At 47.7% G+C, this 57,671-nt stretch carries 56 protein-coding genes (1 of these 56 running past the window's edge); 45 read left to right on the top strand and 11 right to left on the bottom strand.

What is annotated here, in order from left to right; translation table 11 throughout:
- Positions 1-276: the 3' end of a helix-turn-helix transcriptional regulator gene (locus CIK98_RS17215; RefSeq protein ID WP_094386550.1), read on the top strand. It extends 369 nt beyond the left edge of the window; only the last 276 of its 645 coding nucleotides appear in the window; its start codon lies beyond the left edge, outside the window; its stop codon occupies positions 274-276.
- Position 277: 1 nt separating this feature from the next.
- Here CIK98_RS17215 and CIK98_RS17210 read toward each other — a convergent pair whose 3' ends face one another.
- Together CIK98_RS17210 and CIK98_RS17205 are read right to left on the bottom strand one after the other, a co-directional pair.
- Positions 278-1,360, bottom strand: a complete 1,083-nt coding sequence (locus tag CIK98_RS17210) for a UDP-N-acetyl glucosamine 2-epimerase (RefSeq protein ID WP_094386458.1) — start codon at positions 1,358-1,360, stop codon at positions 278-280.
- On the bottom strand, positions 1,357-2,523 hold the full coding sequence (locus CIK98_RS17205) for a transglycosylase SLT domain-containing protein (protein ID WP_094386456.1): 1,167 nt from the start codon (positions 2,521-2,523) through the stop codon (positions 1,357-1,359). Before CIK98_RS17205 ends, CIK98_RS17210 begins: the two co-directional genes overlap by 4 nt.
- A 165-nt stretch (positions 2,524-2,688) precedes the next feature.
- On the opposite strand from CIK98_RS17205, the gene hisG reads away from it, so the two are divergent.
- From hisG to CIK98_RS17115, 18 genes are all read left to right on the top strand, one after another.
- A complete protein-coding gene (gene hisG / locus CIK98_RS17200; RefSeq protein WP_094386454.1) occupies positions 2,689-3,540 on the top strand; it encodes an ATP phosphoribosyltransferase in 852 nt (283 codons plus the stop codon).
- Entirely contained in the window at positions 3,537-4,829 is a 1,293-nt protein-coding gene (hisD, locus tag CIK98_RS17195; RefSeq protein WP_094386452.1) for a histidinol dehydrogenase, read from the top strand. Before hisG ends, hisD begins: the two co-directional genes overlap by 4 nt.
- 41 nt (positions 4,830-4,870) lie before the next feature.
- On the top strand, positions 4,871-5,905 hold the full coding sequence (hisC, locus tag CIK98_RS17190) for a histidinol-phosphate transaminase (protein ID WP_094386450.1): 1,035 nt from the start codon (positions 4,871-4,873) through the stop codon (positions 5,903-5,905).
- 38 nt (positions 5,906-5,943) lie between these two features.
- Positions 5,944-7,563: an ABC-F family ATP-binding cassette domain-containing protein gene (locus CIK98_RS17185; protein WP_094386448.1), complete on the top strand. Its 1,620-nt coding sequence runs from the start codon at positions 5,944-5,946 to the stop codon at positions 7,561-7,563.
- Positions 7,564-7,627: 64 nt separating this feature from the next.
- A complete protein-coding gene (locus CIK98_RS17180; protein ID WP_094386447.1) occupies positions 7,628-8,251 on the top strand; it encodes a nucleotide exchange factor GrpE in 624 nt (207 codons plus the stop codon).
- A 27-nt stretch (positions 8,252-8,278) separates the two neighbouring features.
- The gene (gene dnaJ, locus CIK98_RS17175; RefSeq protein WP_094386445.1) at positions 8,279-9,448 is read left to right on the top strand and encodes a molecular chaperone DnaJ; all 1,170 of its coding nucleotides are present in this window, start codon (positions 8,279-8,281) and stop codon (positions 9,446-9,448) included.
- A gap of 21 nt (positions 9,449-9,469) precedes the next feature.
- Complete coding sequence (locus tag CIK98_RS17170) at positions 9,470-10,759, top strand: folylpolyglutamate synthase/dihydrofolate synthase family protein (protein WP_094386443.1); 1,290 nt, start codon at positions 9,470-9,472, stop codon at positions 10,757-10,759.
- Positions 10,760-10,878: 119 nt separating this feature from the next.
- Complete coding sequence (locus CIK98_RS17165; RefSeq protein WP_094386441.1) at positions 10,879-11,970, top strand: aldose epimerase family protein; 1,092 nt, start codon at positions 10,879-10,881, stop codon at positions 11,968-11,970.
- Between the two features lie 124 nt (positions 11,971-12,094).
- Positions 12,095-13,333, top strand: coding sequence for an MFS transporter (locus tag CIK98_RS17160; protein WP_094386439.1), 1,239 nt, complete (start codon positions 12,095-12,097; stop codon positions 13,331-13,333).
- Positions 13,334-13,383: 50 nt separating this feature from the next.
- A complete protein-coding gene (gene galK / locus CIK98_RS17155; protein WP_094386437.1) occupies positions 13,384-14,544 on the top strand; it encodes a galactokinase in 1,161 nt (386 codons plus the stop codon).
- Between the two features lie 248 nt (positions 14,545-14,792).
- Positions 14,793-16,175, top strand: a complete 1,383-nt coding sequence (locus CIK98_RS17150) for an MATE family efflux transporter (protein WP_094386435.1) — start codon at positions 14,793-14,795, stop codon at positions 16,173-16,175.
- Positions 16,162-16,794 carry an AAA family ATPase gene (locus CIK98_RS17145; RefSeq protein WP_094386433.1) on the top strand — a complete coding sequence of 211 codons (633 nt, stop codon included), beginning with the start codon at positions 16,162-16,164 and terminating at the stop codon, positions 16,792-16,794. The genes CIK98_RS17150 and CIK98_RS17145 overlap by 14 nt, the downstream gene beginning before the upstream one ends.
- 28 nt (positions 16,795-16,822) lie before the next feature.
- The gene (locus CIK98_RS17140; protein ID WP_094386431.1) at positions 16,823-17,311 is read left to right on the top strand and encodes a metallophosphoesterase; all 489 of its coding nucleotides are present in this window, start codon (positions 16,823-16,825) and stop codon (positions 17,309-17,311) included.
- An 84-nt stretch (positions 17,312-17,395) separates the two neighbouring features.
- Entirely contained in the window at positions 17,396-18,529 is a 1,134-nt protein-coding gene (locus CIK98_RS17135) for a dTDP-glucose 4,6-dehydratase (protein ID WP_094386429.1), read from the top strand.
- Positions 18,526-19,707 carry a formate-dependent phosphoribosylglycinamide formyltransferase gene (gene purT, locus CIK98_RS17130; RefSeq protein WP_094386427.1) on the top strand — a complete coding sequence of 394 codons (1,182 nt, stop codon included), beginning with the start codon at positions 18,526-18,528 and terminating at the stop codon, positions 19,705-19,707. The genes CIK98_RS17135 and purT overlap by 4 nt, the downstream gene beginning before the upstream one ends.
- A gap of 61 nt (positions 19,708-19,768) precedes the next feature.
- The gene (locus tag CIK98_RS17125) at positions 19,769-20,167 is read left to right on the top strand and encodes an FdtA/QdtA family cupin domain-containing protein (protein WP_094386425.1); all 399 of its coding nucleotides are present in this window, start codon (positions 19,769-19,771) and stop codon (positions 20,165-20,167) included.
- Positions 20,164-21,102, top strand: coding sequence for a GNAT family N-acetyltransferase (locus CIK98_RS17120; RefSeq protein WP_094386423.1), 939 nt, complete (start codon positions 20,164-20,166; stop codon positions 21,100-21,102). The genes CIK98_RS17125 and CIK98_RS17120 overlap by 4 nt, the downstream gene beginning before the upstream one ends.
- A 1-nt stretch (position 21,103) precedes the next feature.
- Positions 21,104-22,228: a DegT/DnrJ/EryC1/StrS aminotransferase family protein gene (locus CIK98_RS17115; protein ID WP_094386421.1), complete on the top strand. Its 1,125-nt coding sequence runs from the start codon at positions 21,104-21,106 to the stop codon at positions 22,226-22,228.
- Positions 22,229-22,283: 55 nt separating this feature from the next.
- Here the strand turns inward: CIK98_RS17115 and CIK98_RS17110 are convergent, their stop codons facing one another.
- From CIK98_RS17110 to CIK98_RS17095, 4 genes are read right to left on the bottom strand one after another with little or no spacing between them, the layout of a single operon-like run.
- A complete protein-coding gene (locus tag CIK98_RS17110; RefSeq protein ID WP_094386419.1) occupies positions 22,284-22,862 on the bottom strand; it encodes an LUD domain-containing protein in 579 nt (192 codons plus the stop codon).
- A 13-nt stretch (positions 22,863-22,875) separates the two neighbouring features.
- Entirely contained in the window at positions 22,876-24,243 is a 1,368-nt protein-coding gene (locus tag CIK98_RS17105) for a lactate utilization protein B (RefSeq protein WP_094386417.1), read from the bottom strand.
- A complete protein-coding gene (locus CIK98_RS17100; protein WP_094386415.1) occupies positions 24,240-24,980 on the bottom strand; it encodes a (Fe-S)-binding protein in 741 nt (246 codons plus the stop codon). Before CIK98_RS17100 ends, CIK98_RS17105 begins: the two co-directional genes overlap by 4 nt.
- A 26-nt stretch (positions 24,981-25,006) precedes the next feature.
- A complete protein-coding gene (locus CIK98_RS17095) occupies positions 25,007-25,600 on the bottom strand; it encodes a GNAT family N-acetyltransferase (protein ID WP_094386414.1) in 594 nt (197 codons plus the stop codon).
- A gap of 192 nt (positions 25,601-25,792) precedes the next feature.
- Between CIK98_RS17095 and CIK98_RS17090 the strand changes: the two genes are divergently transcribed.
- The 9 genes from CIK98_RS17090 (at position 25,793) to CIK98_RS17050 (ending at position 33,114) form a co-directional block, all read left to right on the top strand.
- Entirely contained in the window at positions 25,793-26,515 is a 723-nt protein-coding gene (locus CIK98_RS17090) for a Bax inhibitor-1/YccA family protein (protein ID WP_094386412.1), read from the top strand.
- A gap of 18 nt (positions 26,516-26,533) precedes the next feature.
- Positions 26,534-26,848, top strand: a complete 315-nt coding sequence (locus CIK98_RS17085; protein WP_094386410.1) for a septum formation initiator family protein — start codon at positions 26,534-26,536, stop codon at positions 26,846-26,848.
- Between the two features lie 14 nt (positions 26,849-26,862).
- Positions 26,863-27,267 carry a hypothetical protein gene (locus CIK98_RS17080; protein ID WP_094386408.1) on the top strand — a complete coding sequence of 135 codons (405 nt, stop codon included), beginning with the start codon at positions 26,863-26,865 and terminating at the stop codon, positions 27,265-27,267.
- A gap of 96 nt (positions 27,268-27,363) precedes the next feature.
- Positions 27,364-28,155 carry a DUF4369 domain-containing protein gene (locus tag CIK98_RS17075; protein WP_094386548.1) on the top strand — a complete coding sequence of 264 codons (792 nt, stop codon included), beginning with the start codon at positions 27,364-27,366 and terminating at the stop codon, positions 28,153-28,155.
- A gap of 21 nt (positions 28,156-28,176) precedes the next feature.
- Positions 28,177-29,514: a dihydroorotase gene (locus CIK98_RS17070; RefSeq protein WP_094386406.1), complete on the top strand. Its 1,338-nt coding sequence runs from the start codon at positions 28,177-28,179 to the stop codon at positions 29,512-29,514.
- 12 nt (positions 29,515-29,526) lie between these two features.
- Complete coding sequence (locus CIK98_RS17065; RefSeq protein ID WP_094386405.1) at positions 29,527-30,342, top strand: vitamin B12 dependent-methionine synthase activation domain-containing protein; 816 nt, start codon at positions 29,527-29,529, stop codon at positions 30,340-30,342.
- Complete coding sequence (locus CIK98_RS17060; RefSeq protein WP_094386403.1) at positions 30,339-31,550, top strand: metallophosphoesterase; 1,212 nt, start codon at positions 30,339-30,341, stop codon at positions 31,548-31,550. Before CIK98_RS17065 ends, CIK98_RS17060 begins: the two co-directional genes overlap by 4 nt.
- Position 31,551: 1 nt before the next feature.
- Complete coding sequence (locus CIK98_RS17055) at positions 31,552-32,310, top strand: 1-acyl-sn-glycerol-3-phosphate acyltransferase (protein ID WP_094386401.1); 759 nt, start codon at positions 31,552-31,554, stop codon at positions 32,308-32,310.
- 3 nt (positions 32,311-32,313) lie between these two features.
- Positions 32,314-33,114: an RNA methyltransferase gene (locus CIK98_RS17050; RefSeq protein WP_094386399.1), complete on the top strand. Its 801-nt coding sequence runs from the start codon at positions 32,314-32,316 to the stop codon at positions 33,112-33,114.
- 14 nt (positions 33,115-33,128) lie between these two features.
- Here CIK98_RS17050 and CIK98_RS17045 read toward each other — a convergent pair whose 3' ends face one another.
- The gene (locus CIK98_RS17045) at positions 33,129-33,569 is read right to left on the bottom strand and encodes a hypothetical protein (RefSeq protein WP_094386397.1); all 441 of its coding nucleotides are present in this window, start codon (positions 33,567-33,569) and stop codon (positions 33,129-33,131) included.
- Between the two features lie 172 nt (positions 33,570-33,741).
- On the opposite strand from CIK98_RS17045, the gene CIK98_RS17040 reads away from it, so the two are divergent.
- The 9 genes from CIK98_RS17040 to CIK98_RS17000 all read left to right on the top strand — a co-directional run bounded on the left by CIK98_RS17040 (position 33,742) and on the right by CIK98_RS17000 (position 41,880).
- On the top strand, positions 33,742-34,173 hold the full coding sequence (locus CIK98_RS17040; protein ID WP_094386395.1) for a SoxR reducing system RseC family protein: 432 nt from the start codon (positions 33,742-33,744) through the stop codon (positions 34,171-34,173).
- Between the two features lie 20 nt (positions 34,174-34,193).
- A complete protein-coding gene (locus CIK98_RS17035) occupies positions 34,194-35,072 on the top strand; it encodes a Fe-S cluster domain-containing protein (protein WP_094386393.1) in 879 nt (292 codons plus the stop codon).
- Positions 35,053-36,405 carry an electron transport complex subunit RsxC gene (rsxC, locus tag CIK98_RS17030; protein ID WP_094386391.1) on the top strand — a complete coding sequence of 451 codons (1,353 nt, stop codon included), beginning with the start codon at positions 35,053-35,055 and terminating at the stop codon, positions 36,403-36,405. Before CIK98_RS17035 ends, rsxC begins: the two co-directional genes overlap by 20 nt.
- Positions 36,406-36,434: 29 nt before the next feature.
- On the top strand, positions 36,435-37,430 hold the full coding sequence (locus CIK98_RS17025) for an RnfABCDGE type electron transport complex subunit D (protein WP_094386389.1): 996 nt from the start codon (positions 36,435-36,437) through the stop codon (positions 37,428-37,430).
- On the top strand, positions 37,427-38,065 hold the full coding sequence (locus CIK98_RS17020; RefSeq protein WP_094386387.1) for an RnfABCDGE type electron transport complex subunit G: 639 nt from the start codon (positions 37,427-37,429) through the stop codon (positions 38,063-38,065). The genes CIK98_RS17025 and CIK98_RS17020 overlap by 4 nt, the downstream gene beginning before the upstream one ends.
- Positions 38,066-38,097: 32 nt before the next feature.
- On the top strand, positions 38,098-38,676 hold the full coding sequence (gene rsxE, locus CIK98_RS17015) for an electron transport complex subunit RsxE (protein ID WP_094386385.1): 579 nt from the start codon (positions 38,098-38,100) through the stop codon (positions 38,674-38,676).
- Positions 38,677-38,680: 4 nt separating this feature from the next.
- Positions 38,681-39,283: an electron transport complex subunit RsxA gene (rsxA, locus tag CIK98_RS17010; RefSeq protein ID WP_094386383.1), complete on the top strand. Its 603-nt coding sequence runs from the start codon at positions 38,681-38,683 to the stop codon at positions 39,281-39,283.
- A gap of 133 nt (positions 39,284-39,416) precedes the next feature.
- Positions 39,417-40,454, top strand: a complete 1,038-nt coding sequence (galE, locus tag CIK98_RS17005) for a UDP-glucose 4-epimerase GalE (RefSeq protein ID WP_094386381.1) — start codon at positions 39,417-39,419, stop codon at positions 40,452-40,454.
- Positions 40,455-40,590: 136 nt separating this feature from the next.
- Positions 40,591-41,880, top strand: coding sequence for a Y-family DNA polymerase (locus tag CIK98_RS17000; RefSeq protein WP_094386379.1), 1,290 nt, complete (start codon positions 40,591-40,593; stop codon positions 41,878-41,880).
- Here CIK98_RS17000 and CIK98_RS16995 read toward each other — a convergent pair.
- The 3 genes from CIK98_RS16995 to CIK98_RS16985 all read right to left on the bottom strand — a co-directional run bounded on the left by CIK98_RS16995 (position 41,867) and on the right by CIK98_RS16985 (position 50,045).
- Entirely contained in the window at positions 41,867-44,167 is a 2,301-nt protein-coding gene (locus tag CIK98_RS16995; RefSeq protein WP_094386377.1) for an ATP-binding protein, read from the bottom strand. The genes CIK98_RS17000 and CIK98_RS16995 overlap by 14 nt on opposite strands.
- Before the next feature lie 258 nt (positions 44,168-44,425).
- Complete coding sequence (locus CIK98_RS16990; protein WP_094386375.1) at positions 44,426-46,741, bottom strand: ATP-binding protein; 2,316 nt, start codon at positions 46,739-46,741, stop codon at positions 44,426-44,428.
- Positions 46,742-46,745: 4 nt separating this feature from the next.
- Positions 46,746-50,045 (bottom strand): TonB-dependent receptor, encoded by a 3,300-nt coding sequence (locus CIK98_RS16985; protein WP_172410017.1) that lies wholly within the window; start codon positions 50,043-50,045, stop codon positions 46,746-46,748.
- A gap of 501 nt (positions 50,046-50,546) precedes the next feature.
- Here CIK98_RS16985 and CIK98_RS16980 point away from each other — a divergent pair.
- From CIK98_RS16980 to CIK98_RS16950, 8 genes are all read left to right on the top strand, one after another.
- Entirely contained in the window at positions 50,547-51,050 is a 504-nt protein-coding gene (locus CIK98_RS16980; RefSeq protein ID WP_094386371.1) for a hypothetical protein, read from the top strand.
- A 408-nt stretch (positions 51,051-51,458) separates the two neighbouring features.
- Positions 51,459-52,031, top strand: a complete 573-nt coding sequence (locus CIK98_RS16975; RefSeq protein ID WP_141210589.1) for a UpxY family transcription antiterminator — start codon at positions 51,459-51,461, stop codon at positions 52,029-52,031.
- Positions 52,032-52,619: 588 nt separating this feature from the next.
- Positions 52,620-52,769: a hypothetical protein gene (locus tag CIK98_RS18455; protein WP_172410016.1), complete on the top strand. Its 150-nt coding sequence runs from the start codon at positions 52,620-52,622 to the stop codon at positions 52,767-52,769.
- Between the two features lie 628 nt (positions 52,770-53,397).
- Positions 53,398-53,985, top strand: a complete 588-nt coding sequence (locus CIK98_RS16970; RefSeq protein ID WP_253249776.1) for a Panacea domain-containing protein — start codon at positions 53,398-53,400, stop codon at positions 53,983-53,985.
- Between the two features lie 47 nt (positions 53,986-54,032).
- Positions 54,033-55,151, top strand: a complete 1,119-nt coding sequence (locus tag CIK98_RS16965; RefSeq protein ID WP_094386367.1) for a YhcG family protein — start codon at positions 54,033-54,035, stop codon at positions 55,149-55,151.
- 580 nt (positions 55,152-55,731) lie between these two features.
- Positions 55,732-56,232, top strand: a complete 501-nt coding sequence (locus tag CIK98_RS16960; protein ID WP_094386365.1) for a hypothetical protein — start codon at positions 55,732-55,734, stop codon at positions 56,230-56,232.
- Between the two features lie 101 nt (positions 56,233-56,333).
- Positions 56,334-56,555, top strand: coding sequence for a DUF3791 domain-containing protein (locus CIK98_RS19100; RefSeq protein ID WP_094386363.1), 222 nt, complete (start codon positions 56,334-56,336; stop codon positions 56,553-56,555).
- Complete coding sequence (locus CIK98_RS16950; RefSeq protein WP_253249775.1) at positions 56,528-57,034, top strand: DUF3990 domain-containing protein; 507 nt, start codon at positions 56,528-56,530, stop codon at positions 57,032-57,034. The genes CIK98_RS19100 and CIK98_RS16950 overlap by 28 nt, the downstream gene beginning before the upstream one ends.
- A gap of 334 nt (positions 57,035-57,368) precedes the next feature.
- On the opposite strand, the gene CIK98_RS18450 is transcribed toward CIK98_RS16950, so the two are convergent.
- Positions 57,369-57,671 (bottom strand): hypothetical protein (locus CIK98_RS18450; RefSeq protein WP_172410015.1); only part of this gene is annotated, 303 nt, incomplete at its 5' end.

The raw sequence follows: 57,671 nt of genomic DNA, 5'->3' as shown, positions 1-57,671 counted from the left end.
CTCGCCCTCGAACAACATGCCCATGCACATGGCCGTAATCTTCCTCCTGTCCAGCAGAATGCTCACCAGAACGTGCTCTCCGACCGCGAGATTGAGGTTTTGTCGCTTGTGGCTCAAGGACACATTAACAAAGAGATAGCCGAAATACTCAATATAGGAATGTCGACGGTGATATCCCATCGTAAGAATATCACCGATAAACTGGGTAAGAAGTCTATTTCCGCACTTACTATTTATGCCGTTATGCACGGTTATGTGGATATAAACAAAATTTAGTTCAGATAATAGTTTGTAGGATTCTTTCTGCTGTCCTTCCGTCCCATCTGTCAGGAATAGACGATTTTTTCCATTTGTTTTCAGTCAGATCTTCCAGTGCCGTGGCCAATTTCTCGAGGTCGTAGCCCACTAATACGTTTGTGCCTTGGTTTACTGTTTCAATATGCTCTGTATATTCGTTCAGTGTGATACAAGGTACATTGTTGAATGTAGCCTCTTCGGCAATGTTGCCCGAGTCGGTGATAATGCCACGGGCGTGAGTTGTGAGATAACCGAACTCCAAGTATCCCATAGAGTCTGTAATATAGAAGTTCTCCATCTGTTTCGCGTATGGCTCCATCACCTCTTTGGCCATTCCTCTTAGTGGAGCGACAACGGCAATGCCTTTCACCTTATTATATATATATTCGGTAAGCTGTTGTATATACTCCTTGTTTTTCAGCAATGCTTTCCTATTAATGGTAAACACGATATATTCTCCGTCTCCAATGCCTTTTTTCTGCAAGATGGTAGGTTTTATGAATCTGTTGTAGTTGTGTCGTAGCGTGTCGATAATGATGTTGCCCACCATGTATATGTTTTGCAGTTCGACTCCTTCTCGGCTTACTATGCTGCTTGCCCCGGCACCAGCGGTGAAGAGCAGGTCGCTGAGTCCGTCAATCACAAGTCTGTTCACTTCTTTCGGCATGTTGAAGTCAAAAGAACGTGTCCCGGCCACGAGATGTGCCAGTTTCACTCCGCGTTTTTTGCACACTATGGCCACTGCCATGGTAGAAGCGAGGTCGTCCACCACTATTACCACGTCAGTCGGTGTATTGTCGAGATACTTGTCAAAAGCCCCCATTGTTTGTCCTGTAAGCTCGTTCAGACTTTCGCAGTCTACTCCGAGATACACCTGTGGCTTGTCTATTCCGAGGTCGTCGAAAAGAGATTGCTCTATCGACATGTCGTTTTCTGTTCCCGTATATACGAGATTATAGTCAATCGGCTGCCCCTCTTTTTTTGCTTTTTCGCAAGCCCATACGATAGGTGCCAGTTTTATGAAGTTTGGTCTGGCACCAGCCACCATAGTAATGTTTTTCATATGTCGTATTTCTTTTTATGTTTCTTTGCTTTTTTATTCATCATGCCTTGATAACCCGTATGTGGACTTTTCACCCCTTTATACGATTGCCATCTTAGACGTATTTTTCTCACGTAGTCTTCCGTTTCCGATCCTCTCATATATCCATATTTTACTACAGGATCGCTATAGAATTGTGGTGTTGCGAGTTTAAGTACGTATTGACTCACGTCGTCCCATGAGAGTTTGTTGCCTCCGTGTTTTTCCGTTAGTGCCATGGCGTCTCTTATGTGGTTATATCCGCCGTTATAGCTTGCAAGCACGAAGTTTTGCTTGTTGTATCTGTCGGGAATGTCATTGAACTTTGCTTCCAATTGTCCGAGATATTTTGCTGCCGCGGCAATATTGCTTTCTGGGTCGTAAACTTTGTCGCGTGGCAGTCCGAGCATGTCGGCTGTGGCTGGCATTATCTGCATCAGACCTTGTGCTCCCGCCCATGATTTTGCTTTTGGGTCGAAGGTCGATTCCTGATAGCATTGAGCCGCCATGAGTCTCCAGTCCCATCTTATAGACTGGCTGTAAGCTATGAATAGTTGGTCATATCTTGATATGATGCCGCTTTTGCGGTTGAGCATCGGAGCATAGACATGTCTTACTATGCTTTTTGCGCTAAGTATGAAGTTTTCTTCCTTCTTTGTCTCTGCCATTATTTCCGGCTTGTACCACTTGTTCAGCGAGCTGATAAGTTTTTTCTTTTCGCTGTTCACAGCCCATTGTCCTATGGAGTCGTTTCCTGCACCGCACAACACTATGTCAGATTCACCATGTCCAATCATTCTGATGTCTTTCATTTTAAGTGGAAAAGCCACAATGTCGGCATCTCCTGTAGCAATTCTGCTTATCATGTCAGCAGTGTCACGACAAATCTCCACCCTAACTCCTACTCCTATACCCTCGGCATATTTCTGTGCCATCAAATATTGTAGTCCTAGCTGTTTTCCTCTGTGGTCATAATATGTGGTAGGTCCGCTTGTGGTAACTATGATAATCTCCCCATTTGCCATTATCTGGTCGAGGTCGAATATGTCATCTTCGGGTATAGAGTCGTTCACTTCTCCCCATGGCGCTACCACTTTCTCCTTCTTTTCCGAGGAGCAGGCAGTGCATAGTGAAATGGCACCCATTATTAGTCCTAAAACTGATAAAAGGGTCGGTTTTAGCCTATTTTTTGTATAGTTGGTCAACAAAATGCTCTTTTTTGACTGCAAAATTAGTAATTTTCTTGCACATTCTATCATTAATTCGTAATTTTGCATCGTGATTTTCAAAATATATAATAAAAATTAAGTATGTTACGTATTGCAGTACAGTCAAAAGGTCGTCTTTTTGAAGACACCATGAATCTGCTAGCTGAGGCAGACATCAAGATCAGTTCAAGTAAACGCACCCTTTTGGTGCAGTCGTCAAACTTCCCATTGGAGGTACTTTATCTACGTGACGACGACATACCACAGAGTGTGGCTTCTGGTGTGGCAGACATTGGTGTAGTCGGCGAGAATGAATTTGTTGAGCGTGGCGAGGAGGCTGATATCGTCTCTCGTCTGGGATTTAGCCGTTGTCGTCTATCACTTGCCATTCCGAAGGATATCGAATATCCGGGTCTTGAATGGTTTAATGGAAAGAAGATTGCAACATCTTATCCTGGCATACTTCGACATTATATGGAAAATCACGGTATTAAGACAGATATTCATGTTATCACTGGCAGTGTAGAGATATCTCCGGGCATAGGTCTTGCTGACGCTATCTTCGATATTGTAAGCAGTGGCTCCACTCTCGTCAGCAATAATCTGCGTGAAGTGGAAGTGGTTATGCAAAGCGAGGCCCTGCTTATCGGCAACAAGCAGTTGGATGCCGAGAAACGCAAGACTCTTGACGAGATGCTTTTCCGTTTTGCTGCCGTTCGCAGTGCCGAAGATAAGAAATATGTACGCATGAATGCTCCCAAGTCTCGTCTGCAGGACATTATCGACGTACTTCCTGGTCTGAAGAGTCCTACCGTCATTCCCCTTGCCGATGAAGAGTGGTGTTCTGTCCACACCGTTCTCGACCAGAAACGTTTCTGGGAGATTATTGGCAAACTGAAAGAAATGGGTGCCCAGGGCATCCTTGTCACACCCATTGAAAAGATGATATTATGATTATTATAAAGTATCCAGAACGGGAGATGTGGGCGTCGATAGTGCAGCGTCCACACCTCGACGTATCGCAGCTCACCGCAACTGTCAAGGCAGTGCTCGACGACGTGAAGTCACGTGGTGATGAGGCTGTTAAGGAATATGAACTGAAATTTGACAAGGCGGCACTCTCATCGTTGGCTGTTAGTCCAGAGGAAATGGACGAGGCTGACAGGCTTGTAGATGCAAACCTGAAGGAAGCCATCTCGCTGGCCCACGACAATATTAAGGCTTTTCATGAGGCACAGAAGTTCGACGGAGTACATATTAAGACATGTCCTGGAGTGGAGTGTTGGCAGAAGAGTGTGGCCATTGAGCGCGTTGGATTGTACATACCAGGTGGTACGGCTCCGTTGTTCAGCACGGTGCTGATGCTTGCCACTCCTGCCAAGATAGCCGGATGCAAAGAAATAGTGTTGTGTACGCCTCCCGGTCGCGACGGCAAGGTCAATCCTGCCATTCTTGTAGCCGCCCGTGTGGCAGGTGTGAGTCGCATTTTCAAGGCTGGTGGAGTGCAGGCCATTGGAGCTATGGCCTATGGCACTGAGTCGGTACCGAAAGTATATAAGATTTTTGGTCCCGGCAATCAGTATGTCATGGCAGCCAAACAACAAGTTAGTCTCCATGAGGTGGCGATAGACATGCCAGCCGGTCCTTCCGAAGTGTGTGTCATTGCCGATGCCAATGCCAATGCAGAGTTTGTGGCTGCAGACCTGTTATCGCAAGCCGAACATGGTGTCGACTCCCAAGTGCTGATGATTACCACTTCAGAACAGAAGGCTGAAGAGGTGGAGGCAGAAGTGGCACGCCAGTTGGCCCTCCTTCCACGTCGCGACATAGCCGAGAAGACCCTCGACAACAGCAAGATAGTGGTAGTGGCTTCAGAAGAGGAGGCCATGGAACTGTCAAACGCCTATGCTCCTGAACATCTCATCATACAGACTGATAGCTACGAAGAGTTGGCTGTCAGAGTGGTGAATGCAGGAAGTGTGTTCTTAGGACGTTATGCCTGTGAAAGCGCAGGCGACTATGCCAGCGGTACAAACCACACCCTTCCTACCCATGGCTACGCTACTGCCTATAGTGGTGTGAATCTCGATAGCTATTGTCGAAAAATCACTTTCCAGCACATCACAGAGGAAGGCATAAGAAGTATTGGACACGCTGTGGAGGCAATGGCGGCCGCAGAGTCCTTAGACGCCCACAAGCAAGCCATGACTGTGAGGGTAAAGAGGGTAGAAGGAAGAGGGTAGACTCCTTAACTCCTTGTGAAATATAAATAATATCGACAGGAATGAAAGAACTTAAAGAATTGACAAGGGAGAACGTTTGGAATCTCGCTCCTTACAGTTGCGCACGCAATGAGTTCAGCGGCCGTAATGCGAGTGTTTATCTTGATGCCAACGAAAATCCCTATAACAGCCCGTTTAACCGCTATCCAGACCCACTTCAACTTGAAGTGAAAAAGCAACTTGCAAAGGTAAAGCAAGTGCCTGAGGAATCAATCTTCATTGGAAATGGTAGCGATGAGCCTATCGACCTGATGTACCGCTGTTTTACCGAACCGAAGGTTGACAATGTGGTGGCTATGGACCCTACATACGGCATGTATAAAGTGTGTGCCGACATTAACGATGTGGAATACCGCACGGTAATGTTGGAACCAGGGTTTCGTCTCAATGCCGAAAAGATGCTTGCCGCATGCGACGAGCATACGAAAATAATATGGCTTTGTACACCAAACAATCCTTCGGGCAACGCCCTCGACACCAACGAGGTGATAAAGGTGCTCAACGGCTTCGATGGATTTGTAGTGGTCGATGAGGCATACAGCGACTTCAGTAGTCAGAAACCATTCCGCTTGGAACTGGCTAAATATCCAAATATGGTGGTTCTCAACACCATGAGCAAGGCATGGGGATGCGCCGGTATACGTATGGGAATGGCTTTTGCCCAAAAGAATGTAATAGATATTATGAATAAGGTTAAATATCCGTATAATGTCAACATTCTGACACAACGTGAGGCGCTGGAACTGCTTAAAGACCCGTATGAGGTTGACAAGTGGGTGCGTACAATATTGCTCGAGCGTTCGCGCATGATTGACGCCATCGGCCTTCTGCCCATGTGTCGCAAGATACATCATTCGGATGCCAACTTCCTGCTTGTGGAAGTAGACGATGCACAGGCTACATACGACTATCTCGTTGATAAGGGAATTATCGTGCGCAACCGAAATAGCGTCCGACTCTGTGAAGGTTGCCTACGCATCACCATAGGAACCAAGACAGAGAACCAAGAACTTCTTGCAGCCTTGCGTACAATGTAAAATATTGCAGTGTTTTTCAAGAATAATAGTTTTTAACAATGATAACAGTCACAAATCTAGCGATTCAGTTTGGAAAGAAAGTCCTTTACAAGGACGTCAATCTCAAGTTTACAAGCGGCAACATCTATGGAGTAATAGGTGCCAATGGTGCCGGAAAGTCAACTCTACTCAGAGCCATCAGCGGCGATCTCGAACCCAACAAGGGTACTGTGGAATTAGGACCTGGCGAGCGCCTCTCAGTGCTTGAGCAGGACCACTTCAAATATGATGAGTACAGTGTAAGAGACACCGTACTTATGGGACATCAGCCTCTGTGGCAGAATATGAAAGAGCGTGAGGCTCTGTATATGAAGGCTGACTTTAACGAAGAAGACGGTATCAAGGTGGCCGAACTCGAGGACAAGTTTGCGCAGATGGACGGATGGAACGCTGAGAGCGACGCAGACCAACTTCTGTCAAACCTTGGTATCAAGGACAATCTTCACGACAAGATGATGAGTGAACTGTCAAATAACGAAAAGGTGAGAGTGATGCTTGCCAAGGCACTCTTTGGTCATCCCGACAACCTCCTTCTCGATGAGCCAACCAACGACCTCGACCTCGACACCGTAATGTGGCTTGAGGAATATCTCAGTAATGTGGAACAGACCGTGCTCGTGGTGAGCCATGACCGTCACTTCCTCGACGCTGTGTCTACACAGACCGTCGACATTGACTTCGGCAAGGTGACAGTGTTCTCCGGAAACTACTCCTTCTGGTACGAGAGTTCACAGCTTGCACTCCGTCAGGCACAGAACCAGCGCCAGAAGGCAGAAGAGAAACGTAAGGAACTCGAGGAGTTCATACGTCGTTTCTCTGCCAATGTGGCAAAGAGCAAACAGACTACTTCGCGCAAAAAGATGCTTGAGAAACTCAACGTGGAGGAGATACGTCCTTCGTCGAGAAAGTATCCTGGCATCATCTTCCAGATGGATCGCGAACCGGGAACACAGATACTCGAAGTGCAAGACCTCAAGGCTATCGACGCCGATGGAACAGTACTCTTCGACCATGTAAACTTCACTATCGAGAAAGGACAGAAGACTGTGTTCCTCAGCCATAACCCGAAAGCCATGACTGCCCTGTTTGAGATTATCAACGGCAATCGTCAGGCCGACGCTGGAGAATATAAGTGGGGGGTGACTATCACTACCGCTTATCTTCCTCTCGACAATACAAAGTTCTTCGACTCAGACATGAACCTCGTTGACTGGCTCAGCCAGTATGGCAAGGGTAATGAGGTGCTGATGAAAAGCTACCTCGGACGAATGCTGTTTAAAGACGAGGATGTCATGAAGAAAGTGAGAGTGCTTTCGGGAGGCGAAAAGATGAGGTGTATGATAGCACGCATGCAACTACAGAATGCCAACTGTCTCATACTCGACACACCAACTAACCATCTCGACCTCGAGAGCATTCAGGCTTTCAACAACAATCTCGTGCAGTTTAAGGGCAATATCATATTCGCAAGCCACGATCACGAGTTCATACAGACCGTTGCCGACCGCATAATCGAACTCACGCCAAATGGCACCATAGACAAACTCATGGAGTACGACCAATACATCTACGACGAGCAGATAAAGGAGCAAAAAGCAAAGATGTATGCTCAAAACTAATATAAAGCGTGCCTTTGGCACACTTTTTGCAGCGAATAGAGTGAAATATAAAAAAAATACAGAAATGGAAGAGAAAAAGAACATCCAAGAAGAAGAGATAAAGCAACAGCCAAACGACTGTGTAGAAAATGACGGCACAGAGTCTATGGAAGACACTGTTGAAAACACTGCCGACAACACTCAGACAGATGACGCAGAGGATAAAGCTGAGGGTGAAGTCAAAGCGGAAGACAACGTAGACCCGCTTGAGGAAGCCAACCGCAAAATCGAAGAATTGAAAGATAAGTACCTGCGATCTGTAGCTGAGTTTGACAACTATCGTAAGCGCACGTTGAAGGAGAAGGCCGAACTTATACTCAACGGAGGAGAGAAAACTGTGGTAGCTATACTGCCCGTGATTGACGATATGGAACGTGCCATTGCCAACGGAAGCAAGACCGACGACCCGGAAGTGCTTAGAGAAGGTATTCAGCTTATATACAACAAGTTCTTGAAGGTGCTTGAGGGACTGGGAGTAAAACCCATAGATACTGTCAACGCCGATTTCGACACAGACGTACACGAGGCCATAGCCATGGTTCCTGGTATGGGCGACGACAAGAAAGGCAAGGTGCTTGACTGCGTGCTGCGCGGATATAAACTCAACGACAAGGTCATACGTCATGCCAAAGTGGCAGTAGGACAGTAAAAGATAAAAAAAATGAAAGATTAAGAGATGGCAAAAAGGGATTATTATGAAGTACTCGGAGTGGAGAAAAACGCTTCTGAGGACGAGATAAAGAAAGCATATCGAAAGATTGCCATAAAATACCACCCTGACCGCAATCCAGGCAATAAGGAAGCCGAGGAAAAGTTTAAGGAGGCTGCTGAGGCCTATGACGTGCTCCACGATCCACAGAAACGCCAGCAGTACGACCAGTTTGGCTTTTCAGGGCCTAGTGGTGCCAGCGGTTTCGGAGGATTCGGTGGCCAGAGTATGAACATGGATGACATTTTCTCCATGTTCGGCGATATCTTCGGCGGTCATGCGGGAGGATTCAGCGGTTTCGGAGGCTTCGGCGGAGGCGGTCATAGCCGCCCGCAACAGCATCGTGGTAGCGATTTGCGCCTTAAGGTAAGATTAACACTTCAGGAAGTGGCAACAGGTGTGACAAAGAAATTTAAAGTACGTAAGGACGTGCCCTGTTCACACTGTCATGGTACAGGCTCTGAAGATGGTGGCAATATGGACACATGTCCTACATGTCATGGTTCAGGAGTCATCTCTCATACCACACAGAGCATATTCGGCATGATGCAGACTCAAGGCGTGTGTCCTACCTGTAACGGCGAGGGCAGGGTAGTGAAGAACAAGTGTCACCAGTGCAACGGCACCGGAGTAGAGAAAGGCGAGGAAGTGGTTGAGATTAATATTCCGGCTGGAGTGGCTGAAGGCATGGTGGTAAACGTGCCTGGAAAGGGTAATGCTGGACGTCGATGCGGTATCACTGGCGATATACAAGTGTTTATTGAGGAAGAACCTAACGACACCTTTGTGCGCGACGGAAGCGACCTCATATACAACCTTCTGCTCGACTTCCCCACAGCCGCACTTGGCGGCGACGTAGAGATACCAACCATAGAGGGCACACGTCTGCGCGTAAAGATTGATGCAGGCACACAGCCAGGTAAAACACTTCGCCTGAGGTCGAAGGGCTTGCCTGCCGTACAGGGCTATGGTAAGGGAAAAGGCGACTTGATAGTCAATATCAGCGTATACGTACCGAAGACTCTCAGCCGCGATGAGAAGAAGGAACTGGAGAAAATGAAAGACAGCGACAACTTCAAGGGCGACGCAGCCACCAAACGCTCCATCTTCCAGCGCTTCAGAAACTACTTCAACTAAGTAGAAGTTGAAATCATATCCATGACATACAGGGAAACTACAGACTATCTGTTCAACCAGCTGCCCATGTTTGAGCGACAAGGGAAGGCTGGGTATAAAAGCGGGCTCGACAATACGATGGCTCTCGACAGCCATTATGGGCATCCGCACCGCAATTTCAAAACAATACACGTAGCAGGTACAAACGGCAAGGGGTCGACATCTCACACCCTTGCCGCTTTGTTGCAAGCGGCTGGTTACAAAGTGGGACTGTATACATCGCCTCATCTGGTGGATTTTCGAGAACGGATAAAAGTCAACGGATTGTGTATCAGTGAGCAATATGTCGTTGACTTCGTAGAGCGGGGAAGAGACTTCTTTGAGCCTCTTCATCCCTCTTTTTTTGAACTCACCACAGCCATGGCATTCAAATACTTCAGTGACCAGATGGTTGACATCGCGGTTATTGAAGTGGGATTGGGAGGCAGACTTGACTGCACCAACATCATCACCCCCATACTTTCAGTTATCACCAACATCAGTTTTGACCACACTCAGTTCCTCGGCAACACCCTTGAGAGCATTGCACGTGAAAAGGCAGGAATAATCAAGTATGGTATAGATGTGGTGGTGGGCGAGACATGTAACGCTACACGGCCAGTGTTTGAGAAAGTGGCGCGAGAGAAGTCGGCACCGCTATTTTTCGCAGAAGACGAGGGTGAGATAGTCTCCTCACAACTCACTCCTTCCGGTATCATGACCTACACAACCCAACATCACGGCACTCTCACGGGAGTTCTCGCCGGCAACTACCAGGTGAAAAACACAGCCACCGTGCTTTCTGCCTATAAGCGACTTGTGGAGCAAGGTGTATTGGCTGACGACGATTCACTTCTTAAAAAAGCGTTAACTACCGTGGTTGAGACCACTGGACTTTTGGGACGCTGGCAGACCATAAGCAGAAAGCCACTTGTCATTTGTGACACTGGACACAATGTAGCAGCATGGAAGTATCTTAGCCGTCAAATTGAGTCGGTGAAATGCAGTCAGAAGCACATTGTGTTTGGCATGGTAAACGACAAAGACATCACTTCTGTGGCAAAAATGCTTCCTAAAGATGCAAAATACTATTTTACACAGGCTGACAGCCATCGGGCTCTGAAAGCAGACGATGTGGCACGAGTATGTAGGGCTTTGGGACTTGAGGGCAAGTGTTATAGCTCTGTTAGTCAAGCATATATATCAGCGGTTAAGGCAGCTTCCGACCATGGTTTCGTGTATGTTGGAGGTAGTAGTTATATAGTGGCCGATTTTCTCGCAAATTGCTTTTAGGTGTTTTTAACAGTCCGTTAAGTGTTTTTTGTGCTGTTTATTTTGTCTGTTTTGATTTTTTTTTGTTACTTTGCAGCAAAGAATTGTAAATAGTAGTAATAACTAAAAACATTAGTAATATGACAAACACTGCAGAAAACGCGAATTTGTGTGGTCTGAATCGTAAGGATTTCCAGACCACAATCAACGGCAAAAAGACCGATTTATACATTCTGCGCAACCGTAAGGGTTACGAAGTAGCTATCTCAAATTATGGAGGCGCCATCTGTGCAATCATGGTTCCCGACAAGGACGGCAATGTTGCCAACGTTGTTCAGGGATTCGATAGCATCCAGGCTCTCATGGAGACCGACGAGATTTATCGTTCTACACTTATCGGCCGCTATGGCAACCGCATTTGTAAGGGTCGATTCACTCTTAACGGCAAAGACTACCAACTTGCCACCAACGATGGTCCAAACCACCTCCACGGCGGCAATAAGGGCTATAACCTCCGCGTGTGGGATGCCCGTCAGATGGGTCCCCGCTCACTCGCATTGAACTACACCTCCCCATACGGCGAGGAAGGTTTCTCTGGTGAGGTTAAAGTCACTGTAGAGTTCACGTTCACAGACGAAAACGAACTCGTGATAGAATATCTTGCGACAACAAACAAAAAAACCATTATCTGTCTCACACATCACGCATTCTTCTCACTTGCAGGAATTGCCAACCCGACTCCAACCATCGAAGACCAGATTTGCCAGATCAATGCCGACTTCTACCTGCCTATCGACAACACCAGCATTCCTACAGGTGAGGTGCTAAAGGTTGAGGGCACACCATTCGACTTCCGCACACCTAAGGCTTTTGGAAAGGATATCGATGCTGACAACGAGCAGATTAAGAACGGTTCAGGCTACGACCACAACTATGTACTCAACAAGCGCGAGGAAGGCGAGCTGAGCTATGCTGCCAAGGTTACAGAGCCTGTAAGCGGACGCTCTCTCGAAGTGTATACCACCGAGCCCGGCGTACAACTCTACACCGCCAATTTCTGTAGCGGCAAGGTAGGCCAGCACGGTGCCACATTCCCACGTCGCTCAGCCGTATGCCTTGAGTGCCAGCACTTCCCTGATTCCCCTAATCGTCCATACTTCCCCTCTGTAGTGCTTCGTCCTAACGAGCAATACAAGCAGAAGACTATTTATAAGTTTTCAGTAGAAAGATAAACTAAAAATATCGACCTTAATCCATGTCTTATATATGCATTATGTATAAGGCATGGATTTACCGCATAGATGTGCTCCCCTAATGATTTATTATAAACGAAAAAAATTACAATAACTTAAAAAAATGAACCCAAAACAAACTCCGAACTACACGTTCGCACTTATCGTTGTGTTCATCGTCTGCTTCCTCATTGGATTTGTCACAACGATGAACAATTCTATGATTCCATTCTGCTCTAAAGCCTTCAACCTCACGGCACAAGACGGACAGTATGTCAACTCAGCGTTCTATGGTGCTTACCTGCTGGCCATTCCTTTCTCGTTCCTAATGAGCAAGATAGGCTATAAGGGCACCCTCGTTCTCGGTCTTGCCGTGGTGGGCATAGGTTTCGTAATCAATTCGCTTGGTATCAGCGCGGCCATCTCAGCCGGTGCCAATGTCTATGCAGTGTTCCTCGGCACCATGTGTCTTGTAGCCATGGGTATCGTGATGCTTCAGAATGTGGCCAACCCATACGTTATGGTGCTCGGTTCGCCAGAAAAGGGCGCATTCCGCATGACCCTTTCACAAGCTCTTAATTCAGTGGCCACTACCGTAGCTCCTATCTTCATCACACAGATTATCATTTCTGGTAAGACCCCGGCTCCAGAGTATGTACCAGGTCCTTATCTCGGCCTTGGTATCTTTACACTTGTGGTATGCGGAATACTAGTAATGTTGAAGTTGCCAAAGATTGACGAGGGCAAGCAGGCTGAGGACGCTGGCGAGCACCGTCAGTACAAGAGCAGTGTGTTCAAGTATCCACATGTATGGCTCGGCGCACTTGGCATCTTTGCCTACATGGGAGTAGAGATTGGCGTACCTTCGATGTTGAAGTATCGCTTCGAGCTTCTTCCTGAGTATGCAGGAGTGGATGTGTCTGACGTAGTGACAAGCTACCTGTCGTTCTACTGGGGTGGCATGATGGTTGGCCGTTTTGTTGGAGCAGGTATCCTTACCAAGTTTGAGCCACGCAAACTCCTCACCTCATGTCTCTTGCTTGGCGCATTCTGCATTCTTCTGTCGCTTCTCTTCTCAAGTAGCATGCTTGGCATCTGGTGTATGCTTGCAGCCGGACTGTTCCACTCTGTAATGTGGCCCTTGATCTTCAACCTCGGTCTTCAGGAGCTCGGTCCTCATACCAAGGCAGCCTCCGGTGTTATCAATACTGGTGTGATAGGCGCAGCCATCCTTATGCCTCTCATGGGCGCCATTGTCGACATGACAGGCGTCATCATAGCCATGTGCTTCCTCTTTGTATTCTATGCCTACATCATTTGGTTCTGCAACTGGGGTAGCAAGATTGGCATCAGCGTGAAATAATTCAAAAAACTTATATTAACTATTTATTTTAATTAAAGTATTTATCACTTATGGATATAGAATTTGTAAGAAGTCGCTTTATTAAGCACTTCGACGGAAAGACAGGAAACGTGTATGCATCTCCAGGTCGTATAAACCTCATCGGCGAGCATACTGACTATAATGGAGGCTTCGTATTCCCTGGAGCAGTTGACAAAGGCATGATTTGCGAGGTGCGTCCTAACGGCACAGACACCATTATGGCTTATTCCATTGACCTTAAGGACCGCGTGGAGTTCAAGGTTGACGATCCACAGGGACCCCGCGCCAGCTGGGCACGCTACATATATGGCATTGTGCAGGAGATGAAGAAGCGTGGTGTCGACGTAAAGGGTTTCAACACCGCATTTGCCGGAGATGTGCCACTTGGAGCCGGAATGTCTTCTTCTGCTGCTCTTGAGAGCTGCTACGCCTTTGCGCTGAACGACCTCTTTGGCGACAACAAGGTATCGAAGTGGGATATGGTGCTCGCTGGGCAGGCCACAGAGCACAACTACTGCGGTGTGAACTGCGGTATCATGGACCAGTTTGCAAGTGTGTTCGGTAAGGAGGGATGCTTGATGCGACTCGACTGCCGCAGCCGCGAGTTTGAGTACTTCCCATTCAAGCCTGAAGGTTACCGCCTTGTGCTGCTCGACTCTGTTGTGAAGCACGAGTTAGCAGGTTCGCCATACAACGACCGCCGCAACAGCTGCGAGAACGTTGTTAAGCACATTGCCGCCAAGCATCCTGAGGCACAGTTTGAGACTCTACGTGACTGCACATGGGAGCAGCTCGAGGAAGTTAGGGCAGAAGTGGGCGAAGAGGACTACAGCCGTGCCAAGTTCGTTCTCGGCGAGAAGGATCGTGTGCTTGCAGTTTGCGATGCACTCAATGCGGGCGATTACGAGACTGTAGGTCAAAAGATGTATGAAACTCACTATGGTCTGTCGAAGGAGTATGAAGTTTCTTGCGAGGAACTCGACTATCTAAATGACATTGCCAAGGAGAATGGTGTCACCGGTAGCCGTATCATGGGTGGCGGATTTGGCGGTTGTACCATCAATCTAGTAAAAGAAGAACTTTACGACAAGTTCATTGCAGATGCCAAGGAGAAGTTTGCCGCCAAGTACGGCCATGCTCCCAAAGTATACGATGTAGTGATTGGCGACGGTTCAAGAAAGCTTTGCTAAACCCGCCTGAATAAAAATAGGTTCTCTTTGTTTGAGAGCCTATTTTTTTTGTGGCTTGATGTTTCACGAGAGATCCTTACTTCCGGACATTCCTGCAATCTGTTTGTCAATAGTAGCTCCCTTATTATCCCTGCAAGGTTCATTAGTCTTGCAGGGATTTTTTACTATACAGTTATTAGTTTTTGTTGTTAATATTTTGCTGTTTCATAAAATACCATTACCTTTGCATTGTGAAATAGATTTTCAGGATGAAAGAAGATAAAAACAAAAAAACCATTGAACTTGGGACAAAGCCCGTGGGCGGCTTATTGCTTCAATATGCCCTTCCTGCGATTATAGCCATGACGGCCTCTTCGCTTTATAATATGGTTGACAGCATTTTCATTGGCCAGGGAGTTGGACCTTTGGCTATATCTGGCCTTGCCGTGACCTTCCCGTTTATGAACCTTTCTGCCGCCTTTGGTGCAGCAGTAGGTGTGGGCGCTTCCTCATACATATCGGTTAAACTAGGTCAGAAGGATTATGAAAAAGCTCAGCATGTGTTTGGCAATACAGTGACATTGAACGTGATAATAGGTGTTGTGTTCAGTGTAGTCTCGTTATTGTTTCTTGATCCAATACTATTGTTCTTCGGTGCGAGCCAACAGACGTTGCCCTATGCCCGTGAGTATATGTTGGTGATATTGTTTGGCAATGTGATTACTCATATGTATTTTGGCATGAATGCTGTTCTCCGCGCCGCGAGCAAGCCCCGTGAGGCGATGTACATAACGATTTTTACGGTGGTGGTAAATACGTTTCTCGACCCTCTGTTCATCTATACCTTCCGTCTTGGAATCTCCGGTGCCGCCTATGCTACGATATTGGCTCAGCTATTAGCCTTTCTGTGGCAGTTGCGGCTGTTTGTCGACCGTCGTGAGCTACTTCATCTGAAGCGTGGCATATATCGTCTCGACCGTCGTATAGTTCAGAATATCATTGCTATTGGCATGTCTCCCTTTTCGATGAATGCGTGTGCGTGTCTTGTAGTGATATTCATCAACAACAATCTTCTTCGCTATGGTGGCGACCTTGCTGTGGGAGCCTATGGCATAGCCAATCGTGTGGCATTCATATTTGTTATGATAAACATGGGTGTGAACCAGGGCATGCAACCTATAGCTGGATATAACTATGGCGCCCAAAAGCTCGACCGCCTTATGAGGGTATTGAAGATATCGATGATAGCAGCCACTTGTGTGACTACAGTAGGATTTCTTGTGGCAATGCTGTGCCCGTCGTTGTGTGTCAGGCTTTTCACCACCGACCCCCATCTTGCCTCTGTGTCTGTCGACGCTCTCAGGATAATGATGTCTGCAATGCCAATCGTAGGCTATCAGATGGTGATAACAAACTTTTTCCAGAGCATAGGTATGGCAAAGATAAGCATATTGCTCTCGTTGTCGCGTCAACTTCTGATGCTGCTTCCGCTTCTGTTAATACTGCCTCCGATGTTTGGCGTGACAGGAGTTTGGATGTCGATGCCTCTTAGCGATACGCTCTCAGCCCTTCTTGCGGGTGTGATGATGATGAAATATATGAAACGATTTAAAAGACAACATAAAGAACTGATAACTAATGGACAAGGGTAGTCATATAATAATAAATGTAGGTCGTCAGATAGGTAGTGGCGGTCATGACGTAGCCCGTAGGCTTGCCGATTTATTCGGATGCAAGTTCTACGACCGCGAGATACTGAACATAGCAGCCAAGGAGAGTGGTTTCAGCGAGAAATTTTTCGAGCAGAACGATGAGCACAAGACATTTTTCAAGTCACTGTTCAATATCCACACCTCGCTGCTCTCCGATAATAGTATTTACAAGAGCGACTTCTCACAGGAAGGCCTTTTCAGCTTCCAGAGCGAGGCAATACGTAAGGCTGCTCAGGAGGGACCATGTGTGTTTGTCGGCCGTTGTGCCGACTACATACTCCGTGACTTTCCTAACTCAACGAACATCTTTCTCACTGCCGATCTTATCGACCGGGTGAAAGCCGTGTCTGAACGGCGCTGCTGTACGGAGAAGGAGGCGCGTAAGTTCATATCAACCCACGAGAGCCAACGCTCCACCTACTATAACTTCTATACTGGCAAGCAATGGGGGCACAGCGAGAGCTACGACCTGACGCTAAACACTTCACGCATAGGTATCGATGGTGCGGTGGAGATGGTGGAGAAGTTTGTAGGAATGAGGAGAGGGGTGAGAAGATAACTACTTCAAAAACTTTTACGATAAGATAATGAAAAAAATAGGAATAATAAGTGATACTCATTCATATTGGGATGAGCGTTTTAAAACGCATTTTGAGACTTGTGATGAAATATGGCATGCAGGTGACATCGGAAGTACAGAGCTTGCAGAACGCCTCTCGGCTGTAAAACCACTTCGTGCCGTTTGCGGCAACTGCGATGGCGGCGACCTTCGACTGATGTACCCAGAGGTGCTGAGGTTTAAGTGTGAGGATGTGGACGTGCTGATGAAACATATCGGCGGCTATCCAGGCAATTATGACGCAAGCATCCGCAACCGCATATTCGCCTCGCCACCAGATCTTTTCATCTCAGGCCATTCGCACATTCTGAAGGTTATGAAAGACAAAAATCTCGGTTTGCTGCACATAAATCCTGGTGCTGCTGGCTTACAAGGTTGGCAAACAGAGCGCTCCATAGTAAGGCTTACCATAGACGGTTCGGAGATTACTGAATGCGAAGCTATTATACTGAAATGACACATTAAAAAAAAATTCGACGTATTTAGTTGCAAGATACAAAAAAAATACTTATCTTTGCAAAAAATTTTTTAGTTTTGTAGAATGAAGACAATAGTGATTACAGGCGGAGCCGGATTCATCGGTTCCCACGTCGTAAGACTTTTCGTGAACAAATATCCAGAGTATCGCATCATCAATCTTGACAAACTGACATATGCGGGCAACCTTGCCAATCTCAAGGACATTGAAGACCGCCCCAATTATAAGTTTGTGAAGATGGACATATGCGACTTCGACGCCTTCTATCGTTTGATGCAAGATGAGAAGGTGGATGGTATCATTCATCTTGCCGCCGAGAGCCATGTAGACCGCTCTATCAAGGATCCCTTTACTTTTGCTCGCACAAATGTGATGGGTACCCTTTCACTTCTTCAGGCTGCAAAGCTCTACTGGGAGTCGCTGCCAGAGAAGTATGAAGGCAAGCGCTTCTACCACATTTCCACAGACGAGGTGTATGGAGCTCTATCCATGACACATCCTGAAGGCATCGAGCCTCCGTTCACCACCAAGGCATCGTCGTCGGAACATCACGAAGCCTATGGAGAAGACTTTTTCCTTGAGACGACGAAGTACAATCCACACTCTCCCTATTCGGCTTCCAAGGCTGGTTCTGACCATTTCGTAAGGGCATATCACGACACTTACGGCATGCCGACCATCGTGACTAACTGCTCCAACAATTATGGTCCTTACCAATTCCCGGAAAAGCTCATACCTCTGTTTATCAACAATATCCGCCATCGCAAGCCTCTGCCTGTATATGGTAAGGGAGAAAACGTACGCGACTGGCTCTTTGTTGAAGACCATGCCCGTGCCATCGAACTCATCTTCCACGAGGGAAAAGTAGCTGAGACCTATAATATCGGCGGTTTTAACGAGTGGAAGAACATCGACATCATCAAGGTGGTGATAAAGACTGTAGATCGCCTGTTGGGAAGAAAGGAAGGCGAGGACATGGACTTGATAACCTACGTGACAGACCGTCTGGGTCATGATGCCCGATACGCCATTGACTCAACGAAGCTCCAGAAAGAACTCGGTTGGGAACCGTCGCTGCAGTTTGAGGAAGGTATAGAGAAAACCGTACGTTGGTATCTTGACAATCAGGAATGGTTGGACAACGTGACTAGCGGTGATTATCAGAAGTATTACGAAAAGATGTACGACAATAGATGAAAAAGATATTGCTTTTAGGCTCGGGCGAACTGGGCAAGGAATTTGTGATTGCAGCAAAGAGGGCGGGGCAGTATGTCATTGCCTGCGACAGATACGACAACGCGCCGGCAATGCAGGTGGCAGACGAGCGTGAAGTGTTCTCAATGCTTGATGGCGACGCTCTTGCAAAGGTTGTGGAGAAACATCGTCCCGACATTATTGTGCCCGAGATTGAGGCCATACGCACCGAGCGACTCTTTGACTTCGAGAAGCAAGGAATACAAGTGGTTCCCAGTGCGCGTGCCGTGAACTTTACCATGAACCGCCGTGCCATACGTGACCTCGCCTCACGCGAACTTGGATTGCGTACTGCCAAGTACTTCTATGCCAAAACGTTTGAGGAGTTTAAAAAAGCTGCCGATGAGATTGGATTCCCTTGCGTTGTGAAGCCGCTCATGTCGTCATCGGGCCATGGACAGAGTTATGTCCACAGCGACGAAGAGCTTGAAAAGGCTTTTGCCGATGCCATGGAAGGCAGCCGAGGCGACGTGAAAGAAGTGATAATAGAAGAATTTATTGATTTCGACTCAGAGTTCACCTTGCTCACCGTGACACAGAAAGACGGTTCCACACTTTTTTGTCCACCTATCGGCCACGTACAGAAAGCTGGCGACTACCGTGAGTCGTGGCAGCCGTATAAGATAAGCGACAAGGCGCTTGCAGACGCCCAGCACATGGCTGAAGAAGTGACCAGTGCGCTCACTGGAGCTGGCATCTGGGGCGTGGAGTTCTTCCTTACCAAACAAGGCGAGGTGATATTCAGCGAGCTTTCACCGCGTCCTCACGATACTGGCATGGTGACTCTTGGCCACACCACCAACCTCTCAGAGTTTGAGCTCCACTTCCGTGCAGTAATGGGTCTGCCCATAGCAGGCATCCATCTCGAGCACGCCGGAGCCTCGGCCGTGATACTATCTCCCGTAGAATCCACTGACCCACTGCCATATAATATGGTGGAAGCCCTAAAGCAGGACCGCACCCGCATCCGCATCTTCGGCAAACCCGAAGCCCACGTGGGTCGTCGTATGGGCGTTGTGCTCTGCTACGGCGAAGTGACCGACTCTACTGACAGTCTCCGGGATAAGGCCAAGGCAGCCGCCAAGACTATCCTCGGCACTGACCCATATACTGTATTCTGATTATTCTGGTATGATTATTATAAGATGATGAGTGGTCTTGTCATCTTGATTAGAATAGATTATGCTTGGTAAGATAATAGAATTGCCAAAGATATGCGATCCGAGGGGAAATCTCACGGTAGCAGAGCAGATGAAGAACGTGCCATTTGAGGTGAAAAGGGTGTATTGGACGTATGACGTGCCGGCAGGAGAGAGTAGGGGAGGACACGCCCATAAGGAGTGTGTGGAGTTTATCATAGCGGTGAGTGGTTCATTTACGGTGACACTCGACGATGGTAAGGGGCACAAGCAAGACTACCATCTCAATCATCCCTGGGAAGGACTTTTCGTACCGACTGGAATATGGCGAACACTCGAAGACTTCTCTTCTGGAGCTGTATGCTTAGTGTTGGCCTCAGAGCTATTTGACGAGGCTGACTATTGGTATGATTACGATGAATTTCTAGAATACGTAACATGATAGAAGTCGAAAGATACCAGCCATCCATGGCAGAGGAATGGAACCGTCATGTTGTCTTTTCGCGTAATGGAACCTTTCTTTTTGACCGCCGTTACATGGACTATCATAGCGACCGTTTCGACGACTGCTCGCTTATGTTCCGTGACGAGCGCGGAAGGCTGGTTGCCGTCTTGCCGGCCAATGCAGAAGACGATACGCTGCACTCTCATCATGGTCTGACCTATGGCGGACTTGTGTCAGGCGACGGATTTCGTGCTTCATTGGCCATAGAGGCGATAGACGCCATGAACTACTGGCTTTCGGCACATGGTTTCAGACACGTTGTATACAAGCCTACACCATGGATCTACCACCGTTACCCTTCAGAGGAAGACCTCTATGCCTTGTTTCGCCGTTGTGATTTCCGCCTCACCGGTAGAGACATTTCCACAGCCATAGATTTGTCTTGCCCATTGCCGTTTATGGAAATGCGCAGGAGGCATGTAAAGAAAGCGCTGCGTGAAGGAGTGACAATAGAGCGTGCCATAAATTTTGCCGACTTTTGGCAAGTGCTCGACACAAACCTTATGGAGCGCTATGGAGTACACCCGGTCCACAGCCTAAAGGAGATAGAACTCCTTGCCTCACGGTTTGAAGCCATAGAACTCTATCATGCTAATAGAGAAGGTAGGGTGCTGGCAGGAGTGGTTGTGTTTAAGTCTTGGCCGACGGTACACGTCCAATACATCTCAGCGTCTCCGGAAGGAAAGGCATTGGGAGCTCTCGACCTGCTTTTTCATACTCTCATAGAGAAGTTTCAATCTTCTTTCCAATACTTCGAATTTGGAAAATCGACAGAAGACCTTGGCCATAAACTCAATGAAGGACTGATATTCCAGAAAGAAGGATATGGCGGTCGGGGAGTTTGTTATGACACATACGAATGGAGTTTATAATATGGACATAAAATATCTAAACCTTAAAAAAATCACTGAATCATACAGGGAAGAAATTCTTGAGGCCGTGACAGAAGTGGTTGATAGCGGATGGTTCCTGCAAGGCGAGGCAAACCGGCGCTTTGAAAGTCATTATGCCGACTATTGCGGCATGTCATATTGTGTGGGTTGTGCCAACGGACTTGATGCACTCACTATTACACTTCGCTCTCTTATAGAATCAGGAGAGATGGAGAAAGGCGATGAGGTGATAGTGCCAGCCAACACCTATATTGCCACTATACTCGCCATTACCGAAAACCATCTGAAGGCTGTGCTCGTGGAGCCAAGAAAGGACACATTCCAGATAGACGACCGAAAAATAGAGGCAGCCATTACCGAACGCACCCGTGCCATTATGCTCGTAAACCTTTATGGCAAAAACGCATTCACCCCAAAGGTAGGGAAGATATGCCTTGAACATAAGCTGCGTTTAATAGTAGACAATGCCCAAGGTCACGGATTATCGTTGAACTATCCTGACAAACTCTTTCCCTTACCAGTGGTTTGTCACAGTTTCTATCCAGGAAAGAACCTTGGTGCCCTTGGCGATGGTGGCGCCATAACCACCAATGACAAATCCTTGGCATGCATCTTCCGCACGCTTGCCAATTATGGCTCGTCGCGCAAGTATCATTTCGACTATTGCGGTCGCAACAGTCGCCTTGACGAATTGCAGGCAGCCATACTTGACGTGAAACTACACCATGTCAATAATGAGAATAGTTACAGGCATGCTATCGCTCTACGCTATATTAGGGAGATTGCTAATCCAGCCTTGACACTTCCTTCGGAGACTTACTGGCTAAACAATGTGTTTCATATCTTCCCCATATTGACTAAGAATAGAGACAGTCTCCAGCAGTATCTGACCCAAAAGGGCATTCAAACCATGATACATTATCCCATACCGCCACATCTACAGAAGTGTTATGCTTCCTCTCCGTTGATAGTAAAGCCAACAAAAGGACTTCCAGTTACGGAACAAATTCATAACCAGGAACTCAGTCTCCCCTGTAACTCGTCGATGACATACGATGAAGTGTCTTATATCATTTCTGTGTTGAATGAATGGGAGAGCTTATAATATATTTCTATGTTTCGGGGATGCGAACGTCACGCATCCCCGAAGCGTCTGTATACTATGTCAGCACAACGGTTACTCCACGTGCAGCTTGGGCTCCCATGACAAGAGCCTGGGCAATATCGGCGGTTTTTGAGGGACCGCTGATGAAACAACCATAGCCGTAGTCGTTGAACTCTATACGAGCATAAGCCTCGTGCATGTTATTTACGATCTGACTCTTGTCGAGCAGTATCACAAGATACTCGCTGATGAAGCAAACGGCTTTTTCCTTCATTGTCTGCGGTATCCAGATGCAACCATTCTCAGCCACACCAAACATACCTTTCACCACACCCACGTCTGTGCCGTTGAGGTCGTTTGCCTCCACCACCAAGTCAGGGTTGCGGTTGGCGATGGTTATCTCCTTGAGGTTTGACGCAATAACCTTGGCTTCAGGATATGTTTTCCTTATCAGCTCGTTAATGTCCTGTCCTTCCTGTAGTTCCACCACTTTACCTCCAACAGTCTTGCTCATTTCCGCAAACTGTTTTAGCTTATCGTCGTACACCACGCCTTTCATGTTGTCGAACGACGGCATGTCGTAAGTTTTATTGATATTTTTCCTTATCTTCGAGAGTAATTCTTCCTTTTTCATAATTATTCTTCCGTTATTTTACTTTTCCGTTCTTCCACATCGACTGGAACGACTCTTTGGCAAACTCCGGCATTTCGCGACCTTTACCCCATGCGTTCAGCGAGTTGTATACCATGAAACGTGGGGCATGGTTGACTAACGGAGCGAATTTGAGTGCGGTGGAGTAGAGTCGTGGACGGTCGAAAATGAACTTCATTCCTTTGCTCATGAGCTTTTTCTCCTTGTTGGCACGCTGCAGTTTGTCGAGCATCTGTCTCCAGAGGTATATTTGTTCTGAAAGGTTCACCTTTGCGGGGCAGACGTTGTCGCAAGAGCAGCATAGAGAACATGCGCTCACGTTTTCAGAGTGAGTGTAGCGGTCGCGCAGCATTCCGAGGTTGATACCTATGGGACCTGGAATGAAGTAGGTGTAGGAGTAACCTCCGCTACGTCTGTATACAGGACAAGTGTTCATACACGAACCGCATCTTATGCACTTTAGCGTCTCCCAGTGGTTGCGGTCGGCAATGATATCGCTTCTTCCATTGTCAACGAGAATGATGTGCATTTCGGCGTCGGGTCGAGCTTTCCGGAAGTGAGAAGTGTATGTGGTAGTAGGCTGTCCAGTACCGCTTCGGCACAGCAGTCTTTGGAATACGGCGAGCGATTTGTAGTCGGGAATAACCTTTTCCAATCCAATGGCTGCTATGTGTAGCTTAGGCATGGATGTAGACATGTCGGCGTTACCCTCGTTGGTGCATACTACGATGTCGCCAGTAGCCGCCACTCCGAAGTTAGCGCCCGTCATTCCCGCTTGAGCTGTCATAAACTCGTTTCTCAGGCTCATTCGCGCGCAGTAAGTAAGATATGTAGGGTCATAATTGCCTTTTTCGCTTCCAAGTTCCTTCTCAAACAGTTGTCCCACCTCCTCCTGTGTGATATGTATTGCCGGCATCACGATGTGGCTTGGCTTAGAGTGCAATAGCTGAATGATGCGTTCGCCAAGGTCAGTTTCCACCACCTCGATGCCGTTTTTCTCGAGGAATGGGTTCATTTCGCATTCTTCGGTGAGCATTGACTTGCTCTTCACCATTTTCTTCACGTCGTGCTTTTGCAGAATGTCCAGCACCGTCTCGTTAAACTCCTTTGCGTCACGAGCCCAGTGGACTATTACCCCGTTTCGTTCGGCATTTTGTGCGAAGAGTTCGAGATAGTGGTCCATGTGTGTAATGGTGTGTCGTTTTATCTCGCTTGCCATCTCGCGTAGTTGTTCCCACTCGTCGAGGTTCATGGCCATGTTGTCTCTTTTGTTTCTTACCGACCAGAATGTGGCATCGTGCCATTTTGCCTTGTCGGCGTTTTTGAGGAATGTCTCTGCGGCTTTAGAATGTAATGTGCTCATAGTCCTGCTGATAGAATCTGTACTACATGAATGAATTGAATTGGTTTACCCAAGCGTTTGGCAATGCCCTGCATGTGCATGAGGCATGAGGAGTCGGGACCTGTGATGTATTCGGCACCAGTGGCTATGTGGCGTTCTAGCTTGTCGGTGCCCATTTGTACTGACACGTCAGGTTCCTCCACAGAGAACATGCCGCCAAATCCGCAACACTCGTCGGGACGTTCCGGTTCTTTCACTGTTATCCCGTCAACCATTTTCAAAAGGTCTTTAATCTTTGAGAATTTCTCCACGTTTCGTTCGCTTGGTGAAGACAGGCCTAGTTCGCGCACTCCGTGGCAGGAGTTGTGTACGCTGACCACGTGTGGAAAACGTCCTGGCAGCGACTTCGGTTTCAGCACGTCGTGAATGAATTCCACTACGTCCATGATTTTGTCTGACGCCATACATTCGTGTTTGTGTTCTCCGAGCATTCTCGGATGGTTTAGTTTTACAAAAGCAGCACAGCTGGCTGACGGTGCTACTACATAGTCGAAAGAAGAGAATTTCTCGTCGAACGAGACTGCAACCTTCTTGCCCATTTCCTCAAATCCGGCATTGGCCATAGGCTGTCCGCAGCATGTCTGGTCAAGCGGGTATTCCACTTCAACACCAAGGTTTTTGAGGAGCTTGTATGTGGCCACGCCTACCTCTGGGTAGAGTGCATCGACATAACAAGGAATAAAAAGTCCTATTTTCATGTTGTGTATATATAAATATATTGTTTTTATCTATTTGAAGTTAACTTCACCATGTGCCTCATAGGGTGTCCGCCCCATTGGTTAGTGCCTTCCACCCTGAATCCTAGTCTTGTGTAGAGGGCTTCGGCTCGTGGATTGGAAGTGTCTACGAGGAGGCCGGTGAAGGGTAATCCCATCTTCCGCGCCTTGTCCACGCTTGCCTCGATCAGTTTTGATGCTATGCCCTTCCCACGGCTTGAAGGTTCTACGGCCAAGGAGTCGAGATACAATTCGCCAGGTCCGGTTTCGTCTGGAATGTTGCTGTGGTCTATACCCCATGCCATCTTTGCAGCTTCAATAAACCTCTGTCTAAATTCATGCAGTCTTCCACCGTCATAACTTGTAAGAATTCCCACAATGTTGTCGTGACTGTCAACGGCACAAAGCGTGTTTAGGAAGCTATACTGACTGTCTTCTTGCTTTACGAGTTCGGTCATGACCTTGTGAAAGTCGCCTATGTCGTGGTCTTTGCCGCAGAACCAAAGGCAACATTCTTCAGTCATGGCAGTCATTATCAGTTTTGCCACGTGTTCTGCTTCGTCGGGTCTTGCCAAGCGAATAATAATGTTGTCGTTGTCCATGTTTAAACATTTAAGTATTCAACACTGCAAAGTTAGTGAGTTTTATTTGTTTTCGCAAGGAAAAAGACGTTAAATAATTAAAGATACTAAAATAATCTGCAAAAAATGCTATAAGATTGGATGTTTTCTTGCATTTTCAAATGAAAAGTAGTAACTTTGTATTCGCATTTATTAATTAAACGTATATAGAATATGAATTACAACAATTTTCAGTTGGATACAGCTGCCCATGACAAAGAATTGTTTCTTTCGTCAGCCTTTCCAGCATTGATGAGAAAAGTTTATGTTTGGATGACTCTTGCCCTCGTTCTTACAGGAGCAACGGCATATGGCGTGGCCACCAGTCCAGGTCTTCTCATGGCCTTGGCCACCAACAAGGTGCTATTCTTTGGTCTTGTCATAGCCGAGTTCGCCCTTGTGTTTGGAGTGAGTGGTGCCATCAATCGTTTGTCACTCACCACGGCGACCCTCATGTTCGTTGCCTATTCGGTAATTAACGGTGCCCTTCTCTCGTTCATTTTCCTTGCCTATACGATGTCATCCATCACCAGTGTTTTCTTCATCACCGCCGGCACCTTTGCCGCGATGGCCATCTTTGGCTATACCACGAAGAAAGACCTCACTTCGATAGGCCGCTTATTGTTTATGGCTCTCATAGGCATCATCATTGCCACTATCGTCAACATGTTTATTGGCAGTGAAGGTATGTCGATGATAATCAGCTACGTAGGCGTATTCGTCTTCGTTGGTCTCACCGCATATGACTCCCAGAAAATTAAGGAGATGCTCCTTTCCCAAGGAGCAGGAGGCGAGCAAGGTCAAAAACTTGCCCTTCTTGGAGCTCTTACCCTTTATCTTGATTTCATCAACCTCTTTATCTATCTTCTCCGCATTCTCGGCTCGAAGAGAGACTAATTAAATAAATAAGGTGTAATGAAAAATATCGGCTGGATTTCTGTTTTCTTGCGCAAATCACGATTTCTGAAATACATCATAGTAATAGTTGCCGGCGTGGTCATTGTAGGCTTCGTCGGCGACGCTAGCGTATGGAATCACATCCATAACAAGCAGAAGATATCGGAGCTGACGAAGGAAATAGAATACTACCAAGGCCAGTACGAGCGTGACAACACCAAGCTCCGTAGACTCGACACCGACCCGAAGGCGGTTGTAGAGATAGCACGCGAGCATTATTTCATGAAGCAGGAAGACGAAGATATCTTTGTGCTGAGTGACTATGACAAATAATCTTAAAACTAATTATGATCAAACAGCTGAACAAAGTAGAAAATGCAATTTTCATTGCCGGTGCTATTTTAATAGTTGCCGGTGTGTTGGCAAATATTTTGAATATGTCCTGGGCGCCATATCTCTTTTCTATGGGAGTGGCAGCATTTGTGCTTATGCAGTTCAAACAGTCATACGAAGGAACAAACATCTCTATCATTAGGCTAAGACAGATGCTGATATTCAGCGATGTCCTTTTCATCGCCACTGCGTTTCTGATGTTTGCCAACCAGGAAAACATGTTCGGGTTCAATGCGCTCACGTATGCCCAATACATCCACAACAATTGGGTTGTGACATTATTCTTAGCAGCTTTGCTTCAGTTGTACTCATACTTCCGAATAGACAAAGAAATTGCCAAAGAAGAAAAAAAATCATAAAATAAAGCTCGAATGTTTTAAATAGCATAAAAATATTTCGTTACTTCGGGTTTCTTTAGTACATTTGTACGTAAATTCAACGGAATGATATTTATTATGAAGAAAATTTTATACACTCTCGCCTTTATGGCACTTCTCATCTCTTGCACAGGACAGTATAACGTGCAGGGGTCGTCGTCTGTTTCGTCGCTCGATGGCAGTAAGCTTTATCTTAAGGCCATAAAGAACAACGAACTTAAAAACATAGATTCTTGTGACGTGGTTCATGGACAATTCCACTTCACGGGAACTCTCGACACTGTGCGTATGGTCAACCTTTTTATGGATGACCAAAGTATTATGCCTGTGGTATTGGAGGAAGGTGAGATAGTAATTAAAATTGACAATGCAAGTCAAAAGGTTGGCGGAACACCACTCAACGAAAAACTCTACGACTTTATTGACAAGCACAGCCAGCTCGACAATCGCATGAACGAGCTCGCACACAAACAAAGCCAAATGATGCTTGAAGGCATCGATGAAGACGAGATAAATCAAAAACTCAGTATCGAAGCAGAGAAAATAGCAAAGGAAGAAGACCAACTCGTCACATCTTTTATTATTGAGAACTTTGACAACGTGCTCGGTCCAGGTGTGTTCATGATGATCACGAGCGGATACCAATACCCAATACTCACACCGCAGATAGAGGATATCATGAGCAAGGCAACGGAGAAGTTCAAAAACGACCCCTACGTAAGCGACTATTACAAGACCGCCACTGAAAACGAGGCAAGAATGCAGGGATTGGAACCTGATGGATCACCGGCAAAACCTGTTGTTGCCGACACTACCAGAGTCAACAATCTGCCTACGGTAATCCAACAAAAAGCCGACTCAATAAAGTAAACATACTTCATTTTATAAGTAATGACCACACTGATAAAGAATGCCACCGTCGTAACCGACGGGGTAATAGAAAATATTGACGTCTTGATAAACGAAGACGTTATATGTTACATCGGTAAGGAAGCTACAGACCAACAGCCCAAGGCAACTCACGACATTAATGTAGTGGATGCCACGGGCTGTTTCCTTTTGCCTGGTGTCATCGACGACCACGTGCATTTCCGCCAGCCCGGACTGACACAAAAAGCAGACATCGCGACAGAGTCGAGAGCTGCTGCCGCAGGAGGAGTCACCACATATTTTGACATGCCAAACACAGTGCCTCAAACCACCTCAGTGGATGCGCTGATGCAGAAGTTCGACATAGCAAGGCGTGAAAGCGTAGTGAACTATTCTTTCTTCTTTGGAGCCACTAATGACAATATCGCCCAGTTTTCAAGCCTTGACCCACACATAGTGCCAGGAATAAAACTCTTTATGGGCTCATCGACAGGCAATATGCTTGTGGACAAGAAACAAACCCTCGACCAAATATTCGCCACAGCCAACATGCCCATAATGACACATTGTGAAGACACTGCCATAATCAATGCCAACATGGCAGAAGCAAAACGACTTTATGGCAACGATCCTGACGTGACACACCATCCTGAGATACGTAGCCGCGAGGCTTGCGTGGAATGTTCAAAGGTTGCAGTGGATATGGCACGCCGGCACGGCACACAGCTGCATTTGGCACACATCTCCACTCGAGAGGAACTGAATCTGTTGCGGCCGGACGACAAAAATATCACAACCGAAGCTGTGATAGGACATCTGATGTTTAATGACCGCGACTATGCCCGGATCGGCACTCTCATAAAGGTGAACCCGTCTATAAAGACAGCCGAAGACCAGGCCGAGCTGCGTAAGGCGCTTGCCGATGGCAGAATTAGCGTTGTGGCCACCGACCATGCGCCTCACCTGCTATCCGACAAACTAGGAGGTGCTGCCAAAGCCGCCTCTGGCATGCCCTCGATACAATACTCATTGCTCTCTATGCTCGAACTCCTCGACCAAGGTGTGATAAGCATGGAACGACTTGTGGAACTCATGTGTCACAATCCGGCAAAGATATTCAACGTGTCAAAACGCGGCTTCATAAGAAAAGGATACAAGGCCGATCTTGTGATGGTGCGTAAGGTGGAGCCATGGACAGTGAGAGCCGACAATGTAATGAGCAAATGCGGATGGACACCATTCGAGGGACACACCTTCTCGTGGAGAGTAGAGCGCACTTTCTGCAACGGAAAAACAGTATTTGCCAACGGTCATATCGTAGACACCAATGCGGCGGAAGCCGTGAGATTCAGGGAGTAATAGTTAAGGCAAATGAACAGACAACGCCTCACATACCGCATCAGCGAAGTACTGCCATACATAAATTGGGCATATTTCTATCATGCATGGCAAGTGAAAGACCACGACGAGCAACAGCGGCTTCGGCACCAGGCAGTGCAAAGGATGAGAGACCTCGAATCCGACCACCACACCTACGCCCTCTTTGCCATTGGCGACGCAAACAGCGATGGTGACGACATCCTTTTCTCCGGACATCGCCTGCCCATGTTGCGCCAGCAGAAACCACAGGGCGACACTGCCCCATGCCTCTGTCTCGCCGACTTCATTCGTCCCATTCAACAAGGCATTGCAGATACCATGGGGATTTTTGTCACATCAGTAGATATACGCCTTGAGACAGAATATGCCTCTGACGACTTCGAACGTATGATGATGCAGCTCATAGCCGACCGCCTTGCAGAGGCCACGGCAGAGAAAATGCACGAGGAGGTGCGCCGAACCTACTGGGGTTATGCTCCCTGCGAGCAACTTACCATCGAAGAGTTGCATGTGGAGAAATTCCAAGGCATACGCCCCGCCGTGGGCTATCCCTCTCTGCCCGACGCCAGCCTAAACTTTGTGCTCGACAACATACTTCACTTCGCAGACATAGGAGTGAGGCTCACACAAAACGGGGCAATGAAACCGCATGCCTCCGTAAGCGGACTGATGATGGCCCATCCACAAGCCCGCTATTTCAGTATTGGAGCCATAGGCCAAGACCAACTCGCCGACTACGCGCTCCGACGGGGAGTGCCTATGGAAATAATGAAAAAGTTTCTTAATCCGATAACGAGAGAGACATGATAACAAAAATATTCATACCGATATTATTGGCAATAATACTGTCAGACACTTGGCTTTTCAGACGATATGTAATAAGCAAGGCCGACAAAAAGGTGAGAAAGGTAAGGTGTGTATTGCTACTGCTGCCATCGCTGCTGATGATTGTCGCAACGGTGGCTCTTGTCATGTCGAAAGACTTTGCGCCGCGCGACTTCTCGTTGATGAATACTTATCTCTTTCTGCTTGCTACAATCGTGGTGCCAAAGGCTATATATGCGCTGTGTACATTCCTCGGTCATATCACAAGCCGCACCATTAGGACTGTGACTAAAAGAACACATCATAAGCCGCGCAATTACGGACGAATAGTCGGCTTCATTTTGGTTGCCGCTATTTGGTATGTTGCAGTATATGGTTGTACGACAGGCTTTTCACAGGTAAAAGTGCGACACGTAGAATATCGGTCGGCGCTGCTGCCTGCATCTTTCGATGGCTACCGTATAGTACATTTCTCAGACGCACATGTGGGAACCTACGATGCCTTACGCCAGCACCTGCTGCAACAGTTTGCTGACAGTATCAACGCCCAGCGTGCTGATGCCATCGTCTTTACCGGCGACCTGCAGAACCGCGAGCCCCAAGAGATATATCCTCATCTTAAGACTCTATCGTCTCTAAAGGCCGTAGACGGAGTGTACTCTGTGCTAGGCAATCACGACTACTCAAACTATATCAATGCCGACCCCTCCACCCGTTTGGCTAACGAGCGTGAGACCATGAGTCTTGAGAAGCAGATGGGCTGGCGACTGTTAGTTAACGAACACCATTCCGTATGCCGCGCCAACGACTCCATCGTAATTGCCGGAATGGCCAACGACGGCGACGGCGTTCATTTTCCCCAGAATGGCAATGTATCCGCCACGCTGAAAGGTGTAGACAGTAAGGCTTTCGTTGTCATGCTGCAGCACGATCCTACGGCATGGCGACGCAAGATACTTCCACAGAGCAATGCCCAGCTGACACTCAGCGGTCATACACATGCCATGCAGTTCTCCATCTTTGGCTGGAGTCCCGTACAGCTAATCTACAGAGAGTGGGGCGGCATGTTCTACGAAGGCAGCCGTGCCATCAACGTCTCCACAGGCATGGGAGGATTCATCCCTTTCCGGTTTGGAGTGCCAGGAGAGATAGTGGTGATAACGCTTAGGAAATCCAATAAAAAAATATAATATGAAATACATCTATTACATCTACCAGTTGTTGGTGGCAGTGCCGGTAATTATAGTCGCCACCATCCTTACAACACTCGTCATTACCATAGGATGCACTCTTGGTAACGGACATTTTTGGGGATATTATCCCGGACACGTCTGGGGATGGATTATCACACGTATATTTCTTCTGCCGGTGAAGGTGGAGGGAAAGGAGAATTTGGAAAAAGGACATTCTTACGTGTTTGTTGCAAACCATCAGGGTGCGTTCGACATATTTCTCATCTACGGTTTCCTCTGCCGCAACTTTAAATGGATGATGAAATGGCAATTGAAAAAAATTCCATTCGTGGGATACGCATGCAAAAAGTCACATCAGATATTCGTGGACAAACGCGGACCAAGCAAGGTGAAGGAAACTTACGACACGGCAAGGAAAACACTGTCGAGCGGAATGAGCGTCGTGGTCTTTCCGGAAGGCTCACGGTCGTTTACAGGACATATGGGCGTGTTTAAGAAAGGTGCGTTCATGCTCGCCGACGAATTGCAGCTGCCGGTAGTGCCCATTACCATCAATGGTTCGTTCAACATCATGCCACGTACAAGAGACTGGCACTTTGCAAACTGGCATCCGCTCTCGCTCACTATTCACCAGCCCATTTATCCAGTGGATAAGGGACCGCGAAATATACAAGCCATCATGCACCAGAGCTACGACTCCGTGATGAGCTCTCTCGTGCCTGAATATCAGGGATATGTTGAAAATCCGGATCAGTAAGTTATGAGTTTGGTGGAAATTACCTCGCTCGACCAGCAAGGCATAGAAGTATATCATTCTCTCACCGAAGTCCAGCTGCGGCAGTCGCAGATGGCTGACGGTGGTGTGTTTATCGTTGAGAGTCCGAAGGTTATAAAGGTTGCCCTTGACAGCGGCTATCAGCCTTTATCGCTGCTTTGCGAGCGACGTCATATCAATGGCGATGCCGCCGGCATCATCTCGCGTTGTGGTGATATCCCAATCTACACCGGCGACCGTCACCTTCTTGCCTCGATCACTGGGTATACTCTCACCCGTGGTGTGCTCTGTGCTATGCGTCGCCCTCATCTTCCCACTGTCGACAATGTTTGCCGCAATGCTTGTAGGGTCGTGGTGATCGACGCTGTATGCGACACCACAAATATTGGTGCCATTTTCCGTTCGGCGGCTGCACTCGGCATCGATGGCGTGCTGCTCACCCGCGACTCATGCGACCCGCTCAACCGTCGAGCCGTAAGGGTGTCGATGGGAAGTGTGTTTCTTGTGCCTTGGACATGGCTTGACGAGCCGGTGCAGAGCCTTTCCAAATACGGCTTCAAGACTGCCGCCATGGCGTTAAGCGACAATTCCATTCCACTTGATTATCCGGAACTGAAGACAATAGAGCGTTTGGCTGTCATAATGGGGACAGAAGGCGACGGACTGCCCGCCCACGTGATAAATTCCGCCGATTACGTGGTGCGCATCCCCATGTCCCATTCCGTAGATTCTCTAAATGTAGCCGCCGCTGCCGCAGTCACTTTCTGGGAATTGAGGAAATTATAAGTTGAATGTTGAATTTACTCTTTCAGTAACTTTTCGAGGAAATCGTCAAGGTCTTTGTCTAGATCCTTCATAAGTTCCGGGTCGATAATCACCGTGTCGTCATCTACCAAAAATAACTCAGCCACGTTTTCCTTTTCCTCGTCTTCAAGCACGAAAGAGTAGGGTTTAAGTATCGACAACTTCTCTATCTGCTTTTTCTTGCGGTCAATACATTTACGGATGACTCCAGTAATTTTCTCATAAAAATTTTCATCCTGATTGTTTATCCACTGCTCAATCACAGTACGTGTTATCTCCTTGTCGTCGTCGTCAAATGCCACGAGTTCGCCAGTCTCCTGATTGGCACGGAGATGGATGTCGGTGAGAATGGTAGGCTCGACGTTAGTCGGAAACTTGTCGATAATCTTACTGATAGTACGCTCTACCTGTTGAAATGTCTGATCTGTTGTTTTCATTGCCGATGTTTTTTGCGATTATGCTGCAAAAGTAGTAAAAAAATATGTTATTGCAAACGATTACGAATGTTTTTTGCAAAAAACACCCTATTTTGTTGGTCAGTTCGAAAGATAGTAGTATTTTTGCATCACGAAAACAGTCAAAGAAGACAAAAACGCCATCACTTAACAAATGGATGACAAGATAAAACATAATGGAATAGTGGAAAACATAGGTCAGGGAATCGTAAGAGTGCGCATTCTTCAGACCTCGGCATGCGCCCATTGCAAGGTGGCCTCACATTGCAATGCTGCGGAGGCTAAAGAGAAGATAATCGACGTAAGGTGCGAAAAGGATAGCAATAGATATGAAGTGGGACAGAAGGTGACAATAGCTACCTCCAGCTCGGCCGTGGGGCGTGCGATGACCGTAGGTTTTGTACTGCCTTTCATAGTGATGGTTGCATCACTGCTGTTGGTTCTCACCTTCACCGGCAATGAGCAGCTTGCCGCCCTCATGGCGGTTTTGGCCCTCATTCCTTATTATCTCTTAGTATACTTGTTGCGCCGACAACTATCCAAAGGAGTGGTTTTCACTATTGAAGACTCAAATGAAAATTATTAATAAAACATATCAAAAGTAATATGAATTTTATCGTTATCGCAGTTATTGTACTTGGAGCCATTGGCCTGGTGGCGGCAGCCGTACTCTACCTCTGCTCCAAAAAGTTTGCTGTGAAGGAAGACCCGCGCATTGCGCAGGTGGCGGCATTGTTGCCGCAAGCCAATTGTGGCGGATGCGGATTTCCAGGATGCTCTGGACTCGCTGATGCTCTCGTGAAAGGCGCCGACGCCGGAAACCTCGAAGGACTTAGTTGTCCAGTGGGTGGACATGACGTCATGGACAAAGTGTCTGACCTGCTTGGCATGGCTATTGCCAACACAGAGGCAAAGATTGCCGTGGTGAGATGTAACGGCACGTGTGAAAACCGTCCGAAGACTGCTGAGTATTCAGGACTTCGTACCTGTGCCGCCATGCACTCTTGTGGTGCCGGTGAGTCGGCATGCGGATTCGGATGCCTTGGATGCGGCGACTGCATCGCTGTCTGCTCGCTCGACGCCATCCACATCAATCCCGAAACCGGCATCGCCGAGGTCGACGAGGACAAGTGTGGAGGTTGCGGTGCCTGCTCAAGGGTTTGTCCGCGTCACGTCATCGAAATCAGGAAGAAAGGACCTAAGGGACGACGCGTGTATGTCAGCTGCGTCAACCAAGACAAGGGACCTGCCGCCAAGGCAGCATGCAGCGTGGCATGTATTGGCTGTGGAAAGTGTGAGAAAGAGTGTCCGTTTGGAGCCATCACCATGAACGGCAGTCTTGCATACATCGACAACGAAAAGTGTCGAGTATGCCGCAAGTGTGAGAAAGTGTGTCCGCAGAAGGCCATCGTGGCAGTGAACTTCCCGGCGCCGAAACCGAAACCCGAAAACCAAAACAACAGCAATGAAGATAAGAACATTTAGAATAGGCGGTATACATCCGGAGGAGAACAAACTCTCGGCAGAAGTGGCCACAGTGGTGGCACCACTGCCCAAACAGGCCGTCTTCCCATTGTCGCAGCATATAGGAGCACCGGCAAAACCTGTAGTGAAGCGTGGTGACAAGGTGAAGGTGGGAACACTCATAGCCGAGGCGGGAGGATTTGTCTCTGCTCCCATCTATTCATCCGTGTCTGGAACAGTAGCAAAGATTGACACTGCATTCGACGCCACCGGATACCGCAAACCCGTAATTATTATTAATGTAGAGGGCGACGAGTGGGAGGACACCATCGACCGCAGCAAGACGCTTGAAACCCTTAAGGAACATCCTGAGCTCACTCCCGAGGAAATAGTGGAGCGGATAAAGGTGGCTGGTGTCACAGGTATGGGTGGCGCCGGATTCCCTACATTCATAAAACTCTGTCCGCCACCGGGAGCAAAGGCTGAGTGTGTGATTATCAACGCAGTGGAGTGTGAACCTTATATCACCTCCGACTATCGCTTGATGATGGAACATGCCGACGAGATACTCGTGGGACTCAACCTCCTGATGAAGGCCGCAAAGGTGGAAAAAGGATATATCGGCATTGAGACCAACAAGCCGGAGGCCATACGCCTGCTGAGCGAAAAGACCGCCTCTGACCCACGCATAGAAGTGGTGCCGCTGAAGCAACGCTATCCGCAGGGAGGCGAGAAGCAACTCGTGGATGCTGTAATCCGCCGACAGGTGCCCGCACCGCCAGCCATTCCAGTAAATGTTGGCGCCATAGTGCAGAACGTGGGAACGGCATTCGCGGTCTACGAGGCTGTGATGAAGCGTAAGCCCTTGTTTGAGCGTTACACCACCGTAACAGGTAAAAAACTGAAGAGCCCGGGCAACTTCCTCGTGCGCATGGGCACACCGATGAAAGACCTCATCGAACTCTGTGGCGGCATGCCCGAAGGCGACAACAAGCTGCTCGCTGGTGGACCGATGATGGGCAAGGCCCTCACCACCGACGAAGTGCCAGTATGCAAGGGAACCAACAGTGTGACCATCATCAGCGGCGACGAGGCCCGACGCAAGCCTGCCGACCCTTGCATCCGCTGCGGAAAGTGTGTCAACGTATGCCCAATGGGTCTCGAGCCTTATCTCCTCGCCACTTGTTCCGCCAAGAAGATGTGGGAAAAGGTGGAGGCAGAGGACATCACATCGTGCATAGAGTGCGGCTCGTGCCAGTTCACATGTCCGTCACACCGTCCGATACTCGACAATATACGCTTCGGAAAGCAGACCGTAATGGGAATCATACGTGCCAGAGCTGCGAAAAAATAGTTTCAAATACCGTAATTTCAAGTTCATAAATGAAAAAAATGATAGTTTCATTGTCGCCACATGCCCATGGCACCGACTCTGTGGAGCGCAACATGTATGGAGTGGTCATAGCACTTCTTCCCGCACTGCTCGTGTCGTTCTTCTACTTCGGCATCGGCTCGGCAATAGTTTGTGCCACCAGCGTGGCAGCCTGCGTCTTCTTTGAGTGGGCTATAAACAAATATCTTATGAAAAACAGCCGTACTACCGTTTGTGACGGCTCGGCTATGGTAACTGGCCTTCTTCTCGGCTTCAATCTTCCATCCAATCTCCCTGTTTGGATTATCATACTCGGAGCCCTTGTGGCAGTGGGTATCGGCAAGATGACCTTTGGCGGATTGGGCAGTAACCTCTTCAATCCCGCACTCGTGGGACGTTGTTTTCTCTTGGTCAGCTTCCCCGCCCAGATGACCTCATGGCCACAGGCCGGACAGCTCACCTCGTATCTCGACGCCGAGACAGGAGCCACACCTCTGTCGGTCATGAAGTGGGCTATAAAGAGCGGCGACCCTTCAGTGCTCCAGCAGCTGCCCGACTCATGGCATCTCTTCATCGGACATACCGTCGAAGGAGCTGGCTCGCTTGGTGAGGTTTGCGCCTTGGCGCTGCTTCTTGGACTCGCCTTCATGCTTTGGCGCAAGATCATTACATGGCACACTCCGGTGAGCATCATCCTTACCGTCTTTGTGCTCAGCGGACTGCTCCACCTTTCCAGTCCAGTATATGCCGACCCGTTTGCCGTCATCTTCAGTGGAGGCTTGATGCTTGGAGCCATCTTCATGGCCACCGACTACGTCACCTCTCCAATGTGCAGCCGCGGACAGTTGGTATACGGAGTGGGCATCGGTGTGCTTACAGTGGTGATACGTAACTGGGGCGCATATCCTGAGGGAATGTCGTTCGCCATACTTATCATGAACGCCTTCACACCGCTCATCAACACATACATCAAACCAAAACGTTTCGGGGAGGTAGTAAAGAAATGAAAAAGCTGGAATCTACATTAGTGAATATGGTGGCGGTGCTCGTAGGAGTGGCCATCATTACAGGAGCGCTTCTCGCATGGGTTAACCACGTGACCGAAGCCCCCATAAAGGCACAGGACGAGATAGCTCTCGCCAACGGTATCAAGGAGGTGATGGGAACCGACAACCTCAAGGTCACTGCCGACGACGAACTGAAGCAGACCTTCGACGGCAAGGAGCTGACCTTCGTGGTACACAAGACCGCCACAGCCGACGGCAAGTTCCTTGGAGCCGCCGTGGAAAGTACCACGTTAGGCTTTGGAGGCGACCTGAAAGTGCTCGTGGGATTCGACGCAGAAGGAAAGGTGCTCGGCTACACAATACTGCAGGCAGCTGAGACACCGGGACTCGGTGCAAAGGCCGACAAGTGGTTCCAAAAAGACGGAAAAGGCTCTATTGTGGGCAAGACACCATCGACACCGCTTGCCGTAAACAAGGACGGTGGCGACATAGACGCCATCACAGCCTCCACCATCACCTCCCGCGCCTTCCTCAAGGCTGTCAACCAGGCTTATCAGGTGTATGCCGGACAGGACAAAGCCCAAGACACCGACGCTTCCTCAGGCGCAAGTCAGCAGGCAAGTAAAGGAAATTAGGGCAAATGTGAAACTTAAAATATTTCGATATTATGTTAAAGATACTTTTAAATGGCATCATCAAGGAGAACCCGACGTTTGTGCTTCTCCTCGGAATGTGCCCTACGCTTGCCACCACCACCTCGGCGATGAACGGCCTGTCGATGGGGCTTGCCACGATGTTTGTGCTCATCTGCTCCAACATCGTAATATCAATGATAAAGAACCTCACGCCTGACAAGGTGCGTATACCGGTTTTTGTAGTGGTCATCGCATCGTTTGTAACCATCTTGCAGATGTGTCTGAAGGCATATCTGCCCGAAATCAACAAGTCGCTCGGTCTCTTCATCCCGCTCATCGTGGTCAACTGCATCATCCTCGGACGTGCAGAGGCCTTTGCTTGCAAGAACGGTCCTGTGGCAAGCCTGTTCGACGGCATCGGCATCGGACTCGGCTTCACCCTCGGCCTCACTTTGCTTGGCACCGTGCGTGAGCTGTTCGGTGCAGGCTCAGTGTTCGGCATCACCCTTTTGCCCGAGACCTACAACGTGCTGTTGTTCATCCTGCCTCCGGGAGCTTTTATCTCCCTTGGCTATCTCATCGCAATCATCAACAAACTAAAGAAGGCATAGAGTTATGGAATATATACTGATATTCATCTCCGCGATATTCGTCAATAATATCGTACTGTCGCAGTTCCTCGGCATCTGTCCGTTCCTCGGCGTATCGAAAAAGGTAAACACCGCGCTTGGCATGAGTGCAGCCGTGGCTTTTGTCATGACACTTGCCACCATAGTCACCTATCTCATTCAGAAGTCAGTGCTCGACCCCTTCGGCCTGCAGTATCTTCAGACCATCGCCTTCATCCTCGTCATCGCCGCCCTTGTGCAGATGGTGGAGATAGTAATGAAAAAGGTGTCGCCAGCACTCTATCAGGCTCTCGGCATCTTCCTGCCTCTTATCACCACCAACTGTGCTGTGCTTGGCGTGGCGATATTGGTAATACAGAAAGACTTCACACTTTTGGAAAGCGTGGTATACGCCTTCTCCACTGCCATAGGCTTCGGACTTGCTCTCACCGTCTTTGCCGGACTACGCGAGCAACTCGAACTTGCCAACGTGCCAAAAGGCATGCAGGGCGTTGCCATCACCATGATTACAGCAGGACTTCTAAGCCTCGCATTCATGGGCTTCTCAGGTGTAGATGGCGGTTTGAAAGTGGTGTTTGGGATAGAGTAATGAGAACTTAATGTTTAAAAATAGTAAAAAAGGTGGCGTCAGATGAAAATCTACGTCACTTTTTTGTCATATATCAAAAAATATTGCTATCTTTGCCCCGCTATTCATTAATTAAATAACGTAATACAGATTTATGAAACAGACAATATTGGTAACTGGAGGTACCGGCTTTATCGGATCTCATACCACAGTAGAACTGATAAATGCCGGATACAAGGTTGTTATCGTCGACAACTTGTCAAATTCCCAGGCAAACGTGGTCGATGGGATTGAGAAAATAACAGGAGTGCGCCCTGCATTCGAAGAAGTGGATTGCTGCGACCTCGAGGGCATGGACAAGGTGTTTGCAAAATATCCCGACATCGAAGGTATCATACATTTCGCTGCAAGCAAGGCCGTAGGCGAGAGCGTGGAAAAACCGCTGCTATACTATCGCAACAACTTCGTAAGCCTTATAAACCTGCTCGAACTCATGCCAAAGTATGACGTCAAGGGCATCATCTTCTCTTCAAGCTGCACCGTTTACGGACAGCCAGACCCGGAAAACCTGCCTGTGACCGAAGACGCCCCGATAAAGCCTGCTGAAAGTCCTTATGGAAATACAAAACAGGTGAATGAGGAAATCATTCGCGACACCATCAATAGCGGATCGCCCATAAAAGCCATCCTGCTCAGATATTTCAACCCGATAGGTTCGCATCCTACAGCCATCATCGGTGAGATGCCCAACGGAGTGCCTATGAACCTCATACCTTATGTGACACAGACCGCAATGGGCATTCGTGAGCAACTGAAGGTGTTCGGCAACGATTATGACACACCTGACGGAACATGCATACGCGACTACATCTACGTGGTTGACCTTGCGAAGGCTCATGTGAAGGCAATGACACGAGTGCTCGACACCGATAGCGACAAGCTCGAAGTGTTCAACATTGGAACAGGAAAGGGTGTAAGCACAAAGGAGATTGTGGATGCGTTTGAGAAAGCAACCGGTGTGAAGCTCAATTGGACATTCGCCCCTCGTCGTCCGGGAGACATCGAGAAGGTGTGGGCTAATCCCGACAAGGCAAACAACGTGTTGGGGTGGAAGGCCGAGACAAGTCTCGAAGACACACTGAAGTCTGCATGGAATTGGCAAAAGAAACTGCGTGAGGAAGGGATTCAGTAATATCTCTTCACCGCAAATATTTTTAGTATGATAGATTTTTTTCTGGATTTTCCAGATTTATTTTGTGTTTGTGTTGTGGTTATCCCTCGATGTGAATCGGGGGATAATTTTTGATTTCTTGTTTTTTCCGATGAAAATGTATGCCATAGTCGATTGCGACAACTGTTATGTGTCGTGCGAAAGAGTGTTCAGACCTGACCTCGAGGGCAGGCCTGTGGTCGTCTTGTCAAACAACGACGGATGCGTCGTCGCACGTTCCAACGAAGCAAAAGCTATGGGAGTGAAAGCCGGCACGCCATTCTTCCAGCTCGAACAAATGTTTCCGGGAAAAAAGATTGCTGTCTTCTCCTCAAACTATGAGCTATACGGAGAACTGACCGGCAGGGTTGTGAATATCATAAGAAACGAGTCGCCTGCCTTGTTCCGCTACAGCATCGACGAGTGTTTCGTGTATCTCGACTCCGAACTCGACTACAAGAAGTGGGGTGAGGAACTGCATAAAAAGATTAGGAAATGGACAGGAATGCCCGTGAGCATCGGCATCGCTCCAACGAAGACACTTGCCAAGGTGGCAAGTCACTTTGCGAAAAAATATTCAGGATATAATCATTGTTGCGTGATAGACACGGACGAGAAACGACAGAAGGCGCTGAAACTCTTTCCCGTCGACGATGTCTGGGGAGTGGGACGGCGTTATGCCGCCAAACTCACAGCCTACGGAGTGAAAACGGCTTTCGACTTCGCCTGTCGCCATAGCGACTGGGTGAGGGTGACATTCAACAATATCGTCATCCACCGCACTTGGCAGGAACTCAATGGCGTGGACTGCGTGCCCAACGAAGAGATGGCGAAGAAAAAGAGCATCTGCACAAGCCGCAGTTTCAACGGTATGATAAGCGACTACACCACATTGCGCACCCACGTAAGCAACTATGCCGCCCGATGTGCCGAGAAGCTGCGCTCGCAAGACACGGTATGCTCTGTGGTGGGAGTGTTTATCAACACCAACGCCTTTCGCGAAGACCTGGCTCAATACTGGAACTATCTCGACCGCCGCCTCATCACCCCTTCCAATTCGTCTGTAACCATTGTCAAGGCCGCCGAGCAGCTGCTTCGCGACATCTACCGTCACGGCTACCAGTATAAGAAGGCGGGAGTGATAGTGATGGGCATAGGCAATCCATATCCTATGGAGCACGACCTGTTTGACATCACTGCCGAGCAGTTTCAGAAGATGAAAAGGCTCGACGCTGTGATCGACCGTATCAACCGTGCCAACGGCAGTGAGACCGTTGTGCTGGGTTCTCAGCAATACACCCGGCCCAACGGTGAAGGCAAGGCAGAGGTGTTTGCCAACGCCATTCGCCACGACTTCCGCAGTCCGAATCCCACCACGAGGTGGAGTGAAATCATCAGGCTTGTTTAATATACACCGAGAACCGGCTTCCCTTTCCAAGTTGCGACTTCACTTTTATCTCGCCATTTAGCCGCGCCACTATCACTTTGCAGATGGAAAGGCCAAGACCGGTGCCTTGTTTAAACTCGTTTTTCTTGTAGAAACGTGAGAACACCATCTTGCGGTCTTCTTCCGACAGTCCGATGCCAGTGTCCTCAACGTATAGTTCCACCTTGCCTGTCTCGTGGATGGTGTTCCATCCGAGTGTGACGGAACCTTCGGGAGTGAACTTCCCGGCATTGGTCAGGAAGTTGCCGATGACCTGACGCAGACGGCTCTCGTCGACGCTTATCTCCACGTCGTCAGACTTTACATAATTGAAAGCCAGGTGTTTTGGCATCTGTACGGAGTGGGTGGCGTATATCTTGTCCATCACCTCACTCACCTTGTAATTTTTTATCACAAAATCCATCTGACCAGACTCTGCACGCGATAGGTCGAGAATGTCGTTGATGAGCTTCAGCAGCAGCTCGTTGTTGGTGTGGATGGTATCGATAAACAGTTTTTTGTCTTCATCCGTAAACTCATTGCCCGGCATGGCGAGCAGGTCTGAGAAACCAACTATGGCGTTGAGCGGTGTGCGTATTTCGTGGCTCATGTTTGCTAGGAACGACTCTTTTAGCGTGGCCTCTTCGGCCAATTTCCGTGCTTCCTGAAGTTCTCGCTCTCGCTGCTTGATGTTGTCGATGTTCATCAGCAGTCCGTATGACTTTTGGAATACACCCTGACTGTTGACAATACCCTTGCCTCTAACCTGATACCAGTGGTAGGTACCGTCGCCAGTGAAGTCGGCTTCAATGTCGGTGGTCCATGGCTCTCCTTGGTTTATGTGTTCCACGAGCTCCTCGTAATACGGGCGTGTCTCTGGGGTCATCATGTCGAGGTATTGCCGTAGGGTTATCACCTGCGGTTCCTTGCCATGATTTCGCCAGAACGTGTCCTTGAAGAACATCATGTTTTCGCTTGAGCGTTCCCATGCGTAAGAGCTACTGTTCTGCACTGCCAAGTTATAGAGGTCGTTTTCCTGCCTTACCTGATTTTGCGCCTCCTTTTTCTGTCTGCGTTCTTTTCGTAGCAACCTTATGTAGTACACCATGAAACCTATGGCTGTAGCCACTCCCAAGACCAACAGGGTCCAGAACAACAGTTCGTGTCGTTCTTTCCACGAAACGTTTACGAGTGTATATCCTTTGTCTTCCAGTGTCTTCAGGTCCATTCCGAAGTTGTCTGCCACGTTCCAGTCCACATATACTGCTTTTCTCGATGGAGCGATTTTGATGTTTTCAGGCAGCTCTCCGTTTACTATTCGTCTGATGCATGTTGCTATGCCTTCTGAAATGTCGTCGACAGAAGAGAAATAGCCGCCGATGGTGTTGAAAGCTCCCTTGCCGAAGCCCATGCAGGTGGCGGTGATCATGGGATAGGCATTTCCGAAACGAATCATTTGCATTGAGGCGGCGTCATGTTTCAGCTGAATATAGGTGAGAGGTGAATATTTTCTGAGAAGCAAGACGAGGTTTTGGCCCGTTTTCTTATTCATTGGTTCCGTCACCTTTGTGTTGACGGCAATGTTTCGTAGTGAAAGGGAACTGATGGAGTACATGCCCTTGTAAAAGGTCACGAGGTCGTGTATGCTTTCGTGCCAGTCAAGATTGTTGATAATCAGTTTGTTGTCAGCGAGTTGCTCGTTGATGTTGGCACGGGTCTTACGGTCGAGGAAGGTTTCGTCCATTATGGTGAACGTATGGCTCACGCCAGTCAGTTCCTTGGAGATATAGATGTTTTGCTCAACGTCGGGTGTGTCAGTCACTCCAGTAACATTTTTGTGGCTTTCCAGCTGTTTGGCGTTAGGGTATTGCACTCCTGCAAATACAAAAGGCAGTGTGTTCACCTGTGTTATGTCGTTGCAGAGGGTGGAGTAGGTGGCTTGGTCGCCAATGGTAACGATGATGTCGATTTTCCTTTTTGCATCTTCTTCCGCAACAATCTTTCCCGCCTGCACTATTTCGTCTTCAGGGTTCCAGTGTTCGCAATCGAGGTATCTGAATGTGACGTCGGCATACACCTTATTGTCTTCCAGGTGGTTGAGTATGGCTTTGGGGTAGTCGGTGAAGTTGTATCGTCGTACGCTTTCCGAGAACATCACGAGGATGTGTTTCCTTGGTTGTGAGGAGACCCAAAAAGAATATCCTGCGGCAATGATAGTTGTCACAGCCACAAACCCCAATATCCACCCTATGTTTTTCTTTTTGTTCATACTTTTTCCTTTCAATTACTTATGTGATAATTCTCTATGTATAAGGGTTTTATTTAAACCACAGAGTTAAAGAGAAAAAGAGATTTGTGGTTTTATAGAGTAGGTCGCAAGCGACAGAGGACACAGAGTTTCAATGCGACAAACATGATGCGCAGCTCTCTATGAGCTCTAAATGCCTTGGCATTCACCCTCTTTCATTAGTATAAATACTCTATATCTCTTAATCTCTGTGGTTTAAAATAACTTCCGAAAGTTGAGTTAATTATAACTCCCCGTAAATTTCAGAAATACCGAGAATCGGCTTCCCTTTCCAAGTTGCGACTTCACTTTCATGTCTCCTCCATGCCTTATGGCTATGGCCATGCAGATAGCCAGACCAAGGCCTGTGCCCTGCTGGAATTTGTCTTTCTTGTAGAAGCGGTTGAACACCATCCTCTGTTCCTCGTCGGAGAGACCATTGCCAGTGTCTTCCACGAAGAAGTCCACCCTCCGGCTGTCGTCGGTCAACTCCCAGCCAATGGTGATGGAGCCCTGTTCGGTGAACTTGACAGCATTTGACATGAGGTTGTCGAACACTAGCATGAGCTGGTTTATATCGACATCCACCATAGCGTCAGTGTTGCCTTCGGGCTGCTCAATGCGGAACTCGATGCAGGATGGTATCGTAGGCTTGTATTTCTCGTATGCCTTCGATATTATCTCCCTTACGCTGTAAGACTTTATCACGAAAGGCATCTCGCCCGACTCCACTCTCGACAGGTCGATGATGTCGTTGATGAGTTTCAGCAGCAGTTCGTTGTTGGTGTTGATGGTCTCAATGAAAAGAGCCTTCTCCTCAGGAGCAAAGTCGGCGTCGGGCTGGGCGAGCAGCTGGGAGAAACCAACTATGGCGTTGAGCGGGGTTCTGATTTCGTGGCTCATGTTTGCGAGGAACGACTCCTTCAGCGTGGCCTCCTCAGCCAGTCGTCGAGCCTCCACGAGCTGGAACTCCTTCAGTTTGTATTCGTCCACCTTTAGCAGCATGCCGTATGATCGCACGTAGTTGTTGTTTTTGTCAAACACGCCTTTTCCGCGTATCTGATACCAGTGCCACTCACCGTTTTGGTAGAAGTCGGCCTTCACCTCTCCCTTATATGTGTCTCCATTGTTCACCTTCTCCACACCTTTGAGGTATACGGTGCGGTAGTCAGGGTGTATCATTTCCATAAACTCGTCCATGTCGCATACGTGCGGTTCGTGGCCATAGTGGAGCCAGAAGGTGTCGCTGAGATAGATGGCGGTGCCGTAACGTTCCCATGCAAACGCCTGGCTGTTTTCGATGGCCATGTTGAAGAGCATGTTTTCACGTTCCACACGTCTGAGAGCCTTGTGCTTCTGTTTTCTTTCCTTCAGGTAGAGTCTGAAGAGCAGTACAATGACTATCAAGCCGAGGATTATCGACCCATAGATGAGCGTGAGGTAAAGCCTGTGGTGCATCTCCTTCCACGAGAGGTTTACCACGTTGAATCCTACAGGAAGGTTGTCTTTTGTGTATCCGTGTTTCTTTGCCACGTTCCAGTCTATCCAGTATTCCTGCTTCGTAGGTCTTATGGTGAAGTCCTGCGGTTTTGCGCCATGCAGTATTTTTGCGGCTCTTTCCGCCACGTCGGCAGCAATGGACTCCGCTCCGGCGAAATAGCCTGCAATGAACTTGCTTTCGGGAGCGCCGAAGTCGAGCCATGTGGCAGAGAGCATGGGTTTCTTGCTGCTCATGTTCACCATCATTATCGACTCCGAGTCGTATTTCATCTGCATGTATGTCATTTTCGAGAATCGGCTCATGGCGAGCATCAGGTTTTCGTTGCCGAGCGAGTCCTGCTTTTCACTCATTGCAGTGTTTTTGTCGAGGTTATAGAGTGAGAAGGGAGTAATGGAGAACTGTCCTTCCGGCAGGTTTAGAATCTCAAATAGCGTGTGTTCCCATCCAATGTTGTCGGTTATCTCCGGGTGATCGGCTATCTGCATCTTTATTCGTTTTTTCAGCTGCTTGTCGAGATAGTGTTCGGAGAGCAGTGTGTTTACGGCATAAATGCCGCACATCTTTTGGGCGAGGTAGATATTCTTTACGGCGTTGAGACTGTCGGTGAAGCCCGTGAGGTTGGGGTTTGCCCTGAGAAGACCTGGGTTGGGGAATGCCACTGCTCCGAACACTACAGGCAGTGTCTTTGTGAGTGTGTCGCGGGTGGTCATAAAAGAGTATGTCACCTCGTCGCCAATGGTGACAAACAAGTCCGGGTCGCCGTTCATGCGTGCCTGGTCGATGAGCCGTCGTGCTTCCTCCACTTCTTCGTTGTGTCCCCATTTGTCGCAGTTGAGATAGTGGTAGGAGATGTTGGCGTTTATCCCCTGGCGTTTTAGTTCCTTTTCAAACGACTCGATGAATGTTCCGTAGCAGTGAATGTCCTTTCCTTGTGAGAACATAACAGCAACCTTGTATGTCTTTTCGCTTTCACAGGCAAAAACTCCGAAAGCCATGGCCGCAATGGCCATGGCTATCAGTGTAATAAACAGTATTTTTCGAGTCTGTCGTGTCATTTCATTAATTAAATATATACTTCACTCCAATTTGCATTCTCCAGCAGTTGGTGTTGTTGCGTATGATGTCGAAGGTGTGGTCGACGAGCTTTGTCACTCCCTCGCTGTCCTTGTAGTTGGCGAGTTTGTAAATAGGCTGGTTGTTTGCGTCCACCCTGTTTTTTGCGTCCACCACAAGCGGCTTCACGGCAGCGCTGATGGCCGACTTGGCGCATCCCCACTTGCTGTTGAGCAGGTTGCCGAAGTTCAATATGTCGAAGTTCAGCTGGAATCGGTTCACCTGCTTGCCTATCTTCACCTTTATTTCCTGTGTGAGTCTAAGGTCGAAGCGGTTGTACCATGGGTTGAAGCCGCCGAAGGCCTGTGCATACTCACCCTTGTGCTTGCTCAGGTAAGGGTCTTGGTTGATGAAGTTCCAGAAGGCGGTCTTCTGGTCTTCCACCGTGAAGGTGGTCTTGTTGGCTGTGTATTCCATAAAGTTCATCTCTTCCTTTGACGCTGGAATATAGATGAGGTCGTTGGACATTCCGTCGTTGTTGAGGTCGCCATTGTATGTGTAGCTGTAAGAGCCGTTTTTCTGTCCTGAGTAGAACACCGACACACGTGTGGACATCTGGTCGTTGATGTAGTTCAACTTGTATGACGCCGATGCGATGACGCGGTGAGGCGTGTAGATGTATCTTGCGTTTTGTGTCTCCTGTATGTTTATGCCGTTTACGGTGGGCAGGTTTGTCATGGCGTTTTCCACCTGGTTGCTCTGCAGTGAGTTCATGGTTTTCGAGGCAGTCCATGTGTAAGCCGCCATGAGGTCGAGGTTTTTCACTGGAGTCATCTTCACCTGTGCCATCACGTTTGCCGAGTAACCCTTGTTGGTGTTTGTCATTTCGTAGGCGTAGCCGTTGTCGCTGTGAATGCGTTTCTCCACGTTGCCCGGATAGAAGTAGCGGTTGTCCGGACCGTCAAATCTCTTTGCCGTGGCCTTGTCCATGTCGATGTTGGCATCGTAGGCAGTGATGGCATTGATATCCTTGGCGTATGTACCTTCGATTGTGAAGAGGTTGTCGAATCCGAGAGGGGCTTCCCAGTCGAGTGCAAGTGTTGTTTTCCACACCTGGGGCATCTTGAAGTTCTTGTCTACGGTGATGAGGTTGCTTACAGCACCAGGTTGTGTGGGGAAGAGCTTTTTCTGCTCTTCGGGCAGGTTTGGCACCACTTCGCCCAGCACCTGCTGTGGTGTGCGCACTCCTCCTGCGAGGTATTGCAGCAGCGGGTTGGCGGCATTGGTTATCTGTACCGATGTCTGCAGCATGCCCGAACCTTCCTGCATCTTGCTGAAGAAGATGAGGGGGAAGCGTCCGGTGAAGATACCGGTACCTCCTCGGAATCTCAAGTCGCCGTTTTCAGTCACGTCGTAGTTGAATCCCACTCGTGGCGAGAGCATCACCGCATTGCCCGGCCACTCGCCCGTGTTGAGCTTTTTGCCATTGAAGTCGAGGTTGGCCACAGAGGGATTCTCGTAGCGGTGGTTTGTATACATCGGCATGTCCATTCTCACTCCAAGCAGCATGCGGAGACGTGGGTTGATCTGCCACTCGTCCTGTGCGTAGGCAGAGAGGCGGTTGTAGGTCACGTCGGAGAGGGCGCGGTCTTCGCCGGTGAGCGACCAGCACATGGCAAACGCCACAGGAGCTTTCTTCTGCAGGAAGTCATCGTATGAGGCATAGCGGTAGTAGCCGGCACCATATTTCATGTAGCAGTTGGAAGCCACTGTCGATTCGAATCCCGCTCCGATAGTGAGGTAGTGGTTGCCAAGCGATATGTTGAGGTCGTCCACTATGTTCCAGCTCTTCTCGTTGATACCGTTGAGCCATGCGTGCGGGTCGTACCCAGCCGACATGTAGGCGTGGTTCTTTCCGTCGCCGTCGTATGTCTTCATAATCTCTATGCAAGGGAACGACGCGTCGCACTCGCGGTTGTTGGCATCGTTGAATGTAAATGAGGCGCGCAGCTTGTTGTTGATATTGTTGCCGAAGCGGCTGTTGAGCTCTCCGGTGAGTGAGTACACATTGTCTACCTTACGCCAGTTGGAGCCGTCGAACACCATTGAGTATACGCTCACTCGTCCGTCGCCCATTCCCATGCCAGGGCTTGAGTAGAGGTTGTCTTTTTTGCCGTTGGTCTGGTTGTAGCGCAGTGTGAGGTTGTGGTTTTTTGATATGTTCCAGTCTATGCGTGTCATGAGACGGAAGAATTTATTATCGCCGGTGAAGTCGTTGTATGAGCCAGGATTCCAGCCGTACATAGACTGCAGGTCTTGGGCAAACTTTTTCATGTCAGCCTCTGTCACGCGTGATATGAGGTTCTTGCCGTCTTCCACGCCATTCTGCGAAGCGCGCCATTGGTGGAGTTCGAGTGGAGTGTTTTCCATTTCTGCGCTAACGAAGAAGAAGAGTTTGTCTTTCACGATAGGTCCGCCGAGGGTCAGTCCGTAGATGGTGCGCTTGATGTCGCCTCGTGGAGCTGTCAGTTCCTCGCCGTCCACCTTGTTGCCGCGGAGACTCTCGTCCTTATAGAAGTGGTAAGCCGATGCGCGGAAAGTGTTCGAGCCGCTTTTGGTCACGGCGTTGATGGTGGCTCCCATGAAGTTGCTGTTTTTCACGTCGAATGCGGAGTTCACTATCTGTATGTCTTCCAGAGCCTCGAGTGCAAACGGAGTGCCGGCTCCAGGCATCTTCTCGCGGTCGAGACCCATGTTGGCGTTGAAGTTGGCTCCGTCGATGCTATAGTTGTTCATACCGCCGTCGCGTCCGCCGAACGAACCGCTACCGGTATAGTAGGGCGACATGGCGAGAACGTCCTGTATGGTACGGTCGATGGTGGGACGGTTGTCGATGTCTTCTGCCGAGAAGTTTTCCGACGAGCCTGTCTTTCTTATGGCAGCTGCCTGACTTGTGATTATTACTTCCCTCAGTTCGTTGCCTGCGGTGAGTTTTACGTCGCAGGAGTATAGTTCGCCAAGGCTGATGCGCTTGATGTTGACAACAGCTTTGTTATGACCTACAAAGCTGACTTCCAGCCGATAAGGTCCGCCTGGTCGAAGGCCGTCGAAACGGAACTGGCCTTTCTGGTTTGAAACGGTGGTGTAGGTTGTTCCTGTTCCCGTTTCTGTAAGTCGTACTATTGCTCCAGGCAGAACTTCATCTGCGTCGGAGGTGGTACCAGAGATTGTTGAAGTCGTGTTTTGTGCAAGTGTAAACACGAAGGAAAACACCGATAGATATAACATCACTGCTAATCTTCTCAAGTCTTGTCGCAAAATTCTCATATATAATCAAAAATTAGATCTTAATCAGTTGTTTGTCGTTATAATAATTGAATGGTTCAAACTTTTTTGTGCAAAGTTAATAATAAACTTTAAATATACCAAAAGTTTCTTATAGGTTTTATATTAAATTAACTAAATAAACTATAACTCTGTGTCCTCTGTCGCTTGCGACCTACTCCATCAACAAAAAAACTCTTTCCCTCTTTATCTCTTTGGTTAAAAAAATACCCTTGATAGTTTTTTACCAAAGAGTTTAAGAGTTTAAGAGTATTTGTATAATGATAGAGGTTGAATCTCTTTTTCTCTTTAACTCTGTGGTTTAAATAAAACCCTTATACATAGAGAATTATCACATGAGAAACTTAAGCTATATTATATAAGGAGTGGACACTGTTGTAACGTCTTTAACTTCTTTAACTTCTTTAACTTCCTTAACTTCTTAGAGTTGAGCATATGCGAAACTTAAATAAATGAAATTCTATGGCATCTATAAGATTCAAATTCCGTGCCTCTGCTGTTTCGGGGAAACAGGGCACACTGTTCATTCAAGTGATTCACAGGCGTGTGGCGCGTCAGGTCAGCACGCAGTATAAACTCTATCCCGGGGAATGGGCCACCGCCAGGCAATCGGTGACAGTCCCGAAGGACACGCATCCCGACCGCAGCCGTTACCTCCATGCCGTGCAGGAGGCGTTGCAGCAGGATGCCTCCCGCCTGCAGCTCATCATCCTTGCGCTCGACCATAGCCGCAAGGAGTATCAGGCGGAGGATGTCATCCGGCATTTTCTGAGAAAGGAGCAGTCCGATGAATTTACGATATTCGCGGATATGCTTATCAGGCAAAAGAAGGAGGAAGGATACCTGTCCCTTGCAGTCAAATACCAGACTTCGCTCAACAGCCTCTGTCGCTTCCTCAATGGTCGCCTGCTCACCTTCGACGGCATCGACTCCTCGCTGATGCTCAGTTATAATACAACGTGCTAATTTCCAATAAGATAAGAAAGCCGATTAGATGATTCGCTCAACATTTGTATTACCTTTTGAAAAACGGCTCAACTTGATACAAATCAACTATTTTACCTGTTCGTTAAAGATAATTCCGTAATTATTATGCAGTTTTAAAACTTTTTTGTACTTTTGCTACCGATTAAATCCATCTCTTACCAAGAGAAGAAGATAATTGCATACAACAAACAAGTGATTAATTTTACTGAAAAGGATGAGAGGTTAAGATGAAAGCCCCAGCTGTCAGAAAGCCTGGCTCCAATAGCCAGCTTTTACATAAATCTCTATAACTGCCTGTTTCTCAGCGAAATAGAGAAGCAAGCAGGAATAAGAGAAGTGCTTTTCGCCTCCATTTTCATCCCTCCAAGGCTATCCCTTTTCTCATTTATGGGAACGGAAAAAACGTCAGACGACCGCTGGTATGTGTTGCGCGATTTGGCACGTCCAAACGCCAAGAAGCCCGCTTATAAGCAACTGCAGGAGATGCCCGAAATGGCAGACTGCGTGTTTGTGCCTCTCAAACAACATGTGTTTAAGGAGTACGGGAAGCGTGTTGTGCGTTTTGTCCCCTACATGCCCGACCTTGTCTTCGTCCATAAGTCGAAGGAAGAGTTGGATCCTATCGTCCGTGAGATGCCCCTGCTGCAATACCGCTATGTGCGTGGCGGCAAGCAGTATGAAGCCATGAGTGTGCGTCACAAGGACTTTGAGAAGTTCAGGGATGCCGTCAACACGACCGACAACGTAGAATACTACAGCTTAGATGAGGTACGTCCAGAAATCTATGGTAGTCGTATCCGCATCATCGGAGGTCGTCTCGACGGCTTCGAGGGTCGTCTGATGACCAAGAAAGGCAGCAAGTTCAAGCGTCTCCTCATCGACCTTCAGGAGTGCAACCTCTCCGCCGCCATTTTGGTAGAATCGGAGTTTATCCAAGTCCTGGAGAAACCCTCGAAATGACCCTTAATCCTCAGTTATAATCTTGAATTTTGGACGCTTACAATCAATAATCACTCATCATCAATCCGCATGGGCGCCCACGGCGCATAAACACTCGCAACTCTGTTGCGTCAAACTCCACGAGCAACCCCTTTAGGGGCGAATTCTCGTGCCAGCGAGAGCAAAGCATCAAGCTCGCTTGAATGCTCTGCCGAGTGCAGCCGAGAATCAACTGAGTTAAAGCTTGTTTGCTCGTACAGGCCCAGCCGGCCAGGCTTTAAGTCCTTTTCCCAACCCGAAGCCTTTAATCTTTAAAATCTTTAATTTTTTAATCTTTAATTTTTTAATTTTTTTTGGTACAGGCCCAGCCGGCCAGGCTTTAAGTCCCCTGTCCCCTGAGGGGAAAGGGGATTTAGGGGAAAGCGGTGGAGCCCCTCTTCAGGTTAAGAGGGGACGGGGGAGTTTTCGAAAAAGTAGGAGCCTCTCCTAGCAGGAGAGGACGGGTGAGGTAGAAAGATCCCTCAACAATTACTTTTTTCTTCGATTTCCTTGCAAATATCAGAATAAATGTGTATCTTTGCGGCGAAAATATAAAATATACTTACGATTATGGCAAAACCTATAGCACCAACACCTGTTTTGAAAGGACAGGCTGCAATTGATTTTATTCAGGAGCTTTCGCAGAATAAAAAGGCTTCTGAAGAAGAAACCATACGTATAAACAAGGGTGCAGAGCGAATCAATGCTATGATCTTTTAGTTTCTGATACGGTTCCTTTCTATATTAACAATGGATTTTCTTCTGCCCATGTATCCTGTTCAGTGTATCACATGTTGGTGTGGCTTCGCGATGGCCGCTGGCGAGACGCCCACGTTCCCAGAGGCGTCCGCATACCATCTGTTCCGCATGGGCGCCCACGGCGCATAAACACTCGCAATTCTATTGCGTCAAATAATCGCAATTCTGTTGCGTCAAACTCCACGAGCAACCCCGTAGGGGCGAGAGCTTGTTTGCTCGTACAGGCCCGGCCGGCCAGGCTTTAAGTCCTTTTCCCGACCCGAAGCCTTTAATCTTTAAAATCTTTAATTTTTTAATCTTTAATTTTTTAATTTTTTTTGGTACAGGCCCAGCCGGCCAGGCTTTAAGTCCCCTGTACCCTGAGGGGAAAGGGGATTTAGGGGAAAGCGGTGGAGCCCCTCTTCAGGTTAAGAGGGGACGGGGGAGTTTTCGAAAAAGTAGGAGCCTCTCCTGGCAGGAGAGGACGGGTGAGGTAGAAAGATCCACCGTCTTAATGATTGATAAAAAAAGAGGAAAAGTTTGGTAGATTGGGAAATAATGCGTATCTTTGCGACGTAAATTGAAAGAAACAAATGCCATTATGTGTAGAATGACAAAAAACGACAAGGAAAAACTGGGAAACACTGCGGTGTATATTGCTTCCCATACAAAAAACTTGAGCAAAACAAAATTGCTTAAGTTGCTGTATTTTATGGAAGAATATAGCGTAAGAAGATTTCATACCCCTTTCTTGGGCTTGCCTTATGAAGTATGGCAGGCAGGCCCTGTTGTTAAGGATGTTTTTATCGACTTGTCGGAAAATCTTGTCATCTTGGACGGTTATGTGACCAAGGAAGTTGTGGGTGACGCTACATATATCTTGCCTGCAAAGTCTTTTTCTGACGAAGAATTCTCAGATAACGACTTGCTCGTGATGGATGAGGTAATAAGGAAATACGGGGATAAGACCGCCAAGGAACTTGTTAGTATCACTCACAAGAAAGGTTCTCTATGGCATAAGGTAGCAGAACGGGATAATCTATTGTTACCGTTTGAAAACAAACTGATGAATAATTCCGACAGTGTGATAGATTTTTCTGAAGAACTGACCGAAACAGGAAAGGAGTTTTACCAAGACCAATTGGAATTTCTTCAAATGAGTAGGGCTTATGCAAAAAAAACAGTCATCAGTCATTAATCCATAATCAATCATCATCAATCAATAATCACTCATCAGTCACCAGTATGGCCAAAAACACAGATAAGCAAGAAATAGAGAGCATGTCGGATAGCTTCCGTGGTTATGCGACATTGCTTCGCAAAGTCAAGCAGCGGGTACAGATTGCCCAACAACGGGCGATATATGCTGCCAACGAAGAAATGCTCAGGATGTATTGGGATATTGGCGGCATGTTGCAGCAAAGCCAAGATACCGATGGATGGGGCAAGAAGACCTTGCAACGGTTGGCTGTGGATTTGAAGAACGAATATTCCGAGATCAAAGGCTTCACGGTACGCAATATGCAGTATATGATACAGTTCTATAATGAATACAATAAAGAACTGACGATGGTGAAATGTGACGTTCCCACAATTACGAAATCAGCGATTTCGCAATTGGAAAACTACAATTTTACCCTCCCTGTCAGACATCTGGACTGGACGCATAATCTTGTACTGATTAAGCAGGTCAAGGACATACGTGCACGCTATTGGTATATGGTGCAGAGCATCACCAACCATTGGACGACACGCTATCTGCAAGAAGCAATCAAACTCGACGACTATGGCAAACACGGAGCCTTGGCAAACAATTTCGACACGACACTTCCTTCACCTGAAGCCAAAGATGTGAAATCGATGCTCAAAGATCCCTACATCTTCGATATGCTCACCTTCACCGACCAGTACAATGAGCGCGATGTGGAGCTCGGGCTAATAAAGCATGTAGAGAAGTTTCTCATCGAAATGGGCGCAGGTTTTGCCTTCATGGGACGGCAGTACCACATAGAGGTCTCGGGCGATGACTATTACATCGACATACTGATGTACAATACCTTCCTCCATCGCTATTTAGTAATCGAATTGAAAGACACGGAGTTCATGCCGGAATATATCGGTAAGTTGAACTTCTATTGTTCTGCGGTCGATGACATCCTTTGCCGCGAGGGAGACAACCGAACCATCGGGCTGCTGCTCTGCAAGTCCAAAGACCGCATCAAGGCAGAATACGCTCTTCGCGACATCCAGAAGCCCATCGGCATCTCAGATTACGAGTTGGCACAAGCCCTTCCTGCCGATTTCCGTGGCAGCCTGCCCACAATTGAGGAAATCGAGAAAGAACTGCAAACAGATAATCAGTGACCTTTGATAAAAGGATGATGGTTTGAGATAAATCACCAATCAGTTCATCAATAATCACTAATCATCAATCCGCATGGGCGCCCACGGCGCATAAACACTCGCACTATGTGCGTTAAACACTCGCAATTCTATTGCGTCAAATACTCGCAACTCTGTTGCGTAGATAACCACGAGCAACCCCTTTAGGGGCGAGAGCTTGTTTGCTCGTACAGGCCCAGCCGGCCAGGCTTTAAGTCCTTCCTCCTGAGGAGGGAGGATTTAGGAGAGAGGTGGAGCCCCTATTCAGGTTAAGAGGGGACGGGGGAATTTTCGAAAAACATTTTTTTATGACAATTGCTGGTCATTTATGGCACTTGCTTTAGCTTGATGAACTCCTCTTTAAATTTACAATGTGTGAATAATTGCTGTTCACAAAAATAAAACCGTGATCTCTTTGTCCAATGTTGTATTGGTTTCGAAATATCCCGTCATTTCCCTTCACCTTTTAGAGCAACGTTTATCAGAAACTTGCATAGCTTGATGAGCTTGCGAATAATCATTCCGGCAAAATCGTATTACGGATACAATAATTAATTATATTATGCGAAAACTACTCGATACAAAGGCCGGTGCCACCTTCTACGAAGAAATGCCGAACCTCACGTTGAGCACCCGAAAGGACTGCATAGAATTCATCTTTAAACTGAAGCCTGGCATATATGTCATTATCAACATGACCCGAGGCACCGGAGGCAAGATTATGCTCTATGCCAATTGGGACAAATACTTCATGCGCATGCAGAATCCCGATGCCCAACTGCCGAGAATCCAGAAGAACTGTCCAACTCTCTTTGCCGTTCTAACCGGCGAAGACAAGGACGACGTCAGTCTTCTAAGTCATAGAAACGCCCCTGCTCACGAAAGAGGATTTGGTGTCTTTTGTGATGGTGACGTCGATACCCCTCTCATCGCCCATATAGACAACAATCTATTGGACAAAGTGGCGATGCTAGTCAATAAGAACGTTGATATCTACAACGAGCTCAACACCACCCCACCTTTCCCTGCCTGGAAAGACGGACTTCGCGACTTGTGGAATTAGCAATCAAAATCCCCACATTTTTCAAGATTTCCTTGCAAATCTCAAAACTAATATGTATATTTGCACCCAAATTAGGTGCAAATCACCTGTTGGAATAGATTATGCCTATTAATATTGTAAAGCAATTAGAATACTTGATGGTATTCGTTAAGATGTTTGCAGACCGTGTAGGAATAAGCGAGAAGCAGGCATTCAACTATTTGGATGTGCACAAAGGTTTAGCTTTTGTGAGGGATCATTATGACGTGATTCACACATTGGATTTTGACTATGCCATAGACGATGTTCTAGAGGTATGTCAAATGAATGGAGGGCGATTGTGATGAAACTATATCATGGTTCAGATGTTGAGATAGAGAATATTGATTTGTCATATTCACAGATAAATAAAGATTTCGGTAAGGGATTTTATTTGAGTGATGACATCAATCAGGCATGGAATTTTGCTAAGTACAAGGCAGACAAACCTAAATCAAGAACCAAGGAAGCTGTTGTTACAGAATTCGAATTTGATGATTCGCATTTGTATGATGGTTCACTTAGGGTTATAAGATTTGATGGTTATAGTTTGGAATGGGTATCATTTATTAAGGCTAATAGACAGGTACGTAATAATGATTATGACATAGTGATAGGCCCTATTGCCAATGATGATGTGCGAACACAGTTTGTGAAGCACATGTTGGGAGAGATTACAGAAATCGAGCTGATGGAGAACCTCAAATGGAAGAGGTGTACATATCAATATTGTTTCATTTCTGACGAGGCAATCTCGTCACTTAAGATAATCGGAAAGTTATGATTGTAAATAAGAATCAGTTAGGTCGGACATTATTGCAGCGATTTGTAGAGGATACAAAAGTTGATATGCAAGTAGCGATGCGTTTTTTCTACAATTCAGACTTCTATGCGTCACTCCAAGAAGAAAGTGTTAATGAAGACTTGGATATGCTTTATTCTCAGTTTCTGCATGAGTTTGAGTGTGCAATAGCGACGTCCTAGCCCAGCAAGGACTACATATCCCATATAGCCCTGCAAGGGCGACATAACATAGAATAGGGCGCGTATAAAATAAAACAATCACTTACATGACGAACACCGCTGAAAATATATAATGTGTGAATAATCATCAATAATCACTCATCATCAATCCGCATGGGCGCCCACGGCGCATAAACACTCGCACTATGTGCGTTAAACACTCGCAATTCTATTGCGTCAAACACTCGCAATTCTATTGCGTCAAACAATCGCAACTCTGTTGCGTAGATAATCACGAGCAACCCCTTTAGGGGCGTGAGCTTGTTTGCGAGTACAGGCCCAGCCGGCCAGGCTTTAAGTCCTTTTCCCAACCCGAAGCCTTTAATCTTTAAAATCTTTAATTTTTTAATCTTTAATTTTTTAATTTTTTTTGGTACAGGCCCAGCCGGCCAGGCTTT

This window comes from Prevotella sp. P2-180 (genome assembly GCF_002251435.1).
GTDB lineage: Bacteria > Bacteroidota > Bacteroidia > Bacteroidales > Bacteroidaceae > Prevotella.
Note: the sequence above shows the minus strand (reverse complement) of the source record. Positions and strands in the feature narration are given on the sequence as shown.

What these genes read in the sequence shown, in the direction of transcription:
- CIK98_RS17075 (WP_094386548.1), top strand. Translation starts at nt 27,364, where the DNA reads ATGAAGAAAATTTTATACACTCTCGCCTTTATGGCACTTCTCATCTCT.
- CIK98_RS17085 (WP_094386410.1), top strand. Translation starts at nt 26,534, where the DNA reads ATGAAAAATATCGGCTGGATTTCTGTTTTCTTGCGCAAATCACGATTT.
- rsxE (WP_094386385.1), top strand. Translation starts at nt 38,098, where the DNA reads ATGTTAAAGATACTTTTAAATGGCATCATCAAGGAGAACCCGACGTTT.
- CIK98_RS17095 (WP_094386414.1), bottom strand. Translation starts at nt 25,600, where the DNA reads ATGGACAACGACAACATTATTATTCGCTTGGCAAGACCCGACGAAGCA.
- CIK98_RS16995 (WP_094386377.1), bottom strand. Translation starts at nt 44,167, where the DNA reads ATGAACAAAAAGAAAAACATAGGGTGGATATTGGGGTTTGTGGCTGTG.
- CIK98_RS16990 (WP_094386375.1), bottom strand. Translation starts at nt 46,741, where the DNA reads ATGACACGACAGACTCGAAAAATACTGTTTATTACACTGATAGCCATG.
- galE (WP_094386381.1), top strand. Translation starts at nt 39,417, where the DNA reads ATGAAACAGACAATATTGGTAACTGGAGGTACCGGCTTTATCGGATCT.
- CIK98_RS16965 (WP_094386367.1), top strand. Translation starts at nt 54,033, where the DNA reads ATGGCCAAAAACACAGATAAGCAAGAAATAGAGAGCATGTCGGATAGC.
- CIK98_RS17100 (WP_094386415.1), bottom strand. Translation starts at nt 24,980, where the DNA reads ATGAAAATAGGACTTTTTATTCCTTGTTATGTCGATGCACTCTACCCA.
- galK (WP_094386437.1), top strand. Translation starts at nt 13,384, where the DNA reads ATGGATATAGAATTTGTAAGAAGTCGCTTTATTAAGCACTTCGACGGA.
- hisD (WP_094386452.1), top strand. Translation starts at nt 3,537, where the DNA reads ATGATTATTATAAAGTATCCAGAACGGGAGATGTGGGCGTCGATAGTG.
- CIK98_RS17040 (WP_094386395.1), top strand. Translation starts at nt 33,742, where the DNA reads ATGGATGACAAGATAAAACATAATGGAATAGTGGAAAACATAGGTCAG.
- CIK98_RS17145 (WP_094386433.1), top strand. Translation starts at nt 16,162, where the DNA reads ATGGACAAGGGTAGTCATATAATAATAAATGTAGGTCGTCAGATAGGT.
- CIK98_RS17070 (WP_094386406.1), top strand. Translation starts at nt 28,177, where the DNA reads ATGACCACACTGATAAAGAATGCCACCGTCGTAACCGACGGGGTAATA.
- hisC (WP_094386450.1), top strand. Translation starts at nt 4,871, where the DNA reads ATGAAAGAACTTAAAGAATTGACAAGGGAGAACGTTTGGAATCTCGCT.
- purT (WP_094386427.1), top strand. Translation starts at nt 18,526, where the DNA reads ATGAAAAAGATATTGCTTTTAGGCTCGGGCGAACTGGGCAAGGAATTT.
- CIK98_RS17205 (WP_094386456.1), bottom strand. Translation starts at nt 2,523, where the DNA reads ATGGGTGCCATTTCACTATGCACTGCCTGCTCCTCGGAAAAGAAGGAG.
- rsxC (WP_094386391.1), top strand. Translation starts at nt 35,053, where the DNA reads ATGAAGATAAGAACATTTAGAATAGGCGGTATACATCCGGAGGAGAAC.
- CIK98_RS17060 (WP_094386403.1), top strand. Translation starts at nt 30,339, where the DNA reads ATGATAACAAAAATATTCATACCGATATTATTGGCAATAATACTGTCA.
- CIK98_RS17185 (WP_094386448.1), top strand. Translation starts at nt 5,944, where the DNA reads ATGATAACAGTCACAAATCTAGCGATTCAGTTTGGAAAGAAAGTCCTT.
- CIK98_RS17065 (WP_094386405.1), top strand. Translation starts at nt 29,527, where the DNA reads ATGAACAGACAACGCCTCACATACCGCATCAGCGAAGTACTGCCATAC.
- CIK98_RS16975 (WP_141210589.1), top strand. Translation starts at nt 51,459, where the DNA reads ATGGGAACGGAAAAAACGTCAGACGACCGCTGGTATGTGTTGCGCGAT.
- CIK98_RS16980 (WP_094386371.1), top strand. Translation starts at nt 50,547, where the DNA reads ATGGCATCTATAAGATTCAAATTCCGTGCCTCTGCTGTTTCGGGGAAA.
- CIK98_RS17120 (WP_094386423.1), top strand. Translation starts at nt 20,164, where the DNA reads ATGATAGAAGTCGAAAGATACCAGCCATCCATGGCAGAGGAATGGAAC.
- dnaJ (WP_094386445.1), top strand. Translation starts at nt 8,279, where the DNA reads ATGGCAAAAAGGGATTATTATGAAGTACTCGGAGTGGAGAAAAACGCT.
- CIK98_RS17125 (WP_094386425.1), top strand. Translation starts at nt 19,769, where the DNA reads ATGCTTGGTAAGATAATAGAATTGCCAAAGATATGCGATCCGAGGGGA.
- CIK98_RS17045 (WP_094386397.1), bottom strand. Translation starts at nt 33,569, where the DNA reads ATGAAAACAACAGATCAGACATTTCAACAGGTAGAGCGTACTATCAGT.
- CIK98_RS17025 (WP_094386389.1), top strand. Translation starts at nt 36,435, where the DNA reads ATGAAAAAAATGATAGTTTCATTGTCGCCACATGCCCATGGCACCGAC.
- rsxA (WP_094386383.1), top strand. Translation starts at nt 38,681, where the DNA reads ATGGAATATATACTGATATTCATCTCCGCGATATTCGTCAATAATATC.
- CIK98_RS17035 (WP_094386393.1), top strand. Translation starts at nt 34,194, where the DNA reads ATGAATTTTATCGTTATCGCAGTTATTGTACTTGGAGCCATTGGCCTG.
- CIK98_RS18455 (WP_172410016.1), top strand. Translation starts at nt 52,620, where the DNA reads ATGGCAAAACCTATAGCACCAACACCTGTTTTGAAAGGACAGGCTGCA.
- CIK98_RS17160 (WP_094386439.1), top strand. Translation starts at nt 12,095, where the DNA reads ATGAACCCAAAACAAACTCCGAACTACACGTTCGCACTTATCGTTGTG.
- CIK98_RS17165 (WP_094386441.1), top strand. Translation starts at nt 10,879, where the DNA reads ATGACAAACACTGCAGAAAACGCGAATTTGTGTGGTCTGAATCGTAAG.
- CIK98_RS17135 (WP_094386429.1), top strand. Translation starts at nt 17,396, where the DNA reads ATGAAGACAATAGTGATTACAGGCGGAGCCGGATTCATCGGTTCCCAC.
- CIK98_RS17080 (WP_094386408.1), top strand. Translation starts at nt 26,863, where the DNA reads ATGATCAAACAGCTGAACAAAGTAGAAAATGCAATTTTCATTGCCGGT.
- CIK98_RS17090 (WP_094386412.1), top strand. Translation starts at nt 25,793, where the DNA reads ATGAATTACAACAATTTTCAGTTGGATACAGCTGCCCATGACAAAGAA.
- CIK98_RS17150 (WP_094386435.1), top strand. Translation starts at nt 14,793, where the DNA reads ATGAAAGAAGATAAAAACAAAAAAACCATTGAACTTGGGACAAAGCCC.
- CIK98_RS17170 (WP_094386443.1), top strand. Translation starts at nt 9,470, where the DNA reads ATGACATACAGGGAAACTACAGACTATCTGTTCAACCAGCTGCCCATG.
- CIK98_RS17180 (WP_094386447.1), top strand. Translation starts at nt 7,628, where the DNA reads ATGGAAGAGAAAAAGAACATCCAAGAAGAAGAGATAAAGCAACAGCCA.
- CIK98_RS17020 (WP_094386387.1), top strand. Translation starts at nt 37,427, where the DNA reads ATGAAAAAGCTGGAATCTACATTAGTGAATATGGTGGCGGTGCTCGTA.
- CIK98_RS16970 (WP_253249776.1), top strand. Translation starts at nt 53,398, where the DNA reads ATGACAAAAAACGACAAGGAAAAACTGGGAAACACTGCGGTGTATATT.
- CIK98_RS17050 (WP_094386399.1), top strand. Translation starts at nt 32,314, where the DNA reads ATGAGTTTGGTGGAAATTACCTCGCTCGACCAGCAAGGCATAGAAGTA.
- CIK98_RS17105 (WP_094386417.1), bottom strand. Translation starts at nt 24,243, where the DNA reads ATGAGCACATTACATTCTAAAGCCGCAGAGACATTCCTCAAAAACGCC.
- CIK98_RS17210 (WP_094386458.1), bottom strand. Translation starts at nt 1,360, where the DNA reads ATGAAAAACATTACTATGGTGGCTGGTGCCAGACCAAACTTCATAAAA.
- CIK98_RS17140 (WP_094386431.1), top strand. Translation starts at nt 16,823, where the DNA reads ATGAAAAAAATAGGAATAATAAGTGATACTCATTCATATTGGGATGAG.
- CIK98_RS17000 (WP_094386379.1), top strand. Translation starts at nt 40,591, where the DNA reads ATGTATGCCATAGTCGATTGCGACAACTGTTATGTGTCGTGCGAAAGA.
- CIK98_RS17110 (WP_094386419.1), bottom strand. Translation starts at nt 22,862, where the DNA reads ATGAAAAAGGAAGAATTACTCTCGAAGATAAGGAAAAATATCAATAAA.
- CIK98_RS17055 (WP_094386401.1), top strand. Translation starts at nt 31,552, where the DNA reads ATGAAATACATCTATTACATCTACCAGTTGTTGGTGGCAGTGCCGGTA.
- CIK98_RS17115 (WP_094386421.1), top strand. Translation starts at nt 21,104, where the DNA reads ATGGACATAAAATATCTAAACCTTAAAAAAATCACTGAATCATACAGG.
- CIK98_RS16950 (WP_253249775.1), top strand. Translation starts at nt 56,528, where the DNA reads ATGTCAAATGAATGGAGGGCGATTGTGATGAAACTATATCATGGTTCA.
- CIK98_RS19100 (WP_094386363.1), top strand. Translation starts at nt 56,334, where the DNA reads ATGCCTATTAATATTGTAAAGCAATTAGAATACTTGATGGTATTCGTT.
- hisG (WP_094386454.1), top strand. Translation starts at nt 2,689, where the DNA reads ATGTTACGTATTGCAGTACAGTCAAAAGGTCGTCTTTTTGAAGACACC.
- CIK98_RS16960 (WP_094386365.1), top strand. Translation starts at nt 55,732, where the DNA reads ATGCGAAAACTACTCGATACAAAGGCCGGTGCCACCTTCTACGAAGAA.